Source organism: Vicinamibacterales bacterium, from assembly GCA_035699745.1.
Taxonomy (GTDB): Bacteria; Acidobacteriota; Vicinamibacteria; order Vicinamibacterales; family 2-12-FULL-66-21; genus JAICSD01.
Genome location: DASSPH010000055.1, coordinates 1 through 57,671 on the forward strand (window position 1 = coordinate 1; position 57,671 = coordinate 57,671).

Genomic DNA, 57,671 nt, shown 5'->3' on the forward strand with positions numbered 1-57,671 from the left:
GAATTTTCCCGAGGTCCTTCGGCGGGAGCTGGACAAGCCGACGTGGACACGAGAGCTCGTGGCGCTCGGCACCGCCACGGATCCGTACCAGCCAATCGAAGGGCACTACAAGCTGACGCGCCGCACCATCGAAGCGCTCATCGCGGCGCGAACGCCGGTCGGTATCGTGACCAAGGGACCGATGATCGTGCGGGACGCGGACCTGCTCGCGGAGCTGTCGCGCGTCGCGAAGTGCACCGTGTGCCTCAGCGTGCCGACGGTGGACGAGGATGCGTGGCGCGCGCTCGAGCCCGGCACCGCGCATCCGCTGCAGCGGCTTCGAGCGGTCCGCAAGCTCCGCGAGGCCGGTATCAACGCCGGCGTGCTGATGGCGCCCGTCGTGCCCGGATTCACCACCCGGAGCGACAAGCTCGCCGCGACGATCAAGGCCTGCGCGGATCACGACGCGGCATTCGTCGGCGCGAACGTGCTGTACCTGAAAGGGGGGACGAAGGATCACTTCATGGGATTCCTCCGCCACTCGTTCCCCGACATGGTGCACAGGTACGAGAAGCTGTACTCAGGGGCGTACGCGTCGCCCGAGTACGCCGGAACGGTGCGCGCACTGATCGAGATGTTTCAGGAAAAGTACGATGTGAACCGGCGGACGCGGAGGGCCCGAACCGAGGACCTCCCCGCGCCGCCCCCCGCGGCAAGACAAGCCGGGCTCGATTTCTAGGCCGTCGCCGCCAGCGCCGGAAATCCGCCGCGCGCTTCCGAGACCTGGACCGTGACCTCGCCGTCCTCGACGGACGCGATGAACGCGGTCCCCTCGGCCCAGCGCTGGCTGATCGGCAGCTTCACCTTGGCCTCGATGACGCGCTTGAGGAACCGCGCGCCGTAGGCCAGGCTGTAGCCGTCGGTCACCAGCTTCTCGAGGGCCTCCGGCGTCACCGTCAGCGAACGGCCGGTCCGCCCCAGGGTCTCCTCGATCTGATCGATCTGCATCAGCGTGATCTGCCGCACTTCGTCCTTCGACAGCGGCGAGAACATCACGACTTCGTCGATGCGGTTGCGGAACTCCGGCGAGAAGCGCCGCTCCAGCTCGCGGTTGATCTCTCCCTGAACCTGCTCGACGCCGACCTGCTTCGAGTAGAAGCCGAACGGGTTGGTCAGCTTGCGGAAGTGCTCGCAGCCGATGTTCGAGGTCATGATCACGATCGCGTCGCTGAGATACACCCGCTTGCCGCGCCCGTCCGTGATCCACCCTTCGTCGAACGCCTGGAGGAACAGGTTCAGCATGCTCGGGCTCGCCTTCTCGACTTCGTCGAGCAGCACGACGCTGTAGGGCGAGTCCTTGAGCTGGTTGGTCAGCACGCCGCCGCGCTCCGATCCGACGATGCCGCGCGGCATGCCGATCAACTTGTCGACCGCGACGGCGCCGTCCTGGTACTCGGACATGTCGACGCGGATCATCTTCTTGGCGTCGCCGAACAGGAACTGCGCCACCGACTTGGCCAGCTCGGTCTTGCCGACGCCGGTCGGGCCGAGGAACAGCAGCACGCCGTCGGGCCGGTCGAAGCCGTCCTTCAACGGCCCCTTGTTCAGCACCAGGCGGCGGGCGACGGCGTCGATGGCGTTGCGCTGGCCGACGACCCGCTCGCCGAGCCGCGCTTCGAGGTCCCTGAAGCGGCTGGTGACGTCGCGGAACACCATGTCTTCGGGGATCTGCGCCACCTGCGAGATCACCTGGACGACGTCCTGCCCCTCCACTTCCCAGCGGCGATCGATCTCCGCTTTCACCGCCGCGGTATCGAGCCAGCCGATCACCTTGTCGGGAAGCTGCAGGTGCCGCATGTAGCGGGGGGACATCTCCAGCGCCGTCTCGATCGCCTCGTCCTTGATCCGCACCGAGTAGTTGCGTTCGAGGCGCGGCCGCAGGTTGTAGAGAATCGTGCGCGTCTGCTCGATGGTCGGCTCGGACACGTAGACGGCGCGGAAGCGGCGCGCCAGCGCCTCGTCCTCCTGGATGAACTGCTTGTACTCGCTCGAGGTCGTGGCGCCGATGATCCGGACCTCGCCCCGCGCCAGCACCGACTTGAAGACGTTGGCGGCGTCGGACGGCGCGCCGAGCGCCGAGCCGGCGCCGATCATCGTGTGGACTTCGTCGATGAACAGGATCAGGTTCGGCCGCTCCTTGATCTCGCGGATCACGTTCTGGATCCGGTCCTCGAACATGCCGCGCAGCATCGTCCCGGCGACCATGGTGTTCATCTGCAGGTTGACGATCTGGCAGTCGCGGATGCGGACCGGCACGGTGTCGGGCGCGAACTCGATGCGGCGGGCGAGCGCCTCGGCGATCGCCGTCTTGCCGACGCCGGGCTCGCCGAGCAGCAGCACCGAGTTGGCGCGCTCGCGGTGGCAGAGAATCTCGAGGACCCGATCCATTTCGGCGTCGCGGCCGAACACCGGCGGAATCTTGTCCTGCCGCGCGAGCTGGTTCAGGTTGGTGGCGAAGTGCTTCAGGAACGGCGGCAGCTCGAAGCGCTTCTTGAGGCGCTCCTCGCGCAGCTCGTGATCGCGCATCCGCGTCGCCAGGCGGCTGACCAGCGCCTCCGGTTCGATGCCGTGGCGGCGGATGATCGACACCGGGATCCCCTGGGTCTCCTCGAAGATGGCCGAGAACAGATCGGTCGCCTCGATGGTGTGCCGGCCGCAGCGGCTGGCGTGCAGCAGCGCGAGCTTGAACAGCAGCTTGGTCGACGGCGCGACGCGCAGCTCGCGGCCGGGCACGCTGGGCAGCAGGCGGAGGTGCTCTTCGAGCGCCTGAAGGATCTCGTGCGGATTCAGTTCGAGATCACGCATGACCTGGCCGAACATGTCCCACTCCGCCTGGGCGAAGGCGAGGCAGACGTGCTCGTTGGTCAGCAGCGCATGCTCACGGCGGCGGGCTTCGTCGAGCGCTCGGTCGACGACGCGCTCGGCCGAGTCGGCCAGCTTGTTCTGCGGAATGTCGAAATCTTCCACGAAGCCCCTCCACGAGTGCGCCCCATGCGCTTGCCGAGGGAGCAGCAATTCGCGCGCCGCATTTCCGGCGCATGCTGAGCTTCTTTAAATGACTGCAACGAAACAGGAAGGGAATTCGGGATGGCACTGCGGGCCACACGAGCGGAAGACGGTGTCCCGCCTTCCGCTCCCCCACAGTGGACGGGCGCTTCCGATCTGGCGTCAGCGGATGCCGCCGAGGAGCGCGGCGATGCGGGCCTCCGTCGGCGGGTGGCTGCTGAACAAACCGGCCAGCCCCGCGCCGGAGAACGGCTTCACGATGAACATGTGCGCCGTCGCGGGATTGGCCTGGAGCGGCACGCGCCGGGCGACGGCTTCGATCTTCCGCAGCGCGTCGGCCAGACCGTAGGGCGTGCCGGCGATCTGCGCGCCGGTCGCGTCTGCCGAGAACTCGCGCGACCGCGAGATGGCGAGCTGGATCAGCGTCGCCGCCAGCGGCGCCAGGATGATCATCGCCAGCAGCGCGATCGGGTTGTTGCCGCGGTCGCGCCCCTCGCCGCGGCCGCCATAGCCGCCGAACATCGCCATGAACTGCGCGCTCTGCGCCGCGAACATGATCACCGCGGCGAGCGTCGCCGCCACCGAGCTGATGAGGATGTCGCGGTTCTTGACGTGCGCCAGTTCGTGCGCAATCACCCCTTCGAGCTCGTGCTGGCTGAGCACCTGCAGGATCCCCTCGGTGGCCGCCACTGCGGCATGCGAGGGATTCCGCCCCGTCGCGAACGCGTTCGGCGACGGATCCGGAATGATGTACACCTTCGGCATCGGCAGCTGGGCCTGACGCGACAGCCGCTCGACCGTCGTATGGAGGGGATGGCCCGGCCCGACTTCCTGGGCGCGGTACATCCGCAGCACGATCTTGTCCGAGAACCAATACGAGCCGAAGTTCATCACGACGGCGAAAACCAGTCCGATCACCAGGCCGTTCGCGCCGCCGAAGTATTGTCCGATCGCGAGGACGATTCCGCTCAACAGACCGAGCAGGATCGCCGTTTTCAAGCCGTTGGGCATATTCGATATTACCGTGTATTCACGAGGGCCGGGCGAAGTCGGCGAGCAGGCCCGCGAGGAGCGCGGCGCGCCACGGGAGAGCGGAAATCTCCACGTGTTCGTGCGCCGCATGGGCGCCGTCGCCAACCGCCCCAAGGCCGTCCAGCGTCGGCACGCCCAGCGCCGCCGTGAAGTTGCCGTCGGATCCGCCGCCGGCGCTTCCCTCGCCCAGCTCGCGCCCCAGTGAGGAGGCCACGCGGGACGCGCGCGAGAAAAGCTCGAGTACGGCGGGACCGCGCTCCATCGGAGGCCGTTCGAAACCGCCTTCGATCGTAAGACGCGTGCCCGGGCGCCGCGGTTGCAGCCGCCGCAGCGCAACCTCGGCCGCCTCCGCCGCGGCGCGCGTCGGAGCGCGGACGTCGATCGTCGCCTCGGCCCGCTCGGCGACGACGTTGGGACGCGTCCCGCCGGCCACGAGGCCGACGTTCACGCTGACGCCGCGGGGCAGATCCTGCAGCCGCTCGATTTCGGCGATCTGCGTCGCCAGCTCGTGGATCGCGCTCGCCCCCTTTCCCGGATCGAGGCCGGCGTGCGCGGCGATGCCGTGGACAGTCAGCCGGAACTCGCCGCACCCCTTGCGCGCGGTCTTCAGCGCGCCGCCGGGCAGCGAGGGTTCGAGCACCAGGACGGCCCGGGATCGCATCGCTTCGGCTTCGATCTCGGCGCGCGAGCTGTCGCTGCCGATCTCCTCATCCGTCGTCCACAGCATCGTCACCGCCGGAGCCGGACCGCCGCTTTCGCGCAGCGCGCGGATCGCGGTGATCCCCAGCGCGATTCCCGCTTTCATGTCGAACACCCCGGGGCCGTGCAGCCGATCGCCGTCGCGGCGCAGCGGCATCTGTTCGATGGTGCCGATCGGCCAGACGGTGTCGAAATGGCCGAGGAGGAGCACGGGCGCGCCGCTCCCCGCCACACGCGCGCGGACGTGGTCACCGCGGTCCGCCCGCGCCAGAAGTTCGACGTCCCCTCCAAGCGTGCGCAGCATCCCGGCGAGCGCCTGCCCGCAGCGATCGACGGCCGCCTTGTCGGTGCTCGGAGACTCCAGACGGACCAGCGTGTCGATGGTGTCGAGCGTGAACGGCAACGCGTCCTGGCAGAGCTGGAGCAGAGCTTTCATGGCTGCTCCGGGCATCGTACCTCTGCTCCGGAACCGCGTGCGGCGCGCACGGCGAACCTGTCGACTCGGGACACCGGCGCCGTCTACATCGTCGACGGGATGCGATCAGGCGATCTGGTTACATCTATAATGTCCTTCATGTTGCTGCTCCTGGCCGCGTGCGCATTTCTCGCGCAGACGCCGCAACCGTTTCCGAAAGTCGGGCCGCCGCAGCCGGCTCCGACCCTGCCGCCCGCCGGCAGCCCCGCCGTGCAGGCGCCGGCTCAAGCCGTCGATCCCAAGACGACGCCCACTGAAGCCACGCTGGGCGTGCCGATTTATCCGGGGGCGGAGTTCCTGGTCTCCTACGATGCCGGCCGCAACCAGCGCTATTACCTGTTCGGCACCAACGCGGGCTTCGTCGAGATCGTCAACTACTACCGCACCGTGCTGAAACAGCGAGGCGAGCTCGTTTACGAAGCGCCGGGCGTGCACCAGTTCGACATCGGCCGGTTCCGCGAAGAGACGATGGCCTTCCCGCCCAGCGTCACCGTCAAGGACTACACCTGGGGCGGATCGGCCGGCTATCTGAACCCGAAACGCGGCCAGCAGCCGGCACGCTTCAAGACGGTCATCCAGATCGTCCCGAACCCGACCGTCCAGTAAGAAGCGGCGCGGCGGCACGCCCACGCGCGTCGGCGGCATCGCCGCGCGCGAGAGCGCCGGCGACGTCAGGCCGATCAAATCCCGCCGATCTCTTCACGACCCCGGCGCAGTCTTGATCACTTCGCCGGACGGCCGGCGAGAAACGCCGACACTTCCGAATTCAAGGGGAAGGCTGCGCCGATCCGCCGCGCGACCTCGGTGGCCGCGGTCAGATCCTTCTCGCGCAGCAGCATGTCCCAGAGCGCGAACTCCGCTTCCGCGTGGCTGAACGGGTCGGTCGGCGTGGCGGTGGCTTCGCGGATCATCGCCAGACCCTTCTTCTTGTTGCCGCCGCCCAGGATCCACCGCGTCCCCCACGGCATCCGCGTGGCGACGATGTATTCGATCCAGGCGCGGGCCACCTTGCCGCGCACGTGCGTCGGGTTCAGCTTGAGCAGCGCGTCGAGCGAGCGGCGTGCCTCCTTGTACTCGTCGAGGCCGGTCTTCTTGCCGAGGAGGCCGAGGTGCAGCCACACGAAGTTGAGATCGAGCTTGCCCAGATAGAAGAGCGCGGTCTCGTCGTTCGGCGCCTGCTTCAGCATCTCGCGGGCGAGCGCCTGCCCGTGCTGCTGATCGGCGGTGAAGGCGGCGATCACGTCGGCGCACGGCGCGCACGCCTTCAGCGCGGCGGACTTGTTGCCTTCGTTGTACGCATCCTGCCCCTTGAGGAGTCCGCGCAGCACGAAGAGCAGGGCGGTGGTGCGGACTTCGTCGTTGGCGAGATCGTGGGGGCCGTGCTCACGCAGCTTCAGCGCGAGGGCCGCGGCTTCCTTGTACTGGGCGTTGTAGAACAACCGCTGCGCGTCTGCGAGCGACTGCGCGTCGCCGCGCTCCGCGGTCAGCAGCACGGCCACGAGGACCGCGGCGCACGCCTTGATCATTCCTTGGGCACGTAGACTTCGCCGCGCTTGCGAAACTCGATCGATTTCTCTTCCATGCCGCGGCGCGCCGCGTCGTCGGCGGCGCCGGCCCGGATCTGCTGCGTCAGCTCCATGCTGCAGAACTTCGGCCCGCACATCGAGCAGAAGTGCGCGACCTTGGCTCCTTCCGCCGGCAGCGTCTCGTCATGGAAGGCGCGCGCCGTCACCGGGTCGAGGGCGAGATTGAACTGGTCCTGCCAGCGGAATTCGAACCGCGCCTTCGACAGCGCGTCGTCCCAGGCCTGCGCCCGCGGATGTCCTTTGGCGAGATCGGCGGCGTGCGCCGCGATCTTGTAGGCGATGACGCCGGCCTTGACGTCGTCGCGGTTGGGCAGGCCGAGGTGCTCCTTGGGCGTGACGTAACAGAGCATGGCCGTGCCGTACCAGCCAATCATCGCGGCGCCGATCGCCGAGGTGATGTGGTCGTAGCCGGGGGCGATGTCGGTGGTCAGCGGCCCGAGGGTGTAGAACGGCGCTTCCTGGCACCACTCGAGCTGCTTGTCCATGTTCTCGCGAATGAGGTGCATCGGGACGTGGCCGGGGCCCTCGTTCATCACCTGGACGTCGTGCTCCCAGGCGATCTTCGTCAGCTCCCCCTGCGTCTTCAGCTCGGCGAACTGCGCTTCGTCGTTGGCGTCGGCGATCGACCCCGGGCGCAGCCCGTCGCCGAGCGAGAACGACACGTCGTAGGCGCGCATGATGTCGCAGATCTCGCGGAAGTGGGTGTAGGTGAAGTTCTCCTGATGATGCGCCAGGCACCACTTCGCCATGATCGACCCGCCGCGCGACACGATGCCGGTGACGCGGCGCGCGGTCATCGGGATGTAGCGCAGCAGCACGCCGGCATGGACGGTGAAGTAGTCCACCCCCTGCTCCGCCTGTTCGATCAGCGTGTCGCGGTAGATCTCCCAGGTCAGCTCCTCCGGCCGGCCGCCGACCTTCTCGAGCGCCTGGTAGATCGGCACGGTGCCGATCGGCACCGGCGCGTTGCGCAGGATCCACTCGCGGGTCTGATGGATGTCGTTCCCGGTCGAGAGATCCATCACCGTGTCGGCGCCCCAGAGCGTCGCCCACCGGAGCTTCTCCACTTCCTCCTCGATGGAGGAGGCGACCGCCGAGTTGCCGATGTTGGCGTTGATCTTCACCGCGAAGTGGCGGCCGATGATCATCGGCTCCAGCTCGAGGTGGTTGATGTTGGCGGGGATGATCGCCCGGCCGCGCGCGACCTCGGATCGCACGAACTCGGCGTCGAAGCCTTCGCGGACGGCGATGAACTCCATCTCGGGGGTGATCTCCCCCTTGCGCGCGTAGTGGAGCTGCGTCACCGCCTGCGAGCCCCGCCGCGGCGCGACCCACGCGTCACGCAGCTTCGGGAGCCCGGCGCGGACGTCGTGACCGTGCGGTCCGCTCGCGTCGTAGACCCGCAGCGTCTCGCCGTTGGTCAGCGCGATCTCGCGCATCGGCACGCGGACGCCGCCGGGGCCGTCCACGTAGACCTTCGTGGAGCGCGGAAACGCCGATTCGAATGCGGACGCCGGCAGCGGCGAGTGACTGGGGCGGGTGCTCATGGGTGTGATTATGACCGTTTCGGGGCGAATGTTTTCCGGATCCGAACACCGCCGGCCAGGCGCGCGCGACCGCGCCGCGAAACCGGCGTCATTACACGTTACTCCTGCGCAGAACCTGGCACAACTCTCGCCTGCAGGCCTGGCGATGCCGACGCTGGTTGCGGACATCCGGTACGCGGTACGGGCGATTCTGCGGACGCCGGGATGGTCGACGATGGCGGTGCTGACGCTGGCGCTCGGCACCGGCACCAACACCGCGGTGTTCAGTTTCGTCGACGCGCTGCTCTTCCGCCCCGCGCCGGGCGTCCGCGCGCCGGGACGGCTGGTCACGGTCTTCACCAGCGACTTCAGCAGCGGTCCCTACGGGAACACGTCGTACCCCGACTACCTGACGATCGCCGCCGCCGTGCCGGCGTTCGACGGCGTGGCCGCGGAAGACAACTCGAACGTGGCGCCGGTCCGGATCGGCGACGCGGTCGAGCGGGCGCGCGTGTCGCAGGTGAGCGGCGGCTATTTCGCCGTCCTGGGCCTCACGCCGGCGCTCGGTCGTGCGCTCGACGAGGAGGATGCGACCGCCGGCGCTCGCCCGGTCGTGGTGAGCCACACGTTCTGGAAGCGGGCGCTCGCCGGCAGCCCGGCCGCACTCGGCTCGACGATTCGGCTGAACGACGCCACGTTCACCGTCGTGGGTGTCGCTCCGGCCGCGTTCCGCGGGCTCGGTCTCGCACGCGCCATCGACATGTGGGTTCCGCTGGCGCCGCCGGACAACACGCCGGATGCGCGCGGCGATCGCGCGCTCGCCGTCGTCGCGCGGCTGCGGAGCGGCGCCACCCTCGTCGAAGCGCAGCAGCAGCTCGCGGCGGTGTCGGCGCAGCTGGCGCGCGAGTATCCGGGAACCAATCTCGGCACCCTCGACCGGCCGCGCGAGCCGCGTCCCATGACCGTGACGCCGGCGACGCGCATCGGCCCTGCCTTCCGCGGCCAGGCGCTGTCGCTCGCCGCGGTGCTGATGGGTGGAGTCGGGCTGGTCCTGCTGCTCGCCTGCGCGAACGTCGCCAGTCTGCTTCTGTCGCGCTCGACCACGCGCACGCGCGAACTCGCCATCCGGCGGGCGCTCGGCGCGGGGTCGGGACGCATCGTCCGCCAGCTGCTGACCGAGACCGCCGTGCTGGCGTTCGCCGCCGCCGGGGTCGGGCTGCTCGTGGCCGCGTGGACGACCGAGATCCTTCCCTCGTTCTTTCCGGCGGAACAGGCCGGACTGCTCGAGACGACGCTCAGCTGGCACGTGCTGCTCTACGCGATTCTGCTGGCCAGCGTGGCGTCGCTGATCGTCGGCGCGCTGCCGGCGACGCGCTCGCTCGAGACGCCGCTCTCGGCGGCGCTGCGGGGGCACGGGGACATCACCGATCGCGCCGGCCCGATGCGCAACGCGCTGGTCAGCGTGCAGGTCGGAATCGCGTGCGTGCTGCTGGTCGGCGCGAGCCTGCTGGTGCAGAGCGTCGCGCACACCATCAACGCGGACCTCGGGTTCGGCGCGCGGGAGGCGCTGCTCGCGTCGGTGGAGCTGCCGGCGACGTGGAAGAAGCCGGCGGCGGACGCGTACCTCGAGGCGGCGCGCGAGCGCGCGGCGGCCCTGCCCGGGGTAGAGGCGACCGGCTGGGTGCGGACGCTCGCGCTGGCGCAGACGTCGCGGCGCGGCTTCACGGCGGAGGGCTATACCCACGCGCCGGGCGAGGATCGCGAGCTCAACGTGAATTACGCGTCCGCCGGGTATTTCGAGACACTGCGCATTCCGGTGCGGAGCGGACGCAGCTTCACCGCCGCGGACGCCGCCGGACCCAAGGTCATCGTCGTCAACGAGACGCTGGCCAGACGCTTCTTCGGCGGGAACGCGGTCGGCAAGCGCATGACCGACAGCAGCCGCACCGTCCTGGAGATCGTCGGCGTCGTGGGGGACACGAAGCACCTGACGGTGGCCGAACCCGTCCCGCCGCTCGTCTACTATCCGGTCGAACAGGCCCCGGTTCAGCGGTTGACGCTCGTGGCGCGAACGCGAGTGCCGCCGGAGCAGCTCGCCGAGACGGTCCGGCGCGAGCTGAGGCGGCTGAGCGGCGAGGTCGTCGTCTTTGCGCCGCGGACCCTGCGCGCGTACGTGGAAGGGGCGCTGGCGACGGAACGACTGACGGCGTCGCTGGTCTCCGTGTGCGGGCTGCTGGCGCTGGCGCTGGCCGTGGTCGGGTTGTACGGCGCGATCGCCTACATCGTCACGCGCCGCACGCGGGAGATTGGCGTTCGCATGGCGCTGGGCGCGACGCCGGATCGCGTCTTGATGCTGGTCGTCCGGCAGGGGCTGGGGATTGCGGGGGCTGGCATCGCGGTCGGCATGATCGCGGCGGCGCTGGCGGCGCAGTCGGTCCCGCTCGGGTTGTACGAGGTCACGCCGTTGGATCCGCGCACGTACCTGGTCGTGATGGTGGTGCTGGCGCTGACCGCCGGTATCGCCGCGCTCGTCCCCGCGCTGCGCGCCGTCCGCATCGACCCCGCGCGGGCGCTGACGCAGGACTGAAAAAGGGGACAGTCCCCTTTTTGCCGCCCACGCCCCCCGATTCAGGCCATTTTTTCGGCCGTTTTTAGCGAACTGGCCGGGGATCGTTCCTCCATTGACCGATCGCGTCCGGGGCCAACCGTCCTGGGGGTTTTCCGAATGCTTCGGCGCGAAAAGCCGCGGGGAGGGCTGAAAACGGGGACTGTCCCCTTTTCACGCCAGCTTCCGCAGGATCAGGCACTTCAAATAGTAGGTCTCCGGCACGTTGATCAGGATCGGATGATCGCGCCCCTGGGCCCGCTTCTCCACCAGCGACACCTCGACTCCCGCGTCCGCCGCCGCCGACGCCACCACCTCGACGAACATGGCTTCGCTCACGTTGTACGAGCAGCTGCAGGTCACGAGGAACCCGCCCGGCTTCAGCAGCTTCAGCGCGCGCAGGTTGATCTCCTTGTAGCCGGTCAGCGCCTTGCGGATCGCACTCTTGTTCTTGGCGAACGCCGGCGGGTCGAGGACGATGGTGTCGAAGCGCGCCCCGATCCGCTCCAGCTCGCGCAGCTCGTCGAACACGTTCATCGCCCGCGCCTCGACGTTGGTCAGCCCGTTGCGCGCCGCGTTCTCGCGGATCCTGGCGACGGCGTCTTCCGAAATGTCGACCGCCAGCACCGACTCGCACCGCGGCGCCAGCGACAGCGCGAACCCGCCGTTGTAGCTGAACGCGTCCAGCAGCCGTCCGCGCGCGTAACGCAGCGCCGCCTCGCGGTTCTCGCGCTGGTCGAGGAACAGCCCCGTCTTCTGCCCGCGCCAGGGATCGACCTGGTAGGTCACCGCGCCCTCGCGGACGTCGATCCGCTCCGGCACGCTGCCGTGCAGGATCTCGACCCGCTGCTCGAGACCCTCCAGCAGACGCACGCGCGGATCGTTGCGCGCCAGGATGCCGGCCGGCCGGACGAGTTCAACCAGCGCCGCGACGATCTCCGGCACGCGCCGATCGATCCCCTGCGACAGCGCCTGCACCACCAGGTAATCGCCGTAGCGATCGACGATCAGCGACGGCAGCCGGTCCGCTTCGCCGTGCACCAGACGGTACGCGGTCGCGTCGAGCGCCAGCGCGCCGCGGAACGCGATCGCCGCGGCGAGGCGATCGCGGACGAAGGACGGCGGCGGCGCGGCGGCCCCGTGCGCGATCATCCGCAGCGTGATCTCCGACCGCTCGCTGTACAGCGCGTGGCCGACGGCGCGGCCGCGCGCCCCGACCACCTGCACGAGATCGCCGCCGGCGGCGTCCACCTCCTCGACGTCGCTGCGATAGATCCAGGGATGCCCGTGGCGGGCGCGCTCCTCTCCACGGCGGCCGATGGTGACGCGCGGCATCGTATAATCCCATCTTATGCGCATCGCGATCGGCGCCGACCACGCGGGGTATCCGCTGAAGCAGCACCTGGTCGCCACGCTCGCCCGCCTCGGCCACGTCGTCCACGATCGCGGCACGCATTCGGAGGCGGCGGTCGACTACCCGCCGATCTGCGCCGACGTCGCGCGGCTCGTCACCAGCGGCCAGGCCGATCGCGGCATCGTCGTCGGCGGCAGCGGCCAGGGGGAGCAGATGGCCGCCAACAAGATCCGCGGCGCCCGCGCCGCGCTGTGCAACGATCTCTATACCGCGCGGATGTCGCGCGCCCACAACGACGCCAACGTGCTCGCGATCGGCGGGCGCATCGTCGCGTTCGGGCTTGCCGACGAGATCGTCGCGCTCTGGCTCGAGACGCCGTTCGACGGCGGCCGGCACCAGCGCCGCGTCGATCTCATCGCCGCGCTCGAAGGCACCCTCTAGTTAAAAGGATTGCATGGCCACCACCGAGACTCCTTCCCGCTGGCGGACGCTGGCCGACACCGATCCCGAGATCGCCGACGCCATCCGCCGCGAGCAGCACCGGCAGAACTCCGGGCTCGAGCTGATCGCGTCCGAGAACTTCGTCTCCCAGGCCGTGCTCCAGGCGGCCGGGTCGGTGCTGACCAACAAGTACGCCGAGGGATACCCGGGAAAGCGCTACTACGGCGGATGCGAGTTCGTCGACGTCGCCGAGTCGCTCGCGATCGCGCGCGCGAAACAGTTGTTCGGCGCCGACCACGCCAACGTGCAGCCGCATTCGGGAGCGCAGGCCAACATGGCCGTCTACTTCACGCTGCTCCAGCCGGGCGACACCGTCCTCGGGATGAACCTCGCCCATGGCGGGCACCTGACCCACGGCCACCCGCTCAACTTCTCCGGCAAGCTGTACAAGATCGTCCCCTACGGCGTCCGCAAGGATGACGAGCGCATCGACTACGACGAGCTGGAGACGCTCGCGCACGAGCACAAGCCGAAGATGATCATGGTGGGCGCGAGCGCCTACCCGCGGGTGATCGACTTCGCGCGGATCGGCGCGGTGGGCAACGCGATCGGCGCGCCGGTCGTCACCGACATGGCGCACATCGCCGGGCTGGTCGCCGCCGGCGTGCACCCGAGCCCGGTACCGCATTCCGATTTCGTCACGACGACGACCCACAAGACGCTGCGCGGCCCGCGCGGCGGCATGGTACTGTGCCGCGCGCGGTACCAGAAGGATCTCGATCGCACCGCCTTTCCCGGCATCCAGGGCGGACCGCTGATGCACGTCATCGCCGCCAAGGCGGTGTGCTTCAAGGAAGCGCTCGAGCCCGCCTTCGCCGAATACCAGCGGCAGATCGTCGCCAACGCCAAGCGCCTGGCGTCGGGTCTGTCGTCCGCCGGCTTCCGTCTGGTCAGCGGCGGCACCGACACTCACCTCATGCTGGTGGACGTGTTCTCGAAGGGGATCACCGGCAAGGCCGCGGAAGCGGCGCTCGGCAAGGCCGGCATCACCGTCAACAAGAACGCGATCCCGTTCGACCAGAATCCCCCGATGGTCGCCAGCGGCATCCGCGTCGGCACGCCCGCGGTCACCAGCCGCGGCATGCGCGAGCCGGAGATGGACCGCATCGCCGAGTTCATCGCCGCCGCGCTCGCGGCGCCCGACGATGACGCGGCACTGCAGCGCATCGAGAAGGAAGTCGAGGCCCTGTGCCGGAAGTTCCCGCTGTACCCCGAAGTCCAGGGCTAGCCGCCGCCGTCAACGCCGTCTTCGCCCCCGGCGGACCGCTCTCCACCGCGCTCGACGGCTTCGAAGCCCGCCCGGCGCAGCTCGAGATGGCGGCCGCGGTGGCCGACGTCTTCGCCGACGGCGGGATTCTCCTCGCCGAGGCCGGGACCGGCACGGGCAAGACGCTCGCCTATCTCGTTCCGGCGATCCTGAGCCGCCAGCGCGTGCTGGTCTCCACCGGCACGAAGAACCTGCAGGAGCAGATCTTCTTCAAGGATCTGCCGGTGCTCAAGCACACGCTCGGCGTCCCGTTCACCGCGGCCTACATGAAGGGGCGCGGGAACTATCTCTGCCTGCATCGCTTCGATGCGCTCAAGCAGAGCCCGGCGATCCGCTCGCGCGAGGAGGCCATCGCAATCGAGTGCATCGACGAGTGGTCGCGCGAGACCGAGACCGGCGACCGCGCCGAGATGGACGACCTGCCGGAGGATCTGCCGTTCTGGCCGGACATCGCCGCGACCGCCGAGAACTGCATCGGCGCCGACTGCCCCCAGTTCAACGAGTGCTTCGTCACCAGGATGCGGCAGCGCGCCGCCGAGTCCGACGTCGTCATCGTCAACCACCATCTGCTGTGCGCGGATGCGTCGGTGCGGCAGAGCGCGTTCGGCGAAGTCATCCCCTCGTGCCGCTACGCGATCGTCGACGAGGCGCATCAGCTGGAGGACGTCGCGACGCAATACTTCGGGCGGATGATCAGCAACTACCGCTTCGACGACTACGCGCGCGACGTCGACCGGGCGTTGTCGACCCGGCAGATCCCCGATCCCGACGCCGCGGATGCGCTGCGCGACGACGTCGAGAACGTGCGGGACGCGGCGCGGCTGTTCTTCGGCACGCTGCAGATGGTGCGCTTCGACGTCAAAGCGGGAACCGAGAGCCGGATCCGCGTGACCGCGGCGCAGCTCGAGCGTCTGGTCCCGGAAGCGACGAGCCTGACCCGTTCGCTCGAGGCGATTGAAGCGACGATCACGCTCACCAAGGACATCAGCGAAGACGTCATCGCACTCGGACGCCGGGCGGCGGACCTGCGCGAGGACGTGCGCTTCCTCACGCGCGCGGACGACCCGGGGCACGTCTACTACCTCGACATCCGCGGCCGCGGCGTGTTCCTGCGCGCGTCGCCGATCGACGTGTCGGACATCGTCCGCGAGATGCTGCTCGATCGAATGCAGGCGACGGTGCTGACCTCCGCCACCCTGACAGTGGACGGGCGGTTCGAGTACGTGCGCGGACGGCTGGGCATCCGGAACGCGCACGAAACGCGGCTCGCCTCGGAGTTCGACTACCGGCGCCAGGCGATCCTGTACCTGCCGAAGAAGATGCCCGATCCGCGCTCGTCCGAGTTCGTGGCGGCGGCGGGGCGCGAGGTGGTCGAGATCCTGAAGCGTACGGACGGCCGCGCCTTCGTCCTGTTCACCAGCTACAACAACCTGCGGCAGGTGCACGAGTTCGCGTCGACCCGCGTGCCCTATCCCATGCTGGTCCAGGGCAGCGCGCCGCGGTCGGCGCTGCTGCGCGAGTTCAAGCAGACGCCCAACGCGGTCCTGTTCGCGACCTCGAGCTTCTGGCAGGGGGTCGACGTCGTCGGCGAGTCCCTGAGCTGCGTGATCATCGACAAGCTGCCCTTCGCCTCGCCCGGCGATCCGATCACCTCGGCGCGCATCGAGGCGATCACCAACGGCGGCGGCAACGCCTTTGGCGAGTATCAGATACCGCTGGCCATCCTCGCCCTGCAGCAGGGGCTCGGCCGTCTGATCCGGCATCGCCGGGACCGCGGCGTGCTGGCGATTCTCGACCCGCGGCTGAAGACCATGGCCTACGGACGCAGATTTCTCGCCTCGCTGCCGCCCGCGCCTGTAACGCAGGACATCGAAAGTATCGATAAGTTCTTCGACCCCTCGGCTTAGCGCCCGGGGGTCGTTCGAGTGGAGTCGAGAAACGATGTCTGAATCGCGCGCGGCGGTCCGCCCGCTCCTGAAATGGGCCGGGGGGAAGCGCCAGCTGCTGCCCGAGCTTCGTCCGTTCTATCCGCGGGTGTTCGCGCGCTACGTCGAGCCGTTTCTCGGCAGCGGCGCGGTCTTCCTCGATCTCTACAACACCGGGCTGCTGGACGGACGGCGGGTGGCGCTGTCGGACATCAACGCCGACATCATCGGCTGCTATCTGATGGTGCGCGACCGTCCGGCCGCGGTGATCGCGGCGCTGCGCGCGCTGGAAGGGCGGCACCGCCGCCGCGGCGACACGCATTTCTACGACGTCCGCGACAACGCGTTCAATCCGACGCGGCGGGCCGTGCACGCGACGGCCGACCCCGCGGCGTCGTACACGCCGGCGCTGGCGGCGATGCTCATCTATCTCAACCGGACCGGCTTCAACGGGCTGTTCCGGGTGAACGCGCGCGGCGACTTCAACGTGCCGGCGGGGCGGTACCTGCGGCCGTTGATCTGCGACGACGCCAACCTGTTCGCCTGGAGCGCCGCTCTGAACCGGTCCGGGGTGACGATCGGCATGGCGTCGTTCGAGCACGCGCTGGCGGACGCGGGCCAGGACGATTTCATCTATCTCGACCCGCCGTACGCGCCGGTGAGCGTCACCTCGCGCTTCACCGCCTACACGGCGGGGGGATTCGGACCGGTCCAGCAGGAGCGGCTGCAACGGCTGGTGATCGCGCTGGCCTCCCGGGGCGCGTCGGTCCTGCTCAGCAATTCCGCCGCCCCGCAGATCAAGGCGCTCTACGCGCGCGACCGCCACGCCAGAACGGCAGGGTTGAAGGCGACGACGGTGTCGGCGAGGCGCGCCATCAACTCGCGCGCCGCCAGCCGCGGCGCCGTCGCGGAGTATCTCATCACCAACGTCGCTCGCCGCTCGGTGTAAAATGAGCCCCTAGCATTCGCAGAGGAGGATACCGATGACGGGCGCCACCATTCGCCGGACCCTCATGATTGCGGCCATGGCTGTTGCGGTTGCGATCGTGGCGACGCCGGCCTCCGCGCAGACCGGCCAGGTCAAGGGCAAGGTGGTCGACACCAAAGGCCAGCCGGTCGAGGGAGCGAAGATCACGCTGCTGAACCAGCAGACCAACCGCACGCTCGAGACCAAGACCAACAAGAAGGGTGAGTACATCCAGGTCGGGCTCGCGCCGGGCAAGTACCGGATCACCGCATCGAAAGACAGCCTGTCGGACACGGTCGACGTCGACATCCGCCTGGAAATGGCGACGCACGATTTCACGCTCGGCGCCGGCCGCGGCGGCGGCGGCGGGATGTCCAAGGAAGAGGTGGCGAAGGCCAAGGCCAAGGCGGAAGCCGCGACCAAGACCTTCAACGAAGGGGTCGCGCTCAGCAACGAGGGCAAGGGAGACGAAGCGATCGCGAAGTTCAACGAGGTGATCGCCTCGATGCCCAACTGCGTGGAGTGCTACGCCAACATCGGCACGGTGCAGACGCGCGTCAGGAAGTACGACGAGGCCGAGGCGGCGTTCAAGAAGGCGATTGAGCTGAAGCCCGACTTCGCCGAGGCGTACAACGGCCTGGCGAATCTGTACAACGCCCAGAAGAAGTTCGATCAGGCCGCCGAAGCGAGCAAGAAGGCGATGGAGCTGGGCGGCGCCGCCGGCGCCGGCGCGGCCGGCGGCAGCGCCTCGTCCGTCTTCAACCAGGGGGTCATCCTCTGGAACGCCGGCAAGATCCCCGAGGCGAAGGCCCAGTTCGAGCAGGCGGTGAAGCTGGATCCGAACATGCCCGACGCGCAGTACTGGCTCGGCATGGCGCTGCTCAACTCCGGCGACACCGCGAGTGCGAAGCCGAAGTTCGAGGCGTATCTGAAGCTGGCCCCGACCGGCCAGTACGCCGAGACCGCGAAGTCGATCGTCGCGACGATCAAGTAGCCCGTTTTCCGGCGGCGCGGCGCGGATCGTCGATTCGCGCCGCGGGCCGGTCAGCCGCCGCGTGGACAGCCAGGACATCGCCGCCAACCTCACCTCGATCCGTCAGCGGATCGCCGGGGCGGCCGCGGCGGCGGGCCGCAGCCCCGGGTCCGTGGCGCTCCTGGCGGTCTCGAAGACCTTCAGCGCCGACCACGTGCGCGCCGCCTGCGCCGCAGGGCAGCGGGACTTCGGCGAGAACAAGGTCCAGGAGGGGCTGCAGAAGATCGGCGAAACGGCCGATCTGGAGATCAGGTGGCATCTCATCGGCCATCTGCAGTCGAACAAGGCGAAGAAGGCCGCGGCCGCGTTCGCGGCGATCCACGCCATCGACTCGATCGATCTCGTCCGCCGGGTGGACGCGGCGGCGGCGGAGGCGGGTGCCTCGCCCGATCTGTTCGTTCAGGTGGATCTCGCCGGAGAAGCGACGAAGTTCGGCGCGCCCGAGGCGGATGTGCCGGCGATCGTGCGCGCCGCGGCCGGCTGCCGCGCCGCCCGGCTGCGCGGGTTGATGCTCCTGCCGCCCTGGTTCGACGACCCGGAGCAGGCGCGCCCGTACTTCCGGCGGCTGCGCGATCTGCGCGATCGACTGGTGGCGGACGGCATCGATCCCGACCGGCTGCGCGATCTCTCGATGGGGATGAGCCACGATTTCGAGGTGGCGATTCAGGAAGGGGCCACGCTGGTACGCGTCGGCACCGCGATTTTCGGCAAACGCACTGTGAGGACCTGATGTTCGAGCACAAGCCGACGCCCGCCGCCAGCGATCCGGTCGCGCCGCAGCCGCCCGAGCGGATGATGCGAATCACGCCGCTCGACATGCGGCAGCACCGCTTCAAGCCGGCGCTGCGCGGCTACGACAAGACCGACGTGGTCGCGTTCCTCACCGAAGCGGCCGACGACTACGAGCAGGCGATGCGCGAGATCGATCGGCTGCGCGGCGATCTGATGCGGATGGAGGCGCTGCTGGCCGAGCACCGGCAGCGCGAGCAGAACCTGCGCGACACGCTGCTGACCGCGCAGCGGCTGTCCGGCGAGCTCAAGGAGACGGCGCAGGCGGAAGCGAAGATGATCATCCGCGAAGCCCAGGGACGCGCCGACCTGCTGATCCAGAAGGCGCAGGTCCGCCTCGAGGAGCTCGATCACGACTGCAACGAGCTGCGGCTGCGCCGCCGCGATGCCGAGGGGTCGGTGGAAGCGACGATTCAGGCGCTCTACCGCGCGCTCGAGTTCATGCGCGATCAGGATCAGTCGCGCACCGACGACAAGGTCCTGCTCCACCGCCCGCGGCAGGTCGAAGCGCCGGCGCCCCCTCAATTCGAGGAGCGGAAGGCGTCGAGCTGACCGCTGGCCGCTGGCCGCCTTCCGCGATCCGCCGTCTGCTCTCCGCTTGCCGCTGTGCTCGCATGGTCCCGGCAGTGCTCGCGATTCGCGTCATCCCTCGGTCCCCGCGCACGCGCGTGGACGGCCGCCGGGGTGACGCGATCCTGATCCGCCTGAACGCGCCGCCGGTGGATGGCGCGGCCAACGACGCCCTCGTCGCCTTTCTCTCCGACGCCCTCGCTGTCCCCCGCCGGTCGATTGCCATCGTGAGCGGTCTGACCTCGCGCGACAAGCGGGTGCGGGTGGAGGGGATGGATACTGACACCGCAATCGCGCGTCTGCTGCCGGCGTGAGCGAACCGCTCCCTGTCCGGCCGTGGCCCCACACCCCGAACCTCGAACCGTCATGCTCCACATCCGCCACATCCGCCAGCTGATCCCCTGCGCCGGCCCGGCACCCCGCCGCGGAGCCGCGCAGCGCGACCTCCCGATCATCCAGGACGGCGCCGTGATCGCCGATGGCGAGCGGATTCTGTTCGCCGGACCCGAGTCCGAGCTGCCGGCGTCGCTCGTCGCCGCACCCGACGCGACCGTCATCGACGCCCGCGGACTCTCCGTCGTCCCCGGCTTCGTCGACGCGCACACCCACGCGATGTATGCCGGCGATCGGCGCGACGAACTGAGACGGCGCCTCGCCGGAGCCACCTACGCGGAGATCGCCGCGCAGGGCGGCGGCATCGTCTCGACCGTGCGCGCGACGCGTGAGGCGAGCGAGGACGAGCTCGTGGAGAGCACGCGCGCGCGGCTCGGCGAAATGCTGGCGTGCGGGACGACGACCGCCGAGATCAAGAGCGGCTACGGCCTGGATCTCGAGAGCGAGCTGAAGATGCTGCGCGCGATCCGGCGGCTCGCTGCCCGCCAGCCGATCGACGTCGTCCCCACGTTCATGGGAGCGCACGACATTCCGGTGGACTATCGATCGCGGCGCGACGACTACGTGCGGCTGGTGATCGATCGGATGATCCCGGCGGTGGCGGAGGAGGGGCTCGCGGAATGGTGCGACGTCTTCTGCGAGCAGGGCGTCTTCACGCCGGATGAGTCGCGGCGGATCCTCGAGGCCGGAAAGGGGCGCGGCCTCGAGCCGCGTATTCACGCCGACGAACTCGGGCCGAGCGGCGGATCGCAGGTCGCCGCGGACGTCGGCGCCCGATCCGCCGATCATCTGATCTTCGTGCCGGCGGAGGGAATTGCCGCGATGCGGCGCGCCGACGTCGTCGCCACGCTGCTGCCCAACGCCGCGTTCTATCTGAAGCTCGGCCGGTTCCCCCCGGCGCGCGCGCTGATCGACGCCGGCGTGCCGGTCGCGCTTGCCACCGACGTCAATCCCGGCGGCGGCTTCTCCCCGTCGATGCCGTTCGCCATGACGCTCGCCTGCTTCGGCATGGGACTGACCTTCGAGGAAGCGCTCTGCGCCGCGACGATCAATGCCGCCCACTCGCTCGATCGCGCGTCGACGGTCGGCAGCCTCGAACCCGGCAAGCTCATGGATGCGGTCCTGATCGATGGCGACGCGATCGAATTGATCCGCGTCGGCGCCGCCTCGGTTGCCGGCGTGGTGAAACGTGGCAAGATCGAGCGGCAAGCGGCCGGCGGACAGCGGCCGGCGGACAGCGGGGGCAACAGCGCGTGAAACTCACCGACACGACGATCACCGGCTTTCTCGACGCGCTGCGCGCTCCGGAGCCCACTCCTGGCGGCGGCTCGGCCGCCGCGCTTGCCGGCGCCATGGGCGCGTCGCTCTTCGCCATGATGGCGGGGCTGCCGAAATCCAGGGCGACGACGGCTGAAGATGCGGCGCGCCTCGCCGCGGCCGGGACGCGCTCGGCGGCGCTGGCCGATGAACTCACGATCCTGGTGGATCGGGACAGCGCGGCCTACGCGGACGTGATGGCCGCCTATCGCCTGCCGAAGGGAACCGCCGAGGAAAAGGCGGCCCGGTCGGCGGCCATTCAGAGCGCCATGCGCGGCGCCATCGCCGCGCCGCTGGACGTGATGCGTGCCTGCGCCGCCGCCGCCGAGCAGGGGGTCGTCGTCGCCGCGATGGGCAATCCCTCGGCGTCGAGCGACGCCGCGGTCGGCTTCGAGCTGCTCGGCGCCGGACTCCGCGGCGCGAAGCTGAACGTGGAGATCAATCTCGGCAGCGTCAAGGATGCCGAGTACGTGAAGCGCGTTCAGGCCGAGATCGAAGAACTCGAGCGCGCGATCGCACACGAAACCCGGGCGGCCAGGCAAGCGAGCTGATGCGAGCGGAAGCGAGAGAGCGTGGAGGGATGTCCGAGAGGCGGAGCCGCTCGGCCAATCAAGGTGTGGTGTATTCGAAGTCGAAGCGCCGCGCGTAGCCGGGCGCGAGCTGAATCATCTCGGCGTAGGCGACCTTGATCACCACCTTGTCGTTGGGCACGACGACGCTGCGGCGGCTGATCTCGATGAACTCCGGCTCGAGCGGGATCGCGTTGCGCCTCGCCGCGTCCATCACTTTCTGCTTCAGCGCCTCGTCAGGGTCTTTGGCGCCGAACAGCGCGATCTCCCGCACCGCGTCGTTGAACTGCTGATCGTGGAAGAACGCCACCGCCAGCCGCGCTCCCGCGTTGACCAGCGCGAGGAAGATGACCAGGCTGAGCAGCTTCTTGATCATCGGTCACCGGATCTGGTTGAAGAGACGCTCCCAGCGGGTCCTGGTGAAGAAATGCGTGACCACCGAGGCCAGGCGTTTCACCGTCGCGCCCAGCCCTTCGTCCAGGTAGTCCTCGCGTCCTGACTCGTACGACCAGTAGATCAGCAGCGCCCTGCCCTTGATGTAATGCCGCGGCAGGAAGCCCCAGTAGCGGCTGTCCTGCGAGTTGTCGCGATTGTCCCCCATCACGAAGTACTGGTCGGGCGGCACCGTGACCGGCCCGAACCGCTCGCGCAGATCGTAGGACGTGACTTCCTGGTATTCGTTCGACGGCGGGGTCAGGAAGTGGACGTAGGGCTCGTCGAGCGGCCGGCCGTCGACGTGCACTTTCTTGTTCTTCAGCTCGATGGTTTCTCCCGGCAGGCCGATCACCCGCTTGATGAAATCGCGATCGGGCTCGTCGGGATACTTGAAGACGACGATGTCGCCGCGGCGGATCGGGCGCACCGGCAGGACCTTGCGACCGATCGCCAGCGGCGTCGGCCCGAAGACGAACTTGTTCACCAGCAGGTGGTCGCCGATCAGCAGGTTGTTCTCCATCGACCCGGTCGGGATCTTGAACGCCTGCACCACCCAGGTGCGGACGAACAGGGCGAGGATCACCGCGATGACGATCGATTCGAAGTACTCGCGGACGACCGACTTCTTGAAGGTCGAGCTCATTCCTGGCCCACCTTGAGTACGGCCAGGAACGCTTCCTGCGGGATCTCGACGCGGCCGACGCGCTTCATCCGCTTCTTGCCTTCCTTCTGCTTCTCGAGCAGCTTGCGCTTGCGCGAGATGTCGCCGCCGTAGCACTTGGCGAGCACGTTCTTGCGCAGCGCCTTCACCGACTCGCGCGCGATGATGCGGCTCCCGACCGCCGCCTGGATTGCCACCTCGAACATCTGCCGCGGAATCAGCTCGCGCATCTTCGAAGCCAGCGCCCGTCCGCGCGGATAGGCGTTGTCACGGTGAACAATCACCGAGAGCGCGTCCACCGGTTCTTCGTTGACCAGGATGTCGAGCTTGACGAGCGGCGACTCCCAGTAGCCGGTGACATGATAATCGAGCGAGGCGTAGCCGCGCGAAATCGTCTTCAGCCGATCGTAGAAGTCGAGGACCACCTCGTTGAACGGCAGCTCGTAGGTGATCATCACGCGGTCGCTGGCCAGGTACTCCAGCCCCTTCTGAACGCCGCGCTTCTCCTGGCACAGCTCCAGGATCCCGCCGACGTGGGCCGACGGCGTGAGGATCGTGGCGGTGATCACCGGCTCTTCGATCTTCTCGATCCGGCCGGCGTCGGGCAGCTTCGCCGGCGTGTCGATCTCCTGAACCTGGCCGTCGGTCGTCGTCACCCGGTACAACACGCCCGGCGCCGTCGTGATCAGGTCGACGTCGAACTCGCGCTCGAGCCGCTCCTGAACGATCTCCATGTGGAGCAGGCCGAGAAAGCCGCAGCGGAAGCCGAAGCCCAGCGCCGCCGAGGTCTCCGGCTCGAAGTGAAAGGAGGCGTCGTTGAGCCGCAGCTTCTCGAGCGCGTCGCGCAACTCCGGGTACTCGCTGCCTTCGACCGGGTAGAGGCCGGCGAAGACCATCGACTTCATTTCCTTGAAGCCCGGGAACGGCTCCGCCGCCGGATTGGCCGCCTCGGTGACGGTGTCGCCGATCTGCGCGTCGCTCACCGTCTTGATTGCGGCGAAGATGAACCCGACCTCGCCGGCGCCGAGCTCCTCGACCGGCGTCGACTTGGGGCAGAACACGCCGACCTGCTCGACCTGATACTCCTGCCCCTTCGCCATGAACTTGATCTTCATGCCGGCGCGCATCACGCCGTCAATCACCCGCGTGAGGATGATGACGCCGCGATAGGGGTCGTACCACGAATCGAAGATCAGCGCCTTCAGCGGTGCGTCCGGATCCCCCTTCGGCGGCGGCAGGCGGTGGACGATCGCTTCGAGGATCTCGTGAACGCCGGTGCCCTCCTTCGCGCTCGCCAGAATCGCGTGGCTGGCGTCGAGGCCGACGATGTCTTCGATCTGCCGCCTGGCTTCGTCGGGCTGCGCGCCGGGCAGATCGATCTTGTTGATGACCGGGACGATCTCCAGGTTGTTGTCGACGGCGAGATACGCGTTGGCGAGCGTCTGCGCTTCGACCCCCTGCGAGGCGTCGACGATCAGCAGCGCTCCCTCGGAGGCGGCCAGCGACCGCGTCACCTCGTAGGAAAAGTCGACGTGCCCCGGCGTGTCGATCAGATTGAGGATGTAGGTCTCGCCGTCGTCCGCCTTGTAGGTCAGGCGCACCGCGTGCGCCTTGATGGTGATGCCGCGCTCGCGCTCGAGATCCATCGAGTCGAGCACCTGCGCTTCCATTTCCCGCTTCTGGAGCGCGCCCGTCATCTCGAGAAATCGATCAGCGAGCGTCGATTTGCCGTGGTCGATGTGGGCGATGACGGAGAAGTTGCGGATGCGGCTCTGGTTCATGCAGGTGATCGCTAAAGTATAGCACCCGCATGAGTTAGTGCTAGGCGCGCGCGGCGCGGCGTTCGTGCTCCAGCAGCCACTGCTTGCGCCACTTGCCGCCGCCGTAGCCGCACAGCGTCCCGTCGGCGCGGATGACGCGATGGCAGGGGACGATGATCGCGAGCTGGTTCTGGCCGTTGACGCGGCCGATGGCGCGGACGGCCCCGGGCGATCCGACTCGACGGGCCATGTCGCTGTACGAGCGCGTCTCGCCGTAGGGGATCTCGCACAGCGCGTTCCAGGCAGCGAGCTGGAACGGCGAGCCGTGCTGCTTCAGCGGGATGTCGAACTCGCGCCGCGTGCCGGCGAAGTACTCGCGCAACTGATCCGCCGTGCGCTGCAGGATCGGATGGTCGCCCGGCACGATCGGCGCGCGCAGCTTGGCGCGCAGGGCGCGCAGCTCCGTCTCCAGCGCGCGGCGATCGACGAACTCGAGGAGCTCGAGCCCGCCGTCGCACGCGATGGCCAGCATCGGCCCGAGCGGCGTTTCGATCCAGGCGGCGGTGAGCAGCGCGCTCGCCCGCGCGCGCCCGGGCGTGTCGCCGAACACGCGGGCGAACGCCTCGCGGAAGCCGCTGTCGGATTCGAACCCGGCGTCCATGCCGGCATCGATCGTCGGCGCGCCGGCGTGCAGCGACTTCATCGCCGTCCCGAGGCGGCAGGCGCGCTGATACGCCTGGAACGTCATGCCGAACGACCGCTTGAACGTCCGCCGCACCTGCACGGGATCCAGTCCGCGCGCCCGCAGATCGTGATCGCGGAGCTTCAGATCCGGGCGCCGGCGCAGCTCGTCGAGGAGCGGCGTCAGCCAGTTCGGCGCGGCGGCGCCGGCGGCCATCGGCTCGCACAGCTGGCACGGCCGGTAGCCGCGGTGCAGCGCCTCCTGGATGGAGGGGGCGTACTCGACGTTCTCGGGCTTCGGCTTCCGCGCGTGGCACGTCGGCCGGCAGAAAATTCCGGTCGTCCGGATGCAGGCATAGAACAGCCCCTCGAACGACTGGTCGCGCTCGACGAGCGCGCGGTACATCTCGGCGGTGGAAGGGAGAGTCATCATGGGCGCAGGTTACGCGCCTGCGCCCATTGTCCGCCACCGGGGTTTGAACAGGCAATTCTGGATCGCCGGGCTGAAAGCCCGGACATCACCGTTGATCCAGCGCCAGGAACGTCTGCGGGTACGCCGGGCCGATGTAATCGGTGCGCGGGCGGATCAGCCGATTGTTCTTGTACTGCTCGAGGCAGTGGGCCGTCCAGCCGGAGACCCGGCTGACCGCGAAGATCGGCGTGAACAGGTCGATCGGAATGCCCAGCGTGTAGTAGGTCGACGCCGAGTAGAAGTCGACGTTCGGATACAGCTTCTTCTCGCCGGTGACGAGCGCTTCGATCCGCTTCGACATGTCGTACCACCGCGTGTTGCCGGCGCGCTCGCCGAGATCCTTGGACATCCGCCGCAGGTGCGTCGCCCGCGGATCCTCGGTGCGATAGACGCGGTGGCCGAAGCCGGGAATCTTCACCTTGCGCGCGAGCTTGGCGCGGATCGCCTCGTCGATCCGCTCCGGCGCGGCTTCCGGACCGATCTCGATGAGCAGCCGCATGACGTCGGCGTTGGCGCCGCCGTGCAGCGGTCCCTTGAGCGCGCCGACGGCGCCGACGATGGCGGAATAGATGTCGGTGAGCGTCGCCGCCGCGACCCGGGCGGCGAACGTCGACGCGTTGAGCTCGTGATCGGCGTGCAGGATCAGGGCGATGTCGAACGCGCGCGTCGCGAGCGCATTCGGGCGTTCTCCCTTCAGCATGTAGAGGAAGTTCGCCGCGTGGCCGAGCGCGGGATCCGGCTGAATCGGTCCGCCGCCCGCCTGCAGCCGCCCATGGGTCGCGACGATGCTGCCCATCTGAGCCGTGAGGCGCACCGCCTTGCGGTACTGCGCCTGCGGCGAGCTGTCGTTGACTTCCGGGTCGTACTGGCCCAGCGCCGAGGTCAGCGTCCTCAGCATGTCCATGCCGTCTGACGCCGGCAGCTGCTTCATCAGGCGCAGGATCGGCTCGGACACGGGACGGGCCGCGGCGAGCTGCGACTGCAGGTCGCCCAGCTCGGCCCGGTTCGGCAACCGCCCGTGCCACAGCAGGTAGCAGACTTCCTCGAAGGTCGCTCCCTTGGCGAGATCGTGGATGTCGTAGCCGTAGTACGCAAGAACGCCGCGCTCCCCGTCCAGATAACAAATCGCGGAGGTCGCGGCGACGACGTCTTCGAGCCCGGCTTTTGGCTTCTCGTCTACGGCCATACCCGGATCATATCAGCAGCGGTCTCCGCTGAGACGGCCGACGGCAGCGGACACGAAGGGCACAAAGATCACAAAGACCACAAAACAACCTTGTCTTCTTTGCGATCTTTGTGAACTTTGGGATCTTCGTGCCGCGGCCGTCGGCTCGTCTCAGTCGAAACTATTTTGCGATTTCCGGCTGCATGTCGGGGTCGCCGGTGAACTGCTGCAGGATCGACAGCAGGCCGGTGTAGAGGAACCCGATCTGGAAGAGCATCAGGAACGGCAGCGTGCCGTAGATCTGATTGATCAGCGCGTAGAACACCGTGCCGGTGAAATAGAGGCCGAGCCCCACCTCGATGATCGACTGCACGCCGACGGTCTGGTGGTACTTCTTGCCCGCCCACTCGTCGCTCTCGCGCTCGATGCCGTACTTCGGGGTGCGCGCGAACTCGCTCTGCTTGCGGAACAGCGCCTCGAGCACCGCCCGCGTGTTGTTCACCGAGAGGCCGATGCCGATCGACATCAGGAACGGCAGATACTTGAGGCGGGTGCGCCAGTCGGGATACAGCTCGCGCTGCGACACCATGTAGAAGTTGAAGAACGACATCGTCGCGGCGAGGAACAGCGGGATGTCGATCAGCAGCATCTCCGTCCAGCCCATGTTGTAGCGCACCCACATCGCCGGGAACATCAGCACCGACAGCAGGCACATGAGCAGGTAGTTGAAGTTGGCGGTGAGGTGGAAGAACGCTTCCGCCTTGACCTTCAGCGGCTGCGGCGAACGCAGGATGTGCGGCAGCAGCTTCATGCAGGTCTGGATCGACCCCTTCGCCCAGCGGTGCTGCTGCGACTTGAAGGAGTTCATCTCGACCGGCACCTCCGCCGGCGAGACGACGTGCGGCAGGAACTTGAAGCGCCAGCCAAGCAGCTGGGCGCGGTAGCTCAGATCCAGGTCTTCCGTGAGAGTGTCGTGCTGCCATCCGCCTGCGGCATCAATCGCTTCACGCCGCCACACCCCGGCGGTGCCGTTGAAGTTGAAGAAGCAGCCGGCGCGGTTGCGCCCCCCGTGCTCGAGCACGAAGTGCGCGTCGAGCAGGATGGCCTGCACCTTGGTCAGCAGCGAATAGTCCTGGTTGATGTGCCCCCAGCGCGCCTGCACCATGCCGACGTCCGGCGCGTCGAAATGCGGCAGCGTCTTGAGCAGGAAGTCCTTCGGCGGAATGAAATCGGCGTCGAAGATGGCGATGAAGTCCGCCTTGGCGCGCTTCAGTCCCGCTGCCAGCGCCCCCGCCTTGTACCCGGTGCGATCGACCCGGTGCAGGTAGCTGATGTCGAATCCGCGGGCCGCGTGGCGGCGCACGGCGAGTTCGGCAATCTCCTTCGTCTCGTCCGTCGAGTCGTCCAGCACCTGGATCTCGAACAGCTCGCGCGGATAGTCCATTTCGCAGACCGCGTCGATCAGGCGGTCGGCGACGTACATCTCGTTGTAGATCGGCAGTTGGACCGTGACGCGCGGCAGGGACGTCAGCGGCGCCGGCGCGAGCGCCGCGTCCGGGGCCTTGTCCCGATTTTTCATGTAAAGATAAACGAGGTAGTAGCGATGCCAGCCGTAGAAGGCCAGGATGCTCAACACAAAGAAATACAGGACGAGAATGAGTGTCTCAGGCAGCGACGTCATAAGAAGATGAATCGGTCACGCGGTCCAATCGATCATGTTACGGTTCAGGTCGGCGCAAAGTCAACTCGATGAACCGTCAGCAGTTGCGGGCCCTTCTCGAGGCCGTGGGCGCCGGCTCGCTTACTCCTGAGGCGGCGCAGGAGCAGCTCCTTCAAGTTCTGCGCCAGCAGCCCTTCGAGGATCTGGGCTTCGCTCGCGTCGATCATCACCGCAACGCGCGGCAGGGCTTCCCCGAGGTGATTTTCGGGCAGGGAAAGACGCCGGCCCAGGTCGCCGGCATCGCCAAACGCATCGTCCACGCCGGACACAGTCTCCTGGTCACGCGCACCTCGGGTGACGTGTTTGACTGCGTTCGGCGTGAACTTCCTGAAGCGAAATACCACGAGCTCGCGCGCTGCATCACGCTGGCTCGCGGCGGCCCCGCCACGGGGCGCGGCACCATCCTCGTCGCCGCCGCCGGGACCGCCGACCTCCCCATTGCCGAAGAAGCGGTCGTCACCGCCGAAATCATGGGAAATACGGTGGATCGCCTCTACGATGTCGGCGTCGCCGGCCTCCACCGGCTCCTCAGGGAACACGATCGCCTGATCGCCGCCCGGGTCATCATCGTCGTCGCGGGGATGGAAGGGGCGCTGCCCTCGGTGGTCGGCGGACTGGTCGACGTGCCGGTCGTCGCGGTCCCCACGAGCGTGGGGTACGGCGCCAGTTTCGGCGGCCTCACGGCCCTCCTCGCCATGCTAAACAGCTGCGCCACAGGGATTTCCGTCGTCAACATCGACAACGGCTTCGGGGCGGCGGCGATCGCGTCTTCGATCAACCATCTCGATTAGCCCACAGACCCTCCCGGCAGACACGGGCGGACCGCGGTATACTTGAGGATTGCGCTCCGGCGCTCCCCAGCACGCCATGCACCCCGGCACGCTCAAGGCCCTCGAGTTCGACCGCATCGTCGCGTCGGTGACGCGGCTCGCGCAGACGCCGCCCGGTGCGGCGCGGCTGTCGCGGCTGCAGCCCTCCGACGACGCGGAAGCGATTTCGCGCGCGCTCGCCGCGACGAGCGAGGCCGCACGGTTCCTGTCCGGCGCCGGCGAGATCGCCCTGCGCGCGCCCGCCGACCTCGATGCCGTTCTCGAGGCGCTGGCCGTCGACGGACGCCCGCTCGAACCGCTCCACCTGCTCGGACTCGCGACGTTTCTCGGCTCGATTGACGCGTCCGCCGGCGGCATCCGCCGCGCGCGCGCCGCGTTCCCCCTGCTCGCCGGCATCGTCGAGGGGGCGGCCTCGTTCGAGCGCGAGATCGCCGACATCCGCCGCAAGATCGACCCGGGCGGCGAACTGGTGGACGACGCCAGCCCGGAGCTGAAGAGCATCCGCGAACGGCTGCGCAAGCAGCGGGCGCGGCTGCGCGGGACGCTCGAGTCGTACGTGCGCGGCAAGGACACCGCGAAGTATCTGCAGCAGCAGATCGTCACCGATCGCAACGGGCGCTACGTCCTGGTCGTCCGCGCGGAGCACCGCTCGGCGATTCCCGGCATCGTCCACGGCAGCTCGGCGAGCGGCGCGAGCCTGTTTCTCGAACCGCTCAGCACGGTCGAGATCAACAACGACATCGTCGCCCTCGAGCAGCAGGAGCAGGAGGAAATCCGCCGCATCCTGCTGGCGCTCACCGACGCGCTGCGCGCGCGCGGCGGCGACCTCGGGCGCACGATCGACGCCGCAACCGAGCTCGATGTCGTCCAGGCGCGGGCGCGGTATTCGCTGGAGATCGACGGCATCCATCCCGCGCTGGCGAAAGACGGCCGCCTCGAGTTGCGGGCGGCGCGCCATCCTCTGCTCATCGCGCGGGGCGCGGACGTAACCCCGGTCGATGTGCTGCTGGTTCCGCCGGCGCGCGTGCTGGTGATCACCGGCCCGAATACCGGCGGCAAGACCGTGGCGCTGAAGACCGCGGGCCTGCTGCCGTTGATGGCGCAGGCGGGGCTGCTGATTCCCGTCGCGGACGGATCGCAGATTCCGGTGTTTCGCAGCGTCTATGCCGACATCGGCGACGAGCAGTCCATCGCCGAGAGTCTGAGCACGTTCTCGGCCCACATCGCGCACATCGTCGAGATGGATCGCGCGCTCGATCCCCCTTCGCTGGTGCTGCTCGACGAAGCCGGCGGCGGGACCGATCCGAACGAAGGGGGCGCGCTCGCCACGGCGATCATCGATCACTTCCGCAGGCGCGGCGCGATGGTGGTGGCGACGACGCACTTCGACGCGCTGAAGACCTACGCGTCGACGACCGAAGGAGTGACGTCGGCCGGGTTCGGATTCAACCCGCAGACGTTTGCGCCGACCTATCGCCTCCACTACGGGTCGCCGGGCAGCAGCCTGGCCCTGGAGATTGCGACCCGGCTCGGCCTCCCCCCCTCGATCATCGAGCAGGCGCGGGCGCAGCGGACCGCGCGTGAAGCGCAGCTCGCCGAACACCTCGCCAGGATCGAGCGCGAGATGCAGGGGCTCGATCACGAGCGGCGTCTGGTGGCGCGCGAACGGCAGATGGTCGAGGAGACCAGGGGGCGCCTGCAGGCGCGCGAGCAGGAGCTGCGCAGCCGTGAGGAGACGTTCCGCAAGCGGCTGGATCAGAAGATCGACGAGCGCATGCGGGAGGCGAAGCGCGAGATCGATTCGGTGATCGACTCGCTGAAGACGCGCGCGTCGACGATCGCGTCGGACGCCGAGCGGCGGGCGGCCCGGCTGGTGCCGACCGGCGACATCGGATCGGCGCGGGCCGATGCCCGCAGCGCCCTCGATGCCATCGACAACAGGCTTCGCGGAGCAGCTCAGAGTCCGCCTTCGCTCCCTGCGGGAGCTTCGGCGGGACAACCGCGACCTGCTGCGGAAGGGGATCGGGTCGCGGTTGGCCTGCTGGGTCTCGAAGGCGTGGTTCAGTCGATCAACGGAGACCACGCGGAGGTCGACGTCCGCGGCAAGCGCATGCGCACGAAGCTCGCAGACCTGCGCGTGCTCGTGCCGGCGGCGGCGCTATCATCCTCCGCGGCGCGCGTTCGCGTGAACGTCGACCTGGCGCCGCGGAGCGGCGGGAGCCTCACCGAGATCAACGTGATCGGCAACCACTCGGACGAAGCCGTCGGTCGCGTCGATCGTTTCCTGGAAGATGCCGCGACGACGGACCTCCGATCGCTGCGCATCGTCCACGGTTATGGTACCGGCGCGCTGCGGCGCGCCATCGCGGAGTTCCTGCGGGCCCATCCGCTGGTCTCCAGTTTCGGCCCCGCTCCCGACAATCAAGGGGGCGGCGGCGTCACAGTGGTGGAGCTCAAGGAATGACGCCGCCGCCATTGCAGATTGGCGATTGGCGAGTGCCGATCGGCGGTCGGCAATAATCACAATGCCACTATTCCCTCCGAACTTCGTCGAGGACCTGAAGTCGCACGTGGACATCGTCCAGGTGGTGCAGGAGCGCGTGCCGCTGCGCAAGGCGGGCGGCGCGTCGTGGAAGGGACTGTGCCCGTTTCACGGCGAGAAGACGCCGTCGTTTCACGTCCACGGCGACCGGCAGATGTTCAAGTGCTTCGGCTGCAACGCGGGCGGCGACGTGATCAAGTTCATTCAACTGACGGACAGCCTCGGCTTTCCCGATGCCGTCCGCCAGCTTGCCGCGCGCGCCGGCATCCCCGTGCCCGAGGCGGAGGACGCGAAGGAAGATCGCGAATCCGCGCGCGAGCGCGAAGCGCTGTTGAAGGCGCACGAGGTCGCCGCGGCGTGGTTTCGCGAGCAGCTGGCCGCGCCCGCCGGCGCCGCGGCACGGCGGATGCTCGCCGAGCGCGGCATGTCGGCGGAGACCATCGACCTGCTCGGCATGGGCTTCGCTCCGGGCAGCGACGGCCTCCGCACGCGATTGTCGAAGGAGGGTTTCGATGACGCGGTCCTCGTCAGGACCGGGCTGGTGCTGAAGCGTGACGATGGGTCGACGCGCGACCGTTTCTGGAACCGGCTGATGATTCCGATCTGCCGCGACACCGGCGCGATCATCGCCTTCGGCGGCCGCGCCATGAAGGCGGACCAGCAGCCGAAGTACCTGAACTCGCCGGAAACGGCCATTTACGTGAAGGGGCGGACCCTTTTCGGGCTGAATCACGCCAAGGCGTCCATCGGGCGTCTGAAGTACGCCGTGCTCGTCGAGGGCTACTTCGACTGGGCCCAGGCCTACCAGGCGGGGATCACGAACGTGGTCGCATCCTCGGGTACGGCCCTGACGCCGGCGCAGGCGCGCCTCCTGAAGCGGTTTGCGGGCAAGGTGGTGCTCAGCTTCGACCCTGACGCCGCCGGCCAGGGGGCCGCCGCCAGATCCTCCGAACTGCTGGTTACGGAAGGGTTTCAGGTCAACGTTGCCATGCTGCCGGCGGGCGATGATCCCGATAACTACATCCGGAGGTACGGGGCGGGGGCGTACCAGGAACTGCTGCGCGGGTCGCGGCCGTACCTGGAATACCTGCTGGATCGGTCCGCCGCCGGCGAGGACCTGTCAACGGACGAGGGCCGGCGGTCGTTTCTCGGGAAGATGCTGGCGGTGGCGGCGCGAATCCCCGACGCCGCCCAGCGTGACCAGTTTGCAGACAGACTTTCGCACAAAGCGCGGATTACGGAAGAGGTGGTCCGCGCGGAAATCCGCAAAGCGGCGGTCCAGCGGCAGACGAACGTCGACGACCTGCAGCGGCGGGCGCCGTCCATGGGGCAGGTGAAAGAGGCCGAAAGAGCCCTGATCTGGGCCCTGATGCGGCAGGCGGAGGGGGTGCAGACCGCCCTGCTCGAGCTCGAGGAGGCCGACCTGGAGGGCCTGGCGACCAGGGAGATCCTGCGGCAGGCGCGATCCCTGCAGGATTGGGGCGAGGGGTCCGTACCCCAAGCCCTCATGGAGCGTCTAAGTAAGGGAGAAGCGGCGCTGGTCGAGCAGATTGCCCGGGAAAAAGGGGCGCCTGCCGATGCCCTCGACTCGGTCCGGACCCTGAAACGGCTTCGCTACAGCCGTGAGAACGCCGACCTGCAGCGGGAGATCGACCGGCTGCAGCAGGCGGGCGCGGCGATGCACGAACACGAGATCATCGCGCTGTGGGAGCGCAAGAAAGACCTGCTCCAGCGGTTGGACAAGCACTAGCATTCATAAGAGACACAGAGGCGTGACGCCGGGGAGCCCGGCGGCTCAGGAGGACGCGTTGTCGATCGAAGAAAAATACGACGAGGTAAGGCAGCTCATCTCCATCGGCAAGGAGAAGGGATACCTGCTGTACGACGAGGTAAACGAACTGCTGCCCGCCGACATCACGTCGTCGGACGAACTGGACGATCTGTTCAGCACGTTCGGGAGCGCCGGCATCGAAGTCGTCGACTCCGAGAAGACCTACCGGGAAGAGAAGCTGCTCGATCGCACCGGCGAAGGGGCGGAGGAGCTCGAGCTCGATCTCACGCCGGGGGCGCTCGACAAGACGAACGATCCGGTCCGCATGTATCTGCGCGAGATGGGCACGGTTCCGCTGCTCACCCGCGAAGGGGAAGTCGAGATCGCCAAGCGCATCGAGCGCGGCAAGCTCGCGGTGATCAAGTCGATCTCGCGCACGCCGACGATCGCGCGCCTGATCATGCAGATGGGAGACGCGCTCAAGAACGACGAGCGCAGCATCCGCGAGCTGGTCACGTTCGTCGACGAGGAGCTGACGGACGAGAAGATCGAGGATCGCAAGAAGCAGGTGCTCCGTCAGATCGACGCGGTGCGCAAGGCCTGGCAGGCCTCCGAGAAGTGCAAGGAGAAGCTCGAGAACACGGCCAAGGGGGTCAACACCAAGGAGAAGCGCAAGTACCGCAAGGTCCGCTGGGAGGCGATGCGGGCGCAGATCGAGGTGTCGCGCCTGATCCGCAAGATCGAGTTCACCGAGACGATCAAGCGCCGCATGATCGACCAGATCAAGGACAAGGTCGAAGCGGTGATGCGGCTGCAGCGCCAGATCGCGTATCTGGAGCGGCAGCTGACGATGAAGAACCGCCGGCCGAAGCTGAAGGAAGAGGAGCGCAAGAACCTCCTGAAGCAGCAGAAGGAGCTGAAGGTCCAGGTCAACGCCATGGCGGCGGAACTGGAAGAGAAGCCCGAGCAGCTGATGCGGACGCTCGAGACCATCTCGCGCGGCGAAGCGCAGGCCGAGCAGGCGAAGAAGGAGCTCGTCGAGGCCAACCTGCGACTGGTGGTGTCGATCGCCAAGAAGTACACCAACCGCGGCCTGCAGTTCCTCGATCTGATTCAGGAAGGCAACATCGGCCTGATGAAGGCGGTCGACAAGTTCGAGTACCGCCGCGGCTACAAGTTCTCGACCTACGCGACGTGGTGGATCCGCCAGGCGATCACCCGGGCGATTGCCGACCAGGCGCGGACCATCCGCATCCCGGTCCACATGATCGAGACCATCAACAAGCTGATTCGCACGTCGCGGGCGCTGGTGCAGGAGCTGGGGCGCGAGCCGACCTCCGAGGAGATCGCCCAGCGCATGGACATCCCGGTGAGCAAGGTGCGCAAGGTGCTCAAGATCGCGCAGGAGCCGATCTCGCTCGAAACACCGATCGGCGAGGAGGAGGATTCGCATCTCGGCGACTTCATCGAGGATCGCCAGGTGGTCTCTCCCTCCGACGCGGTGATCAATCTGAACCTGAAGGAACAGACCGACCAGGTGCTCAAGACGCTGACGCCGCGCGAGGAAAAGGTCATCAAGATGCGCTTCGGCGTCGGCGACGGCAGCGAGCACACGCTCGAGGAAGTCGGCCAGAACTTCGCGGTCACCCGCGAGCGCATCCGGCAGATCGAGGCCAAGGCGCTGCGCAAGCTGCGGCATCCGTCGCGGTCGCGCAAGCTGAAGGCGTTCCTGGAAGGCCGGACGTAGCGAACCGTCCGCCATCCGCGATCCGCTCACGAAAGGCGGGAGGAAACTCCCGCCTTCGTTTTTTACGCTACTATCGGGGGCGGGCCCATAGCTCAACGGTCAGAGCCGCCGGCTCATAACCGGCCCGTTCCAGGTTCGAATCCTGGTGGGCCCACCAGCCTCCGCTCTCGAGTCAGCGGAGGCTGCGCGCCGAAGCGGCGCAGCCGCGAAGGCGGGCGAGCTACGGCGTGGCAGGCCTTCGCTCACGCCTGACAGGGAGCGCGTGAGCTACGGCGGGGCAGGCCCCCGAAGACGGACCGTCATCACCACCATGCGCAGAGCAGTCGCCGTTTCGTTCATCGCTGTCGTCTGCGCGGCAGGCGGCGGACGCGGTCAAGCCGGACGATGTGTCCGCCACGCGCATTCGCGCGGACGAAGGACGGCAGGCGGGCACGCGCGATCACGATCTCGCCGCACTGTACGCCGCGACCCGGCTCCAGGCGGCCGGCCGGGAGCCCGAAGGCCGGGAACTTCTTCGGCGAGACGTTCGAGAAATAGCGATATGATCGTCAGCGTTTCCCGTGAACCCTGACATTCAGCACCTGATCCGGCTGCAGCAGCTCGATACGGAGATCGATGCCGCGCGCCGCCGAATCGCCGACATCCCCTCGGTGCAGGCGGCGCTCGCGGCGCGGCTCGATCGCGCCGGCGCGGCGCTCGCGGCGGTGAAGGAGCGGCTCACCGCGAACCAGGCGGACCGCAAGAAGATCGAGGCGGAGGTCGCATCGATCCAGACCCGGCTGTCGAAGTACAAGGGACAGCTGCTCGAGCTGAAGACGAACAAGGAATACCAGACCATGCTGCACGAGATCGCCACCGCGGAGGCGGCGATCCGATCCCACGAGGACGTCCTGCTCGAGCGCATGGAGGAGGCCGAGAATCTCACCCGCGAGCTGAAGGCGGCGGAAGCGGAGCTGCAATCGCAGCAATCGGCGGTCGCCGCCGAGCGCGCCGCGCTCGACGAAGAAGCCATGACGCTGCACCGGCGAGTGGACGAGACGACGGCGGCGCGCGGCGCGGCCGCCGCGCAGCTGGCGCCCGACACGCTGCGGCTGTTCGAGCACGTCGCCCGCCAGCGCAAGGGGCAGGCGGTCGCCGAAGCCAGGGACGGCACCTGCAGCGTGTGCCACGTCCGCATGCGGCCGCAGATCTACAACGAGGTCCGCCGCGGCGAGGCGCTGATCCAGTGCGAGAGCTGCCAGCGCATTCTCTTTTTCGTTCCCGCTACCGCAACCCACCCTTCGTGATTACGGCTTATATCGATGGCGGCGCGCGGGGCAACCCCGGCCCCGCGGGCTACGGCGTGTACATCCAGGATCCCGGCGGCGGCGTGCTCGCGGAGCTCCACGGCGGGCTGGGGATCGCGACCAACAACGTCGCCGAATACAACGGGCTGCTCGCGGCGCTTCGCTGGGCGGCGGAACACGGCCATCGGACGGTCCACATCCGCGCCGACTCCGAGCTGCTGGTGAAGCAGATGCGGGGTGAATACAAGGTGAAGCACGAAGGGCTGAAGCCGCTCTTCCTGCAGGCCTGCGCGCTGATCCGGCGCATCGGCGACGTCACGTTCGAGCACGTGCGCCGCGAGTTCAACAAAGAGGCGGATCGGCTGTCCAACCTGGGCATGGACGAAGCTGAAGCGGCACTCCGCGCCGGCACCTGACGACCAACCGCCTCGTGGCGGTGTCAAAAGACCAGGAGGGCGGCTCGAATGCGCGCGCTGTCACTGATCCTCGTCACGACGCTGGCGTGCTCCGGCCCGGCGTACGCCCAGCGCGCCGAACCCGATCGGGCGGCGGCGGCTGAATTCCCGGCCTGCGAATTCACGCTGCTGAACACGTATCAGCGCGGACTGCGTCTCACCGCAGCGGCGCGGGCGCTCTCGCGCGAGCCGGACTCGATCGACACCCTGGCCCTGCTCCTCGCGACCGAGCGCCTCGACGCCGCGATTGCCGCGGCCGGACGTCTGGTGGCGGCGTCTCCCGACCGGTTCCTGCCGGCGTTGACGCTGCTCGCGCAGCACAACCACCGCTTCCGCGACGGCGCGCGCGGCCACGCGGGGGCGATGCGCGAGATCGCGCGCCAGGCGCGCCTGCGGCTCGGCAGCCTGGATCGGGAAGACGCCGCGCGGGCGGCTCGCCAGATCCTGATGTTCGACCCCGGGCCGGCCAGCCCGGCGCAGGCCAGCACCTACGAACAGGCGATCGCGACCTTCCTGCAGGAATACGCCGGGACAGAGGAAGCCCGGCTCACCGAAGTCGACCAGCTGATGCGGGGACGTCCGAGCTACGAGCAGGTCGACGCGCTCGAGGCGTTCGCCCGCGCGCATCGTGGAACAGCGGCCGGCGCGAAGGCTCTCTACAGCGCCGCGCATCAGCTCTCCGTCAACGTGCCGATCACGGGTGTGGAACGGCGCGGATCCGATCCGACCGAGCGGTTCGTGCGCGTGCTGGCGATGGTGAAGGAGCTGGAGAGCGGCGCCTATCCGCGCGGCGAGTGGGTCGATCGCGCATCCGAACTCGTCGCCGGACTGTTCGCGTCGAATCCGGCGATCGCGCCGGCCAACGTCGAGCGGCTCGAGGCCGAATACGCGGCGTTCGCGAAATCGCATATCGACGCGGACGGCCCCGATCCCGCCGAGTCGCGAATCGGCTACCTGCTCACCACCAAGCTCGCGGAGCTGCACAAGACGCAAGGAGATCCGGTGCCGCGCGTGGAACGCGTGCTCGATCGCCTTGCCGGCGAAACGGGTCGCGCCGACTTCGCCTTCATGAAGGCGAGGTTCTACCTGCGGACCGCCGTGAACGAGACGGGCCGGCGCGCGGCGATGCGCCAGAAAGCGCGCGACGCGCTCGGCGCCCTGATCGACGCCGGCACCGGTCTGTATCACCGGAAATCCCTGGCGACGCTCGCCTGCCTCGAGTTCGAGGATCGCGACTACGGCGGCGCGCTGGAGCACTTCACCGGCTACGTGCGGCGCTATCCGTCGAGTCCGTACGCATGGCTTGCGGCCCTCCGCGTCGGCGCGACGCAGGCGGCGATGGGCGACTGGCGGTCCGCGGCCGCGTCCTACCGCGCCGCGGCGCGATACGACGTGCCGATTGCGCGCATGCTCGGCCACGAACACGCGGCGCGCAGCCTCGAAGCGCTCGACGAGTCCGGCGCCGCGCTGCGCGAGCACGAGGCGGCGCTGGCCGCGTGGGATCCGAACTTCGCCGGATACTCGGCACGTGACCTGGTGCTGGGAGGGGCGCCCAACCTGCTCGCAACCGCGCCCGTTTCGTTCGAGCCCCCGGCGCCGATCGACCGCGATGCGCTGACGGCGCGGGTCGCGCAGCTCCGCGCGTCGCTCGCACATCCCTCGGGGCCGCTGCTCGAGCGCGGACGATGGCTGCTGCAGCAGGAACGCCGGGTCGAAGCGGCCGAGACGCTCGCGCGGCTGCTGCGCGAATACCCCCGATCGCCGCTGGCCGGCGAGGCGCGGGCGCTCTCGCATCACGCGCGGCTCGAGACGGCCCTCATCGCCGCGAACGTCGAAGCGGCCGCGCCCGATCCGGCGGCGGCGCTGGCGCAGCTCACGCAACTCATTCGCGAACCGTACGACGACGCCGTGTGCATTGCGGGGATCGCGCGCGCGACCCTGCTGGCGCGCGATCGCATCGACGAAGCCCGCACCGCGATGCGGACGGCGCTGGCGCAATGCCGCACCGGCAGCGCCGGGGCGGACGCCGGCGCGCCGTCCGCCCTCGACAGCGACGTCCTCGCCGTCCGCAATACGGTGTTCAGGCCGCTCGGCGGAGGTATTTACGCGACTGACGGATGGGACTCGCACCGCTGGCCGTCGGCGCCGCCGCCGTTCTTGCTGGTGTCCGGCACGGTGACGGTGAAGACCTCCGACGGGCAGCAGACTGAGGTGCGCGTTCGCCGCCCCGTGCCGGGGCTGGACAATGTCGTGTTCGTGAGCGGCGATCAACTTCGGCTGTTGAACACCGTCATGACGGCGCTCGGCGGGACCAGACGCTTCGCGCCCGCCTCGGTGATGTCGACGCCGAATCAACCGGCCGGCGCGGCGCTCGACGTGCTCGCCTTCTGGAGACAGTTCTTCCCGGCGATGCCGGGGCATTGGGGCGGGTGGGAGTTCGAAGCCTTTCCGCGCATCAACCGGATCGACTTCCTCGACGCCGCACGCACGAGGGCCGCCGTCCCGGTCACGATCGGCTACTCCGGCGCGACGATCGTCCTCGAAAAGCGCGACGGTGTGTGGCGGATGCTCGAGCTGACCAACCGCTGGATCACGTGAGCCGCAAGCTCGTCCGCGGCCGGCGTCAGGCGCAGGCTTTGCACTGTGGACGCTCGATGCGTTGCCGTCTCGTCATTGCGGCCGTGGCGCTCCTGGCGCTGCAGGCATGCGCGGGCGCATTGGGGAATCTGAACGCCCTGGTGCAGCCGCCCCGCTTCCAGCAGGTCCCCGGACGACAGGCGGAGATCCGCGTGCTCGGGCTCGAAGGGGCGGGGGTGCGGATCTGGACCCGGGTGACGAACCCGAATACGTTCGGCATTCGCCTCGGGACGTTGAAGGGGACGCTGTTCCTCGAGGAAGCGCGCGCGGCTGACGCCGAGTTTCCGCTCGGTCTGGATCTGGGCGCCGGCGCCGACACCGAGCTGCCGATCGACATCAGCGTCAGTTTCCGGGATCTGCCGGGGCTGGGCGGCGTCGCACGCAAGGTGCTGGCGCGGGAAGCGGTGCCTTATCGTCTCGACGGCACGATCGGCATCGACGCGGGGCGCATCGGCCGCGACATGCTGTTCGGTCCGATGACGCTCTTGCGCGGCGAAGCCGTCGTCCCGATCCGCTGAAACGGCCCGGGCGCTTCAGGTGCCATCCACTCTGATCGCCGCCAGCAGGCGGCCGGCGCCCCGGCCGTGGGCGCGATACGAGTGGAGCCGATGCTGCTCGGTCCTGGTGCACAGCCCCGACGCAAAGATTCTCGCCGGATCGAGACCCGCGGCCGTCAACTGATCCGCGTTGGCGCGCTCCAGGTCGAGCAGCGATCGATCGCCGTGGCCGGCTGCGAACCAGCGGCCGATCGACGCGGCATCGGCGCCGCCGGCGCGAAATGCGTCGATCACCTCCGGACCGACCTCGCCGCAGCAGCGGCCGAGCAGCGGCCCGATCGCGGCAGTCAGATCCGATGGCCGGCTGCCAAACTGCTCCCGCAGCGCACGCACTGCCGCACCCGCCGCGTTCGCCGCGGTGCCTCTCCACCCGGCATGCGCCGCACCGGCGACGTTCCTGGCGGCGTCGTAGAGCAGGACCGCCGCGCAGTCGGCGGTCCGGACGCCGACGGCGATCGACGGATCGTCCGTGACGATGATGTCGGCTTCAGGGCGCGCCGCCGGCAGCGCATCACCGCGCCTGGCGACGGCGGCGTGGACGCCGTGGACCTGTTCGAGGAGCCGCAGCCGATCGGGTGTGACGCCGAGCGACCGCGCGACCGCGGCCCATTCGCCTGCGTTGTCGCGCAGGATCACGTCTCGCGACGTGAACAGATGGGGCGCCGGCAGCCGCGTGCAGCGCAGCGCGCGGCCCCACGGCTCTTGCGTCCACTCGAACGGGCCGGTAGGCTGGGGATCGGTCATCGACATCATGGGAATCATCGGACTCGGCGTGGATGCCACGGATCTGCCACGCGTGCGCGACGTGTTCACGCGCTACGGCGAGCGCTTTCTGCGACGCGTCTTCACCGACGTCGAGATTGCCTATTGTACGCGCCAGCGCGATCCGGTTCCCAGCCTCGCCGGCCGCTTCGCCGCCAAGGAAGCGGCGATGAAGGCGCTCGGGACCGGACATTCGCGCGGCGTGTTGTGGAAGGACATCGAAGTGTTCCGTCAGGGTGGGCCGCCGCAACTCCGGTTGTCGGGCGGCGCGGCCCGCCGGTTCGCGGCGATGGGAGGGCGCCGATCGCTGCTGACCATCACGCACTCCGAGGGTCTCGCGCTCGCGCAGGTGCTCCTGCTGGACGAATGATCGCCAACCGGCGTTAGCACTGTCGCCCCCGCGCCGCGTCGCGCGCCGGCCCGCGCGCGCGTCAAGTCCTTTCCGCGGCGCTCCTTCCAAAGACATCGCTCCTGCGCGCGGCGGCGGCGCGAGGCTTGCCCTGCTGCCCGGCGGAGGCTCGCCATGACGGTCAAGATCGTGTCGAATGACAAGGGCAATCCGCCCGGAAAGCTGGCGGATGCCGAGCTGCACTTCTCCGAAGGGCCGCTCGAAGGGCTGAAGCTGATTGGCTTCGCGGTGTGGGAGAAGAGAAACGGCGGCGGCCGGAACGTGACGTTCCCGGCGCGCTCGTTTTCGGTGAACGGCGAGCGAAGGTCGTTCGCGCTGCTTCGTCCGCTGGGCGACAGCACCGCCCAGAACCGGCTGCGCGATCTGATCCTCGAGGCGTATGACGAGCACGCCGGCGCGCTGGCCGAGGCGACGGCGTAGCGCGGCGCGGCCGCGGCGCGGCGTGACGGCAGCGCTACGAGAGGACCGGAAGGAACTTCCGGTTCTCGGCCGCGCGCTTCGGCGGCAGCGTCCATTCCTCCCGCAGCCCCTTGTCGAACTCGGCGCGGAAGAACGACGCCTTCATCCCGCCGTCGATGATGTCCCAGGGCAGGACCGCGTCGCCGGATCGGTCGCGGAAGATGAAGAAGTCGGCGTCGACGCCGCTCTCGGCCACCGCCGCGCGCCAGTTCCCGCCGTTGCGCTCGGCCGCTTCGATCGCGGGCGCCACCCGCCGGTCGCCGAGCGACAGCAGCGCCTGATAGTACGAGTGCCGCTCCGACTTGATGTTGAAGTACACGTTGTCGAGATCGGCGACGAGGGTGCGCAGCCGCTTTCCCTTGCGGTCGGTCACCGCCGGGTCTTCCATCGCCAGCCACTGGTAGGCCGTCCCTGGCTTCGGAATCAGCGGGTTCACGCTCGAGACGATCCGGCCGATGCGGCCTTTCGGCCTGGCGTGCGCCATCATGACGTCCCGCAGCTGCGCGGTGAGATCGCGGATGCTCGCCAGGTCCTCGTCGGTCTCGGTCGGCAGGCCGATCATGTAATAGAGCTTCAGGTTCTCCATGCCGTTCCTGAAGATCAGATCCGCCTTGTCGAGGATCTCGGCGTTGGTCACCGTCTTGTTGATCACCCGCCGCAGCCGGTCGGAGCCGGTCTCCGGCGCGATGGTGATCGACCGTTCGCCGCTCTGGTGCAGCATGCCGACGATCGTGTCGGTGAGATCGTCGAGCCGCAGCGACGCGGGGGAGATCGAGTAGCCCATCTCGATCAACCCCGAGAGGATGCGTTCGATCTCGGGATGATCGCAGAGCGCGATCGACACCAGGCCGGCGCGGTGGGCGTGCGGGCGGGCCTCGCGCGCCAGCTCCAGGATCCGGTCCGCCGGAAAGGCGCGGACCGGCAGGTAGTTGTAGCCGGCCCAGCAGAAACGGCACAGGTTGGCGCAGCCGCGCACCACCTCGATCAGGAAGCGCGATCCGAACTCGGTGTCGGGGGTGAAGATCCGCGTGGACGGGGGATCGAGGCGCTCGGTGCTCTTCACCGCCGCTTTCTTCACCGCCGGCGGCGCGCCGGTGCCGGGCTGCGGCACGAACGCGGCGATCGTGCCGTCAGCGGCGTACTCCACGTCGTAGAACGACGGCACGTAGAATCCGCGCTCGGCGGCGAGCTGGCGCAGCAGGCCGCCGCGATCGGCGCCGCTGCCGAGGGCGCGGGCGAGCGCCGGGATCAGGACCTCTCCTTCGCCGGCGGCGATGACGTCGGCAAACGGCGCGAGCGGCTCGGGGTTCACGAACGTGACCGCGCCGCCGATGACGACGAGCGGATCGTGGCGGGTGCGCGCCGCGCTGCGGAGCGGGATGCCCGCCAGGCGCAGCATCGACAACACGTTGGTGTAGTCCCATTCGAACGACACCGAGAACGCCACCACGTCGAAGTCGCGCACCGGCGTATCCGATTCGAACGTGCGCAGCGGCTGCCCGGAGGCGAGCGCCGCCTGCAATTCCTGCTTCGGCGGAAGGCAGACGCGCTCGCACACCACGTCCTCCAGCTCGTTGAACAGCCGGTAGACCGTCTGGAAGCCGAGGTTCGACATTCCGACGAAGTAGGTGTTCGGGAACGCGAGCGCGACGCGAAGCCGCCCCCCGTGTGGTTTGCGGATGAAGCCGACTTCGCGTGAAAGGACGTCGCTCGCGCGCCCGGGTCCCGCGCTGCGGGCCTGGGATCGCTGGGCCATAAAGGAGTTACGTGAGACTTGTCGTACGCGACAGCGGTATGAGGCGGCGTCGATCCCGCGTGCCGTGGATATACCTAGTGTACATCACGCCGCGGCCCCGCCGCCCCGGCCCGCAGGGCGGAAGGCGGCGGTAGCTGGACAGCCGCGGGCCCGGCTCCGTCCAGCCCGCCCGCGAAGGCCGGGCTACTCGTTCTGCCGCCGCAGGAACGCCGGGACGTCGAGCGGCGATACCGGCTCGAACTCGGCGCCCGGGCTGAACGTGTTGTGCGAGGGATCCGACGCGGCGGCGGCGACCGGCATCTCGAGGACGGGGCGTCGCGTCACGCTGAGCCGCGCTCCCCCGCCGCCGCCGGCGGCCGCGATCTTCTCCGTCGCCTGGTAGGCCGTGTAGGAGTGCAGGTCCACCGGCGTCGCCGCGGATGAGGCCGTGGCCTGCTTCGCCGCGCCGACCCGATCGAATCCGGTCGCGATGACGGTGATCTTCACCTTGCCTTCCATCTTCGGATCGACCACCGCGCCGAAGATGATGTTCGCGTCCTCGTGCGCCGCTTCCTGGATGATGGCCGACGCCTCGCTGACCTCGATCAGCGACAGATCGGCGCCGCCGGTGACGTTGATGATGACGCCGCGTGCCCCCTTGACCGACGCGTCCTCGAGCAGCGGGCTGGAGACGGCGCGCTGCGCCGCTTCCATCGCCCGCGACTCTCCCTCGGACAGCCCGGTGCCCATGATCGCGATCCCCATGCCGGCCATGATCGTCTTCACGTCCGCGAAGTCGAGATTGATCAGCCCGGGCACCAGGATCAGATCCGAGATGCCCTGGATCGCCTGCCGCAGCACGTCGTCCGCGCTGATGAACGCCTCGTTCAGCGAGGTCGAGCGCGCGATCGTGGCGAGAAGCCGCTCGTTCGGGATCGTGATGACGGTGTCGACGCAGTCGCGCAGCTCGTCGAGGCCGCGCTCGGCCTGCAGCTGGCGCTTCTTGCCCTCGAACTTGAACGGCTTGGTGACCACCGCGATGGTCAGCGCGCCGAGCTCGCTGGCCAGACTGGCGATCACCGGCGCGGCGCCGGTGCCGGTGCCGCCGCCCAGCCCGGTGGTGACGAACACCATGTCGGCGCCGTCGAGCGCCTCGATCAGTTTGTCGGTGTCTTCGAGCGCGGCCTGCCGGCCGACGTTCGGGTCGGCGCCGGCGCCAAGCCCCTTCGTCAGCTTGCTGCCGATCTGGATCTTGTGCGGCGCCGCATTGAGCTTGATCGCCTGCAGATCCGTGTTCGCCACGATGAACTCGACGCCGTCGAGCCCCGCCAGCACCATGCGGTTCACGGCGTTGCTGCCGCCGCCCCCGACCCCCACCACCTTGATGCGGGCGCCCGTCCGGCCTTCCTCTTCGAGCCTCAACCGCAGCGTGGACGTGTTCTGATCAGCCATCCGGCCCTCCATCAGAAGAACTCCTTGAACAAGCCGCGCAGCCGGCCGGCCACGCGTCCGAACGCGCCGGCCCCGACCGGGCGCGCAACTTCTCCGACGTGATTTCTGTGCGCGTACATCACCAGCCCCACCGCCGTGGCGAAGGCCGGGTTGTTGACGTGATCGGCGAGGCCGCCGACGCCGGCCGGCACGCCGCGGCGGATCGGCAGATCGAAAATCTGCTCGGCGATCTCCGCCATCCCCTCGAGCATCGCTCCGCCGCCGGTGAGCACGATTCCCGAGTTGAGCGACTTCTCGAACCCGGCCTTGCGGATCTCGTCCCAGAGCAGGTGAAAGATCTCCTCCGCGCGCGGCTGCAGGATCTCCGACAGGATGCGCCGCGCCATCACGCGCGGCTTGCGCCCGCCGACGCTCGGCACGTCCATGGTCTCGTCTTCGCTCACCATCGCCGACAGCGCGCAGCCGCAGCGGCGCTTGATCTTCTCCGCGTCCGGGATCGCCGTGCGCAGGCCGACGGCGATGTCGTTGGTGAAGTGATCGCCGCCCACCGCCACCACGCCGGTGTGCCAGATGCTGCCGCGCTCGAAGATGGCGAAGTCGGTGGTGCCGCCGCCGATGTCGACCAGCGCCACCCCCAGCTGCTTCTCGTCGTCGGTGAGCACCGCCTCGCTCGCCGCCAGCTGCTCGAGCACGGTGTCGAGCACGGCGACGCCGGCCCGGTTCACGCACGCGACGATGTTCTGCGTCGACGAGGCGCTGCCGGTGACGACGTGGACGTTCACCTCGAGCCGGGTCCCGGTCATGCCGACCGGCGCGCCGATGCCGTCCTGCTCGTCGACGACGAAATCCTGCGGCAGGACGTGCAGGATCTCCCGCCCGCTCGGCAGCGCCACCGCCTTCGCCGCGTCGATCGCGCGCCGGACGTCCTCGCGGGTGATCTCGCGGTTCTTCCCGGCGACGGCGACCACGCCGCGGCTGTTGAACGCCTTGACGTGCGCGCCCGACAGGCCGAGATGGACCGAGTCGATCTCGACCCCGGCGGTCAGCTCGGCCTCGTCGATCGCCTTCTTGATCGACTCGACCGCCGCCTCGAGGTTCACGACGACGCCGCGGCGGATGCCCTTCGACTCGGCCAGGCCGAGACCGATGATGTCGAGGCCGTCATCGTCGGTCATCTCCCCGACGATGGCGGCGATCTTCGACGTCCCGACGTCCAGACCGACCAGATATCGTTCCTTACGCGCCACAGATGCCCCCGTGTCTCTCCGGCCTGAAGGCCGAAGCTACCTACCCCACCCGCTCGAGCAGCGGGCACTCACCGTTTCACCGCCGCCGGCCGGACGTAAACCCGTTCACCGAAGCGCAGGTCGACGTAGTCGATGTCGCTGACCTGTTCGCGCAGCGCCGGCGCGAGATCGACGTACGACTGGAGCCGCTCGAGGAACTTCTCGTCGCCGAGGTGCAGCAGCGCCGGGTCGTCCTGGAGCATCACCACCGCGTCGTGGATGTCGCGAACGTCGATCTGCGAAACCCGCCGGGCGATGTCGTTGCGCGACGCCAGCGAGTCGATGACGCGCGCCGCGAGATCCGCCCGCGCCGGATCGATCGTCGGCTGGCCGCTGCTCGGCGACGCGACCAGGCCGTCGATGATCGGCAGGTCGAACTCGGAGTAGAGGGGCCCGAACTCGTCGATCAGGGTGCCGCCGGCGTCGACCAGGTACAGCGTGCTGCCGAGGCGGCAAAGGCCGACCGGGCGTCGCTCGGAGACGAAGATCTCCACGGTCGACGGCAGCACGCGGCGCAGCGCCACGTCCGCGATCCACGGCGATTCCATCAGCCGCCGCCGGTAGCCGACGAGATCCGCGGTGAGGATGCTGGTGCCGCGGAGGCCGTCGACGATCGCCTGCACCTCGCCGCTCGAGATGCGCACGTTGCCGTGCACGGCAATCCGGCGGACCTGCAGCGCGGATGCGTGCAGCACCAGCGTGGTCGCCGTATAGCCGGCGTACGCGACGAACGTGACCGCCACGAGATAGCGCACCAGCCGCCACGAGACGTACCGGAGCAGGCCGGCGCTTCGCCTGGCCGACCCGGGCCGCGTCCGCGCGCGGCGGAAGTTCTTTTCCGCAGGGGCTTTGACCCGCATGCCTACGCCGTCGCCTTTCCGGTGAGCGCCTCGAGGATCCGCTCGGGCAGCGTGCCGATCGAACCGGCGCCAAGCGTGATCACCAGGTCGTGCGGCCGCGCCATCCGGGCGACCGCCGCCGGAACGTCGTCGAGCGCCTTCACCAGCGTGACCGGCCGGCCCGTCTTGCGCACCGCCGCTTCCACCGCTTCGGCGGTCGCGCCGGGTATGGGCGCTTCGCCCGCGGCATAGACGTCCGTCAGCAGGATCTCGTCCGCGCCGGCCAGGGCGGCGCCGAACTGGTCGAGCAGATCGCGGGTGCGCGTGTAGCGGTGCGGCTGGAACACCACCACGATCCGGCGGTCGAGGCCGGCGCGCGCCGCGGCAATCACGGCGGCGATCTCGGTGGGATGGTGCCCGTAGTCGTCCACCACCATCACGCCGCCGGCCTCGCCGCACAGCTGGAACCGCCGCTCGGCGCCGCGAAAGTCCGAGAACCCGCTGGCGATCTTCGCGAACGGGATGCCGACCTCGAGGCCCACCGCCACGGCGCCGAGGGCGTTGAGCAGGTTGTGGCGGCCCGGCACTCGCAGCTGCAGCGTGCCGAGATCGGTGGCGGCGCCGCCGCGCGGCGCGTGCACGACGCGGCAGCGCGAGCCGAACGCCTCCAGCGCCATGTCCCGGCCGGTCACCGTCGCGGCGCGATCGTCGAACCCGTAGGTGATCACCCGGCGGGTCATGCGCGGCAGCAGCTCGCGCACCGGCGCGTCGTCGGCGCAGGCCACCACCGTGCCGTAGAACGGCACCTTGTTGGCGAAGTCGACGAACGCCTGCTGCAGGGCGCCCCAGCTGCCGTAGCTCTCCATGTGCTCGTGGTCGAGGTTCGTAATCACCGCAATCGACGGCGTGAGCTTCAGGAACGTCCTGTCGCTCTCGTCCGCTTCGACGACCATGTAGTCCCCGCGGCCGAGCCGCGCGTTGCTGCCGAACGCGCTCAGCCGCCCGCCGATCACCGCCGTGGGATCCAGACCGGCGCGCTCGAGCACCAGTGCGATCATCGACGTGGTCGTCGTCTTGCCGTGCGCGCCGGCGACGGCGATGCCGTAGCGCAGCCGCATCAGCTCGGCGAGCATCTCGGCCCGCGGGATCACCGGGATGCCGCGGCGGCGGGCCTCGTCCACCTCGGGGTTGCCGGCTTGAATCGCCGACGAGGTCACGACCACGTCGGCCTCCCGCACGTGCGACGCATGGTGTCCTTTCGCGACTCTCACCCCGAGCTTTTCCAGACGCGCGGTCAATTCCGATGGCTTCGCATCCGAGCCGCTCACCTCGTACCCGAGATTGGCCAGCAGCTCGGCGATCCCGCTCATGCCGATCCCGCCGATGCCGACGAAATGAATCCGCCGCGTTCGTCCCAGCATCTCAGTCGCCGCCGGCGACGAGCTGCAGCAGCCGGTCGACGATCCGCTTCGCCGCGTCCGGGCGCGCCATGGCGTGCGCCGCGCGCCCCATCTCCGCGATGCGGCGCGAATCCGACGCCAGCGCCAGCAGTCGATCCGCGAGCAGCGGACCGGTCAGGTCCTTCTGCTCGATCAGCTCGGCGGCGCCGGCGCGGGCGAAGACCTCGGCGTTCTTCTTCTGGTGATCGTCGGCCGCCGTCGGCAGCGGTACGAGGATCGCGGCGCGCCCGACCGCGGCCAGCTCGGCGATCGTCGTCGCGCCGGCGCGGCTCACCACGAGGTCCGCGCCCTTCATTTCCCGGTCCATGGCGTAGAGGAACGGCTCGACCCGGGCCTCGAGGCCCGCGGAGCGGTAGCCGCTCCTGACCATGTCCACGTCGCGCTCTCCTGTCTGATGCGTGATGTCCACGCCGCCAGCGGCTGCCAGCCGCGGCGCCGCCTCCACCATGGCCAGGTTGATTGCGTGCGCGCCCTGGGAGCCGCCAAAGATCAGGACCTTCGCCCGCCGGCCGTTGCCGCGGTCCGGCGGACGCTCCCCGTCGAAGAATTCAGGACGTACCGGGTTGCCTGCGACAAAACCCCTCCTGCCGAAGAAGGACACCGTCGAGTCGAACGTCACCGCCGCCGCGCTCACCACGCGCGCGAGCAGTCGATTGGTCATGCCGGGCACGGCGTTCTGCTCGGCGATGAGCGTCGGCACGCCGCGCAGCGCCGCGAGCATCACCACCGGTCCCGAGGCATAGCCGCCGACGCCGATCACGACGTCCGGCCGGCGGCGGCTGATGATCCGCCAGGCATCGGCGAAGCTCAGTGGCAACAGCGCGACGCCGCGAATCGCCGCCGGCGCCGAGCGCCCCTTCAAGCCCGCGATGCGGAGCAGATCCAGCTCGAACCCTTCGCGCGGCACCACCCTGGTTTCGATTCCGCGCGCCGTTCCGGCGAACGTGATCGTCGATCCCGGCCGCCGCGCCGCCAGCTCTCTGGCGATCGCGATCCCCGGATACAGATGGCCGCCGGTGCCGCCCCCGGCAATCACGGCGCGCAACGCGGCTGCCCCGAGTGAGCTCGAGAGGGTCATGCATCCGCCGTCATTTCCGTGGTGATGACGTGCGTGGAGGAGGCGTACTGCGAGACGTTCAGCAGGATGCCCATCCCGATCATGCTCATCAGCAGCGACGAGCCGCCGAAGCTGACGAACGGCAGCGGGATTCCCTTCGTCGGCAGCAGTCCGAGCACCACGCTGATGTTGAAGAACGCCTGCACGACCACCATGGCGGTGAGTCCCAGGGCGAGGAACGCGCCGAAGCGATCCGGCGCGCGGAGCGCCGTGCGCAGCCCGCGCCACGCGATCACGCAGAAGCAGGCCAGCACCAGCGACGTGCCGAGGAGCCCCAGCTCCTCGCCGATCACCGCATAGATGAAATCGGTTTCGGGGTACGGCAGATAGAACAGCTTCTGCACGCCGGCCATCAGGCCACGGCCGAAGACGCCGCCGGTGCCGACCGCGATCAGCGACTGAATCACCTGGAAGCCGTCGCCGAGCGGGTCCTGCCAGGGGTCGAGGAAGGCGAGCATGCGGCGGCGCCGGTAGTCGGCGCTCATCAGCACCAGATAGGCGGCCGGCAGCAGCACCAGCATCAGTCCGACGATGTAGCGGTAGTTGATCCCGGCGGCGAACACCATCGCGGCGACGATCACGATGATCGACAGCGCCGTTCCAAGGTCCGGCTGCAGCAGGATCAGCCCGACGATGCCGCCGAGCACGACGCCGACCGGGACCAGCGAGTAGCGCAGGTCGTCGATGCGGTCCATGCGGCGCTCGAGGATCGCGGCCACGAAGAAGATGACGGCGAGCTTGGCGAACTCGGACGGCTGCACGCCGACGCCGGCGACGCCGAACCACCGCCGCGCGCCGTTGATGCGCGGGCCGAACAGCACGGCGATCAGCGCCAGCCCGACCAGCCCGAGCGCCGTCCACAGGACGATCGGCTGCCGGTAGTTGCGGTAGTCGACGCGCATCAGCACCGGCATCAGCACCAGGCCGAGCAGCGCGAACGTCGCCTGCTTGAACAGGAAGAACGACGGGTGCTGGTGCTTCTCCAGCGCGATCACGGCCGAGGCGCTGTAGACCATCACCAGGCTGGCGCAGACCAGCACCAGGATGGCGATGAACAGCAGCTTGTCCGATTTGAGTTTCCTGGCCATTTGATCGTACCGTCACGCCTGCCGGCTAAAGCCCGGCCGGGGCGGAACCGAAACAACCCCCGAGCAGTCAGTTGTCATCAGCCGGTTGTGAGGGAAGACACCGACCTCGCAGACCGGGGCAGCCTGCGTTCCCAGCGGCCAGCTCTTCTCCGCCATTACCGACTGATGACAACTCACTCCTCGGGGATATCGATCTCCCCGCTACCCGCTTCCCGCTTCCCGCTTCCCGCTTCCGGCTTCCCGCTTCCCGCTTCCCGCGTCGAGTCACTGTTCCCTGATGCCGCTCCACTCGCTTTCGAGCCGCGCCACTTCGCGTTTGAAGACCTGGCCGCGCTCGGCGTAGTCCTTGAACATGTCGAAGCTCGCGCATGCCGGGGCGAGCAGGACGGTTTCGCCGGGGGACGCGAGGGCGAACCCGGTCCGCACCGCTGCCACCATGTCGGCGGCGTCGTGCACGGCCACCGCGGGTGACAACGCCTCGCGCACGAGCGGCGCCGCTTCCCCGATGGCGACGACCGACGCGGATCGCTCCACCAGGGCGGACGTCAGGTCGGCGAAGTCGCCGCCCTTGAAGCGGCCGCCGAGGATCACCACCAGGCCGGGCGCGAAGCTCTGAATCGCGCGCAGCGCCGCCTCGATGTTGGTGGCCTTCGAGTCGTTGACGAAGCGCACCCCGGCGATCTCCGCGACCGGCTCCAGCGCGTGCTCGAGGCCGGTGAAGGTCTCGACCGCGCGCACCATCGCGGGCGCCGCGACCCCGGCGAGCGATGCGATCGCCGTCGCCGCGACCACGTCGGCCAGCAGGTGCCGGCCGAGCACCTTGACCGACGACAGCGGCACCAGCGCCTGCTCGCCGTCGCGCGTGCGCCGCACGATCGCGTCGCGGGCGACGAGCACCCCTTCCAGCAGGTCGCGTGACGTGGCGAACAGCAGCCGCCGCGAGCGCGCTTCCTGCGCCAGCGCGTGGGACGGCTCGTCGTCCGCGTTGAGCACCGCCCAGTCGTCGGACGTCTGGTTCGCGAAGATCCGTGCCTTGGCCGCCGCGTACTCCGCCAGGTCCGCGTGGCGATCGAGGTGATCGGGCGAGAAGTTCAACAGCACCGCGATCCACGGATGGAAGGTCTCGGACCCCTCCAGCTGGAAGCTGCTCACTTCGACGACGTGGATCGTTTCTTCCGTGGAATCGTCCACCTGCGCGCTCAGCGCGTGCCCGATGTTGCCGCCGACCAGCACGCGATGGCCGCCGGCCTCGAGCATCCGCCCCGTCAGCGTCGTGGTCGTCGACTTGCCCTTGGTGCCGGTGATGGCGACGATGCGCCCGCGAAGCCAGCGTGAGGCGAGCTCCAGCTCCCCCATCACGGGGACGCCGGCGGCGCGCGCCGCGGCGACGTCGCGCTGGGTCAGCGGCACGCCCGGACTCAGCACGATCAGATCCGCCGATCGCAGCGTCCCGGCGCGGTGTCCGCCGAGCTCGAGCTCGACGCCGGCGTTGCGCAGCTGCCCCTCTTCGGGGATGGAAGGCTGAAGGTCGGTCAGCGTCACCGTGGCGCCGCGGCGCACCAGCAGCTCCGCGGCCGCCACCCCGCTTCTCGCGGCGCCGACGACGACCGCTTTCCGTCCCGCGACCGTGAAAGGAGTGCTGCCCGTCATCTGAGCTTCAGGGTGGTGAGGCTGAACAGCGCGAAGATGATCGCGAGGATCACGAACCGGGCGATCACCTTCGGCTCCGACCAGCCGATCAGCTCGAAGTGGTGGTGCAGCGGCGCCATCCGGAACACGCGCCGGCCGGTGAGGCGGAACGACGCGACCTGCACCACGACCGACGCGGCCTCGAGCACGAAGACGCCGCCGACGATCACCAGCACGAACTCCTGCTTGATGAGGAGCGCGACCGTCCCGAGCGCGCCGCCGAGGGCGAGCGATCCGACGTCGCCCATGAAGATGTCGGCGGGATAGGAGTTGTACCAGAGGAAGCCGAGGCTGGCGCCGACCAGCGCGCCGCAGAAGATCGTCAGCTCGCCGATCAGCGGCGACACGGTCTGGAGCTGCAGGTACTCCGCGAAGACGCGATGCCCGCTGACGTAGGCGAGCGCCGTCAGCGCCGCGGCGGCGACGCCGAACACGCTGATCGCGAGGCCGTCGAGGCCGTCCGTGAGGTTGACCGCGTTGGTCCAGCTCACGCACACGAACATCGCGAACAGGACGTAGGCCCAGCCGAGATCCGGGATGAACCGCTTGAAGAACGGAAAGACCAGCCGCGTGTTGTAGAGATCGAGCGCGGTCAGCGCGATCAGCGCGCCGCCGACGGCGAGCCCGATCACCACCTGCCAGCCCATCTTGTAGCGCGGCCACAAGCCGTGGTGCGAGCGGCGCACGATCTTGAGGTAGTCGTCGGCGAAGCCGACCGCGCCGAACGCGGCGGTCGCGATGACCACGATCCAGATGTTGGGGTTGGTCAGATTGGCCCAGAGCAGCGTCGGGATCAGCGCCGACGACAGAATCAGCAATCCGCCCATGGTCGGCGTGCCCGCCTTGGCGCGGTGCGTCTGCGGCCCGTCCTGCCGGATCACCTGGCCGATCTGGAACTCGCGCAGCCGCCGGATCATCATCGGCCCGAGCACCAGGCTCAACGCCAGCGCCGTCACGCTCGCCCCGGCGGTGCGGAACGTGATGTAGCGGAACACGTTCAGCACCCCGAACTCCGAGTGGAGCTGCTCGTAGAGCAGGTGGTACAGCATCAGGCGAACTCCGCCTTGAGGCGATCGACGACGATGTCGGTGCGGATGCCTCGCGAGCCCTTCACCAGGACCAGATCGCCGGGGCGGACGCGCTGCAGGACGACCCGCGTCGCCTCGTCGCTGTGCGCCGCGTGAATGACGGTCGGGACGCCCGCCGCGAGGGCGGCATCGGCCATCCGCTCCGCGGCTTCGCCGCCGACGGTGATCAGCATCGCCAGGCCGGCGGCCGCGGCGGCGACGCCGCTCTCTTCGTGCAGGCGGACGGAGTGCTCGCCCAGCTCCAGCATCTCGCCGAGCACCGCGATCTTCCGCGCGCTCCCCGTGGCGGCGGCGACCGTCTCCAGCGCGCGCGTCAACGCCGCCGGGCTCGAGTTGTAGGAATCGTCGATCAGCGTCACGCCGCCGGGCAGGCGCAGCAGCTCGCCGCGGTGCGCCGCCGGCTTCATCGCCGCGGCGCGCGCACTGATCTGGTCGGTAGGCACGCCCAGGTCGATGGCCACCGCCGCCGCCGCCAGGACGTTGAGGAGGTTGCCGGACCCGAGCAGCGGCGTCTCGATTTCGAAGGTGCCGGCGGGAGAGGTCACGATCGCGCTCATCCCGTCGAGGCCGCGATGCCGCACGGCACTGGCGCGCACATGAGCTCGATCCGATAGACCGAACGTCAGAATCCTGCCCCCGAACCACTGGGCGCGCGACTGAATCCGCTCGTCGTCCGCGTTGGACACCAGCAGGTCGCCGGGCCGCGCCTGCTCGAGGATCTCCGCCTTGGCATCGGCGATCGCGTCCGCCGAGGCAAAGAACCCGAGGTGGGCGTCGCCGACGTTGGTCCACACGCGCACCTCCGGCTCGGCGATCCCGACCAGCGTGCGGATCTCGCCGGGATGGCTCATCCCCAGTTCGACGACCGCGACGTCCGGCTTCGAGCGCAGCTCCAGCAGCGAGAGCGGCAGGCCGATGTGGTTGTTCAAGTTCCCCTTGTTGCGAAACACGGTCCGCGTTCCCGCCAGGAACTCGGCCGTCAACTCCTTGGTCGTCGTCTTGCCGGCGCTGCCGGTGATCGCGACCACCTTGGCGCCCGATCGCCGCCGCACCTCGCGCGCGCCGTCCTGCAGCGCCCGCGTCGTGTCCGCGACCTTGATCAAGAGCGGCGCCGGTCCCCCCTCGCCCCGCGACGGGCGTGAGCCCGTCGACGGGTTTCCTGCCTCGGGCAGGGCCGGCGTCGCGGTCACCACTGCCCCGGCCGCTCCCGCGGCCAGCGCGCTGGCGACGAATTCATGCCCGTCGAACCGGTCGCCGCGGATGGCGACGAACAGATCGCCGCGCTGCAGCGTGCGCGTGTCGATCGACCATCGCTCGACCCGCCGCGCCGGATCGCCGGAGACGATCGTGCCGCCGGTCGCGGCGGCGATCTCCGCGGCGGTGAGCGCGATGGCCGCCACCGGTCAGGTCACCCGCGATCCGCTGCGCCGCCGTCCCAGCGCCGCGCGGGCCACGTCCACGTCGTCGAACGGCAGCGTCCGGTCGCCGATCACCTGGTACTTCTCGTGCCCCTTGCCGGCGATCAGAATCAGGTCGCCTGACCGCGCGTCCTTGATCGCCTTCTCGATCGCTTCGCGCCGATCGACGATGGCGAGCGACGGCGTGCCCTTCTGCTGCCCCTTCGGCGCGATGCGGTCGGCGGGCCTCACGATGCCGCGGCGGATCTCGTCGATGATCCGCTCCGGATCTTCGCTGCGCGGGTTGTCGGACGTGACGATCACCAGGTCGCTGAGCCGCGCCGCCACCGCCCCCATCAACGGCCGCTTGGTGCGATCGCGGTCGCCGCCGCAGCCGAACACGGTCACGACGCGGCCGGTGGCGAGGGGACGCGCCGTCTCGAGCAGGTTCTTCAGCGCGTCGTCGGTGTGCGCGTAGTCGACGATGACCCGCACGTCGTCGGCCGGCGCGGAGACGACCTGGAAGCGGCCCGGCACGTTCTCCAGGCGGGCGACGCCGGCTTCGATGGCCGAGAACGGCAAGTCGAGCGCCATCGCGGTCGCCGCGGCGGCGATGATGTTGTAGGCGTTCGGGCGGCCGACCAGCGGCGACCGCACGTGCAGCGTGCCGCGCGGCGTGCGGATCTCGAACTCGAGCCCGTCGAGCGTGAAGGTCAGCGGGCCGGGACGGACGTCCGCAGCCGCGTCAATCGCGTAGGTCACCGGCCGCTTCGCGGCGGCGATCAGATCCGAGCCGCGGCGGTCGTCCACGTTGATGACGCCGACCGCCCCCGCGGGCAGGATCTCGAACAGCCGGCGCTTGGCGCCGAAGTACGCCTCCATGTCGCCATGGAAGTCGAGATGGTCCCGGGTGAGATTGGTGAACACCCCGGCGGCGAACCGCAGGCTGTCGGCGCGCCGCAGCGCGAGCGCGTGCGACGACACCTCCATCACGCAGGCGCCGCAGCCGTCGGCCACCATGCCGCGGAGCATCTGCTGCAGCTCGGGCGCCTCCGGCGTGGTGCGCGGCGCCTCCAGCTCGCGCCCGCCGACGCGGTAGCCGATCGTGCCGATGCGGCCGCACTTGATCCCGGCCGCTTCGAAGATCGAGGCGAGCACGTACGAGGTCGTGGTCTTGCCGTTGGTGCCCGTGATCCCGACGAGCACCAGCTCCTCGCTGGGATGGCCGTGGAAGGCGGCGGCGAGCTCGGCCAGTGCGGCGCGCGCGCCCGCGACGCGCATCCACGGCACCGACACGCCCGCGGGGGGGGCGGTCTCGGCGACGACCGCGATCGCGCCGTTGGCGATCGCCTGCGGCGCGAACCGGCTGCCATCGGCGTTGACGCCGCGCAAGGCGACGAACACCGTGCCCGGCTTCACCTGGCGCGAGTCGTAAGCGACGCCCGTGACCTGGCGATCGTCTGCGACAGCCGGGGCGCGGTCCCGGAACGACGTCGCGGCGAACAGCTCGCGCAGCGTCACGGCGCGCCCCCGTTGGCCATCACGCGGCGGCCCAGCTTCAGCGCGCAGGCCTCGCCGCGCAGCACCGCCGATCCGGGCAGCGGCAGCTGATCGAGGACGAACCCGTCGCCGCTCATCCGCGCCGTCATCCCGAGCTTCGACAGCAGCCGCAGCGCTTCGCGCGCGCTGAGCCCGCGCAGATCGGGCATCAGGCCGTCGCGCACCGGCTCCACCTCCGCCGGCAGCACGGCGGCGGTGCGCGCCGGCTGCGGCATCACGCCGGTGGCGTCGGCGGCGTCGCGCCGGGCGACGAGCACCGGCGGCGGCGGATTCAGGTTCGGCGGAATCCCGAGATACGTCACCGCCGCTTCGGCGATGCGCTTGAACACCGGCGCGGACACCGCCCCTCCCGTGTGCCCTCTGGCGTGCGGCGAATCGATCACCACGAGGATGGCCAGGCGCGGGTTGCGCGAGGGAATGAAGCCGACGAACGACGCGTTGTAATCGGACGTCTGATAGTGGCCGTTGACGAGCTTCGCCGCCGTGCCGGTCTTGCCGGCGATGGTGAACCCCTCGATCTGCGCCGCCTTCGCGGTGCCGCGCTCGACCACCTGTTCCATGATCGTCGTCAGCGTCGCTGCCGTCCCGGCTTCGATCGTGCGCCGCATCTCCTTCGCCGGCACGTCGATGCGGCGGCCGTCCCTGATGAAGGCGCGGACGACGCGAGGCTGGAACAGGTGGCCGCCGTTGGCGACCGAGCTGACGGCGCTCACCATCTGCAGCGGCGTCACGCCGACCTGGTAGCCCATCGCCACCGAGGCGAGCGCGCTGGCGTCGAGCCGATCGGCGCTCCAGACGATGCCGGCGGTCTCTCCCTTGAAATCCGGCCCGAGCGTCTGGCCGAAGCCGAACCGGTTCACGTACTGCGTGAGGACCTCCGGGCCGACCTTCAGACCGACCTTGATCGCGCCGACGTTGCTCGATTTGACGATGACGTCGGTGAAGTCGAGCGTCCCGT

Annotated in this window: 48 protein-coding genes and 1 tRNA gene (1 of these 49 running past the window's edge); 24 read left to right on the forward strand and 25 right to left on the reverse strand. The window is 69.0% G+C overall.

From position 1 onward, the window contains the following. The coding region (locus tag VFK57_11800) for a radical SAM protein (GenBank protein HET7696386.1) at positions 1-718 on the forward strand (718 nt) is incomplete at its 5' end. On the opposite strand, the gene VFK57_11805 is transcribed toward VFK57_11800, so the two are convergent. From VFK57_11805 to VFK57_11815, 3 genes are all read right to left on the reverse strand, one after another. After that, complete coding sequence (locus VFK57_11805) at positions 715-3,006, reverse strand: ATP-dependent Clp protease ATP-binding subunit (GenBank protein HET7696387.1); 2,292 nt, start codon at positions 3,004-3,006, stop codon at positions 715-717. The two genes, VFK57_11800 and VFK57_11805, sit on opposite strands and share 4 nt — an antisense overlap. 201 nt (positions 3,007-3,207) lie before the next feature. Beyond that, a complete protein-coding gene (locus VFK57_11810; protein ID HET7696388.1) occupies positions 3,208-4,044 on the reverse strand; it encodes a zinc metalloprotease HtpX in 837 nt (278 codons plus the stop codon). Positions 4,045-4,075: 31 nt separating this feature from the next. Next, the gene (locus VFK57_11815) at positions 4,076-5,212 is read right to left on the reverse strand and encodes a M20 family metallopeptidase (protein ID HET7696389.1); all 1,137 of its coding nucleotides are present in this window, start codon (positions 5,210-5,212) and stop codon (positions 4,076-4,078) included. 138 nt (positions 5,213-5,350) lie between these two features. Between VFK57_11815 and VFK57_11820 the strand changes: the two genes are divergently transcribed. Continuing rightward, complete coding sequence (locus VFK57_11820; protein HET7696390.1) at positions 5,351-5,857, forward strand: hypothetical protein; 507 nt, start codon at positions 5,351-5,353, stop codon at positions 5,855-5,857. Positions 5,858-5,973: 116 nt separating this feature from the next. On the opposite strand, the gene VFK57_11825 is transcribed toward VFK57_11820, so the two are convergent. Together VFK57_11825 and thiC are read right to left on the reverse strand one after the other, a co-directional pair. Then, a complete protein-coding gene (locus tag VFK57_11825) occupies positions 5,974-6,777 on the reverse strand; it encodes a hypothetical protein (GenBank protein ID HET7696391.1) in 804 nt (267 codons plus the stop codon). Further along, the gene (thiC, locus tag VFK57_11830; protein ID HET7696392.1) at positions 6,774-8,384 is read right to left on the reverse strand and encodes a phosphomethylpyrimidine synthase ThiC; all 1,611 of its coding nucleotides are present in this window, start codon (positions 8,382-8,384) and stop codon (positions 6,774-6,776) included. The genes VFK57_11825 and thiC overlap by 4 nt, the downstream gene beginning before the upstream one ends. A 145-nt stretch (positions 8,385-8,529) precedes the next feature. Between thiC and VFK57_11835 the strand changes: the two genes are divergently transcribed. After that, complete coding sequence (locus VFK57_11835; protein HET7696393.1) at positions 8,530-10,950, forward strand: ABC transporter permease; 2,421 nt, start codon at positions 8,530-8,532, stop codon at positions 10,948-10,950. 192 nt (positions 10,951-11,142) lie between these two features. Here the strand turns inward: VFK57_11835 and VFK57_11840 are convergent, their stop codons facing one another. Continuing rightward, complete coding sequence (locus tag VFK57_11840) at positions 11,143-12,303, reverse strand: class I SAM-dependent rRNA methyltransferase (GenBank protein ID HET7696394.1); 1,161 nt, start codon at positions 12,301-12,303, stop codon at positions 11,143-11,145. A gap of 16 nt (positions 12,304-12,319) precedes the next feature. On the opposite strand from VFK57_11840, the gene rpiB reads away from it, so the two are divergent. From rpiB to VFK57_11890, 10 genes are all read left to right on the forward strand, one after another. After that, on the forward strand, positions 12,320-12,763 hold the full coding sequence (gene rpiB, locus VFK57_11845) for a ribose 5-phosphate isomerase B (protein ID HET7696395.1): 444 nt from the start codon (positions 12,320-12,322) through the stop codon (positions 12,761-12,763). A 13-nt stretch (positions 12,764-12,776) separates the two neighbouring features. Further along, positions 12,777-14,051: a serine hydroxymethyltransferase gene (gene glyA, locus VFK57_11850; protein ID HET7696396.1), complete on the forward strand. Its 1,275-nt coding sequence runs from the start codon at positions 12,777-12,779 to the stop codon at positions 14,049-14,051. Next, positions 14,012-15,997 carry an ATP-dependent DNA helicase gene (locus VFK57_11855; protein HET7696397.1) on the forward strand — a complete coding sequence of 662 codons (1,986 nt, stop codon included), beginning with the start codon at positions 14,012-14,014 and terminating at the stop codon, positions 15,995-15,997. Before glyA ends, VFK57_11855 begins: the two co-directional genes overlap by 40 nt. A gap of 34 nt (positions 15,998-16,031) precedes the next feature. Next, a complete protein-coding gene (locus VFK57_11860; GenBank protein ID HET7696398.1) occupies positions 16,032-16,964 on the forward strand; it encodes a Dam family site-specific DNA-(adenine-N6)-methyltransferase in 933 nt (310 codons plus the stop codon). A gap of 76 nt (positions 16,965-17,040) precedes the next feature. Then, the gene (locus VFK57_11865; GenBank protein ID HET7696399.1) at positions 17,041-17,976 is read left to right on the forward strand and encodes a tetratricopeptide repeat protein; all 936 of its coding nucleotides are present in this window, start codon (positions 17,041-17,043) and stop codon (positions 17,974-17,976) included. Positions 17,977-18,037: 61 nt separating this feature from the next. Beyond that, positions 18,038-18,745, forward strand: coding sequence for a YggS family pyridoxal phosphate-dependent enzyme (locus tag VFK57_11870; GenBank protein ID HET7696400.1), 708 nt, complete (start codon positions 18,038-18,040; stop codon positions 18,743-18,745). Further along, positions 18,745-19,356: a DivIVA domain-containing protein gene (locus VFK57_11875; protein HET7696401.1), complete on the forward strand. Its 612-nt coding sequence runs from the start codon at positions 18,745-18,747 to the stop codon at positions 19,354-19,356. Before VFK57_11870 ends, VFK57_11875 begins: the two co-directional genes overlap by 1 nt. Before the next feature lie 62 nt (positions 19,357-19,418). Further along, positions 19,419-19,688 (forward strand): DUF167 domain-containing protein, encoded by a 270-nt coding sequence (locus VFK57_11880; protein ID HET7696402.1) that lies wholly within the window; start codon positions 19,419-19,421, stop codon positions 19,686-19,688. A gap of 52 nt (positions 19,689-19,740) precedes the next feature. Further along, positions 19,741-21,024 carry an imidazolonepropionase gene (gene hutI, locus VFK57_11885; protein HET7696403.1) on the forward strand — a complete coding sequence of 428 codons (1,284 nt, stop codon included), beginning with the start codon at positions 19,741-19,743 and terminating at the stop codon, positions 21,022-21,024. Continuing rightward, entirely contained in the window at positions 21,021-21,635 is a 615-nt protein-coding gene (locus VFK57_11890; GenBank protein HET7696404.1) for a cyclodeaminase/cyclohydrolase family protein, read from the forward strand. The genes hutI and VFK57_11890 overlap by 4 nt, the downstream gene beginning before the upstream one ends. Positions 21,636-21,693: 58 nt before the next feature. Here the strand turns inward: VFK57_11890 and VFK57_11895 are convergent, their stop codons facing one another. The 6 genes from VFK57_11895 to VFK57_11920 all read right to left on the reverse strand — a co-directional run bounded on the left by VFK57_11895 (position 21,694) and on the right by VFK57_11920 (position 28,508). Continuing rightward, positions 21,694-22,029, reverse strand: coding sequence for a hypothetical protein (locus VFK57_11895; GenBank protein ID HET7696405.1), 336 nt, complete (start codon positions 22,027-22,029; stop codon positions 21,694-21,696). 3 nt (positions 22,030-22,032) lie between these two features. Then, complete coding sequence (gene lepB, locus VFK57_11900) at positions 22,033-22,731, reverse strand: signal peptidase I (GenBank protein HET7696406.1); 699 nt, start codon at positions 22,729-22,731, stop codon at positions 22,033-22,035. Beyond that, a complete protein-coding gene (gene lepA / locus VFK57_11905) occupies positions 22,728-24,530 on the reverse strand; it encodes a translation elongation factor 4 (GenBank protein ID HET7696407.1) in 1,803 nt (600 codons plus the stop codon). Before lepA ends, lepB begins: the two co-directional genes overlap by 4 nt. A gap of 40 nt (positions 24,531-24,570) precedes the next feature. After that, positions 24,571-25,623: a methylated-DNA--[protein]-cysteine S-methyltransferase gene (locus tag VFK57_11910; GenBank protein ID HET7696408.1), complete on the reverse strand. Its 1,053-nt coding sequence runs from the start codon at positions 25,621-25,623 to the stop codon at positions 24,571-24,573. Between the two features lie 85 nt (positions 25,624-25,708). Continuing rightward, positions 25,709-26,848, reverse strand: coding sequence for a citrate synthase (locus VFK57_11915; GenBank protein ID HET7696409.1), 1,140 nt, complete (start codon positions 26,846-26,848; stop codon positions 25,709-25,711). A 160-nt stretch (positions 26,849-27,008) separates the two neighbouring features. Beyond that, positions 27,009-28,508 (reverse strand): cellulose synthase family protein, encoded by a 1,500-nt coding sequence (locus VFK57_11920; protein HET7696410.1) that lies wholly within the window; start codon positions 28,506-28,508, stop codon positions 27,009-27,011. Between the two features lie 68 nt (positions 28,509-28,576). On the opposite strand from VFK57_11920, the gene larB reads away from it, so the two are divergent. The 9 genes from larB (at position 28,577) to VFK57_11965 (ending at position 40,333) form a co-directional block, all read left to right on the forward strand. Then, complete coding sequence (larB, locus tag VFK57_11925) at positions 28,577-29,338, forward strand: nickel pincer cofactor biosynthesis protein LarB (protein ID HET7696411.1); 762 nt, start codon at positions 28,577-28,579, stop codon at positions 29,336-29,338. A gap of 76 nt (positions 29,339-29,414) precedes the next feature. Continuing rightward, positions 29,415-31,841, forward strand: coding sequence for an endonuclease MutS2 (locus VFK57_11930; protein HET7696412.1), 2,427 nt, complete (start codon positions 29,415-29,417; stop codon positions 31,839-31,841). Positions 31,842-31,902: 61 nt separating this feature from the next. Beyond that, positions 31,903-33,669 carry a DNA primase gene (dnaG, locus tag VFK57_11935; GenBank protein HET7696413.1) on the forward strand — a complete coding sequence of 589 codons (1,767 nt, stop codon included), beginning with the start codon at positions 31,903-31,905 and terminating at the stop codon, positions 33,667-33,669. Between the two features lie 22 nt (positions 33,670-33,691). Further along, on the forward strand, positions 33,692-35,437 hold the full coding sequence (gene rpoD / locus VFK57_11940; protein ID HET7696414.1) for an RNA polymerase sigma factor RpoD: 1,746 nt from the start codon (positions 33,692-33,694) through the stop codon (positions 35,435-35,437). Positions 35,438-35,518: 81 nt separating this feature from the next. Continuing rightward, positions 35,519-35,594, forward strand: a tRNA-Ile gene (locus VFK57_11945). 403 nt (positions 35,595-35,997) lie between these two features. Next, positions 35,998-36,723 carry a C4-type zinc ribbon domain-containing protein gene (locus tag VFK57_11950; GenBank protein HET7696415.1) on the forward strand — a complete coding sequence of 242 codons (726 nt, stop codon included), beginning with the start codon at positions 35,998-36,000 and terminating at the stop codon, positions 36,721-36,723. Next, positions 36,720-37,139 (forward strand): ribonuclease HI family protein, encoded by a 420-nt coding sequence (locus VFK57_11955; GenBank protein ID HET7696416.1) that lies wholly within the window; start codon positions 36,720-36,722, stop codon positions 37,137-37,139. The genes VFK57_11950 and VFK57_11955 overlap by 4 nt, the downstream gene beginning before the upstream one ends. 48 nt (positions 37,140-37,187) lie before the next feature. Beyond that, a complete protein-coding gene (locus tag VFK57_11960; protein ID HET7696417.1) occupies positions 37,188-39,776 on the forward strand; it encodes a hypothetical protein in 2,589 nt (862 codons plus the stop codon). A 56-nt stretch (positions 39,777-39,832) separates the two neighbouring features. Further along, positions 39,833-40,333 (forward strand): LEA type 2 family protein, encoded by a 501-nt coding sequence (locus tag VFK57_11965; protein HET7696418.1) that lies wholly within the window; start codon positions 39,833-39,835, stop codon positions 40,331-40,333. A 15-nt stretch (positions 40,334-40,348) separates the two neighbouring features. On the opposite strand, the gene VFK57_11970 is transcribed toward VFK57_11965, so the two are convergent. Beyond that, complete coding sequence (locus VFK57_11970; GenBank protein ID HET7696419.1) at positions 40,349-41,116, reverse strand: polyphenol oxidase family protein; 768 nt, start codon at positions 41,114-41,116, stop codon at positions 40,349-40,351. A gap of 7 nt (positions 41,117-41,123) precedes the next feature. On the opposite strand from VFK57_11970, the gene acpS reads away from it, so the two are divergent. Then, positions 41,124-41,504: a holo-ACP synthase gene (gene acpS, locus VFK57_11975; GenBank protein ID HET7696420.1), complete on the forward strand. Its 381-nt coding sequence runs from the start codon at positions 41,124-41,126 to the stop codon at positions 41,502-41,504. Positions 41,505-41,657: 153 nt separating this feature from the next. Next, positions 41,658-41,963: a hypothetical protein gene (locus tag VFK57_11980; protein ID HET7696421.1), complete on the forward strand. Its 306-nt coding sequence runs from the start codon at positions 41,658-41,660 to the stop codon at positions 41,961-41,963. 34 nt (positions 41,964-41,997) lie between these two features. On the opposite strand, the gene VFK57_11985 is transcribed toward VFK57_11980, so the two are convergent. The 12 genes from VFK57_11985 to VFK57_12040 form a co-directional block, all read right to left on the reverse strand. After that, entirely contained in the window at positions 41,998-43,758 is a 1,761-nt protein-coding gene (locus tag VFK57_11985; GenBank protein ID HET7696422.1) for a radical SAM protein, read from the reverse strand. 183 nt (positions 43,759-43,941) lie between these two features. Next, positions 43,942-45,189, reverse strand: a complete 1,248-nt coding sequence (gene ftsZ / locus VFK57_11990; GenBank protein ID HET7696423.1) for a cell division protein FtsZ — start codon at positions 45,187-45,189, stop codon at positions 43,942-43,944. Positions 45,190-45,200: 11 nt separating this feature from the next. Beyond that, positions 45,201-46,436 carry a cell division protein FtsA gene (ftsA, locus tag VFK57_11995; protein ID HET7696424.1) on the reverse strand — a complete coding sequence of 412 codons (1,236 nt, stop codon included), beginning with the start codon at positions 46,434-46,436 and terminating at the stop codon, positions 45,201-45,203. A gap of 68 nt (positions 46,437-46,504) precedes the next feature. Next, positions 46,505-47,335: an FtsQ-type POTRA domain-containing protein gene (locus VFK57_12000; GenBank protein ID HET7696425.1), complete on the reverse strand. Its 831-nt coding sequence runs from the start codon at positions 47,333-47,335 to the stop codon at positions 46,505-46,507. A 2-nt stretch (positions 47,336-47,337) separates the two neighbouring features. Further along, the gene (gene murC, locus VFK57_12005) at positions 47,338-48,735 is read right to left on the reverse strand and encodes a UDP-N-acetylmuramate--L-alanine ligase (protein ID HET7696426.1); all 1,398 of its coding nucleotides are present in this window, start codon (positions 48,733-48,735) and stop codon (positions 47,338-47,340) included. 1 nt (position 48,736) lies between these two features. Further along, a complete protein-coding gene (murG, locus tag VFK57_12010; GenBank protein ID HET7696427.1) occupies positions 48,737-49,852 on the reverse strand; it encodes an undecaprenyldiphospho-muramoylpentapeptide beta-N-acetylglucosaminyltransferase in 1,116 nt (371 codons plus the stop codon). Next, positions 49,849-50,979 (reverse strand): putative lipid II flippase FtsW, encoded by a 1,131-nt coding sequence (gene ftsW / locus VFK57_12015; protein HET7696428.1) that lies wholly within the window; start codon positions 50,977-50,979, stop codon positions 49,849-49,851. Before ftsW ends, murG begins: the two co-directional genes overlap by 4 nt. 264 nt (positions 50,980-51,243) lie before the next feature. Next, the gene (gene murD / locus VFK57_12020; protein ID HET7696429.1) at positions 51,244-52,629 is read right to left on the reverse strand and encodes a UDP-N-acetylmuramoyl-L-alanine--D-glutamate ligase; all 1,386 of its coding nucleotides are present in this window, start codon (positions 52,627-52,629) and stop codon (positions 51,244-51,246) included. Further along, a complete protein-coding gene (gene mraY / locus VFK57_12025) occupies positions 52,626-53,717 on the reverse strand; it encodes a phospho-N-acetylmuramoyl-pentapeptide-transferase (protein ID HET7696430.1) in 1,092 nt (363 codons plus the stop codon). Before mraY ends, murD begins: the two co-directional genes overlap by 4 nt. Further along, positions 53,717-55,156 carry a UDP-N-acetylmuramoyl-tripeptide--D-alanyl-D-alanine ligase gene (gene murF, locus VFK57_12030; GenBank protein ID HET7696431.1) on the reverse strand — a complete coding sequence of 480 codons (1,440 nt, stop codon included), beginning with the start codon at positions 55,154-55,156 and terminating at the stop codon, positions 53,717-53,719. Before murF ends, mraY begins: the two co-directional genes overlap by 1 nt. 3 nt (positions 55,157-55,159) lie before the next feature. Beyond that, positions 55,160-56,674 (reverse strand): UDP-N-acetylmuramoyl-L-alanyl-D-glutamate--2,6-diaminopimelate ligase, encoded by a 1,515-nt coding sequence (locus VFK57_12035; GenBank protein HET7696432.1) that lies wholly within the window; start codon positions 56,672-56,674, stop codon positions 55,160-55,162. Continuing rightward, positions 56,671-57,671 carry the 3' portion of a penicillin-binding protein gene (locus tag VFK57_12040; GenBank protein HET7696433.1) on the reverse strand. 847 nt of this gene lie beyond the right edge of the window, so only the last 1,001 of its 1,848 coding nucleotides appear in the window; its start codon lies beyond the right edge, outside the window; its stop codon occupies positions 56,671-56,673. Before VFK57_12040 ends, VFK57_12035 begins: the two co-directional genes overlap by 4 nt.

What these genes read in the sequence shown, in the direction of transcription:
- glyA (HET7696396.1), top strand. Translation starts at nt 12,777, where the DNA reads ATGGCCACCACCGAGACTCCTTCCCGCTGGCGGACGCTGGCCGACACC.
- VFK57_11980 (HET7696421.1), top strand. Translation starts at nt 41,658, where the DNA reads ATGACGGTCAAGATCGTGTCGAATGACAAGGGCAATCCGCCCGGAAAG.
- VFK57_11960 (HET7696417.1), top strand. Translation starts at nt 37,188, where the DNA reads ATGCGCGCGCTGTCACTGATCCTCGTCACGACGCTGGCGTGCTCCGGC.
- ftsZ (HET7696423.1), bottom strand. Translation starts at nt 45,189, where the DNA reads ATGGCTGATCAGAACACGTCCACGCTGCGGTTGAGGCTCGAAGAGGAA.
- murD (HET7696429.1), bottom strand. Translation starts at nt 52,629, where the DNA reads ATGACGGGCAGCACTCCTTTCACGGTCGCGGGACGGAAAGCGGTCGTC.
- VFK57_11820 (HET7696390.1), top strand. Translation starts at nt 5,351, where the DNA reads ATGTTGCTGCTCCTGGCCGCGTGCGCATTTCTCGCGCAGACGCCGCAA.
- VFK57_11915 (HET7696409.1), bottom strand. Translation starts at nt 26,848, where the DNA reads ATGGCCGTAGACGAGAAGCCAAAAGCCGGGCTCGAAGACGTCGTCGCC.
- hutI (HET7696403.1), top strand. Translation starts at nt 19,741, where the DNA reads ATGCTCCACATCCGCCACATCCGCCAGCTGATCCCCTGCGCCGGCCCG.
- VFK57_11835 (HET7696393.1), top strand. Translation starts at nt 8,530, where the DNA reads ATGCCGACGCTGGTTGCGGACATCCGGTACGCGGTACGGGCGATTCTG.
- VFK57_11910 (HET7696408.1), bottom strand. Translation starts at nt 25,623, where the DNA reads ATGATGACTCTCCCTTCCACCGCCGAGATGTACCGCGCGCTCGTCGAG.
- acpS (HET7696420.1), top strand. Translation starts at nt 41,124, where the DNA reads ATGGGAATCATCGGACTCGGCGTGGATGCCACGGATCTGCCACGCGTG.
- VFK57_11930 (HET7696412.1), top strand. Translation starts at nt 29,415, where the DNA reads ATGCACCCCGGCACGCTCAAGGCCCTCGAGTTCGACCGCATCGTCGCG.
- VFK57_11880 (HET7696402.1), top strand. Translation starts at nt 19,419, where the DNA reads ATGGTCCCGGCAGTGCTCGCGATTCGCGTCATCCCTCGGTCCCCGCGC.
- VFK57_11875 (HET7696401.1), top strand. Translation starts at nt 18,745, where the DNA reads ATGTTCGAGCACAAGCCGACGCCCGCCGCCAGCGATCCGGTCGCGCCG.
- murC (HET7696426.1), bottom strand. Translation starts at nt 48,735, where the DNA reads ATGCTGGGACGAACGCGGCGGATTCATTTCGTCGGCATCGGCGGGATC.
- thiC (HET7696392.1), bottom strand. Translation starts at nt 8,384, where the DNA reads ATGAGCACCCGCCCCAGTCACTCGCCGCTGCCGGCGTCCGCATTCGAA.
- VFK57_11860 (HET7696398.1), top strand. Translation starts at nt 16,032, where the DNA reads ATGTCTGAATCGCGCGCGGCGGTCCGCCCGCTCCTGAAATGGGCCGGG.
- lepB (HET7696406.1), bottom strand. Translation starts at nt 22,731, where the DNA reads ATGAGCTCGACCTTCAAGAAGTCGGTCGTCCGCGAGTACTTCGAATCG.
- murG (HET7696427.1), bottom strand. Translation starts at nt 49,852, where the DNA reads ATGACCCTCTCGAGCTCACTCGGGGCAGCCGCGTTGCGCGCCGTGATT.
- larB (HET7696411.1), top strand. Translation starts at nt 28,577, where the DNA reads ATGAACCGTCAGCAGTTGCGGGCCCTTCTCGAGGCCGTGGGCGCCGGC.
- rpiB (HET7696395.1), top strand. Translation starts at nt 12,320, where the DNA reads ATGCGCATCGCGATCGGCGCCGACCACGCGGGGTATCCGCTGAAGCAG.
- VFK57_11865 (HET7696399.1), top strand. Translation starts at nt 17,041, where the DNA reads ATGGCTGTTGCGGTTGCGATCGTGGCGACGCCGGCCTCCGCGCAGACC.
- VFK57_11920 (HET7696410.1), bottom strand. Translation starts at nt 28,508, where the DNA reads ATGACGTCGCTGCCTGAGACACTCATTCTCGTCCTGTATTTCTTTGTG.
- VFK57_11840 (HET7696394.1), bottom strand. Translation starts at nt 12,303, where the DNA reads ATGCCGCGCGTCACCATCGGCCGCCGTGGAGAGGAGCGCGCCCGCCAC.
- VFK57_12000 (HET7696425.1), bottom strand. Translation starts at nt 47,335, where the DNA reads ATGCGGGTCAAAGCCCCTGCGGAAAAGAACTTCCGCCGCGCGCGGACG.
- VFK57_11825 (HET7696391.1), bottom strand. Translation starts at nt 6,777, where the DNA reads ATGATCAAGGCGTGCGCCGCGGTCCTCGTGGCCGTGCTGCTGACCGCG.
- dnaG (HET7696413.1), top strand. Translation starts at nt 31,903, where the DNA reads ATGCCACTATTCCCTCCGAACTTCGTCGAGGACCTGAAGTCGCACGTG.
- lepA (HET7696407.1), bottom strand. Translation starts at nt 24,530, where the DNA reads ATGAACCAGAGCCGCATCCGCAACTTCTCCGTCATCGCCCACATCGAC.
- mraY (HET7696430.1), bottom strand. Translation starts at nt 53,717, where the DNA reads ATGCTGTACCACCTGCTCTACGAGCAGCTCCACTCGGAGTTCGGGGTG.
- VFK57_11895 (HET7696405.1), bottom strand. Translation starts at nt 22,029, where the DNA reads ATGATCAAGAAGCTGCTCAGCCTGGTCATCTTCCTCGCGCTGGTCAAC.
- VFK57_11985 (HET7696422.1), bottom strand. Translation starts at nt 43,758, where the DNA reads ATGGCCCAGCGATCCCAGGCCCGCAGCGCGGGACCCGGGCGCGCGAGC.
- VFK57_11815 (HET7696389.1), bottom strand. Translation starts at nt 5,212, where the DNA reads ATGAAAGCTCTGCTCCAGCTCTGCCAGGACGCGTTGCCGTTCACGCTC.
- VFK57_11965 (HET7696418.1), top strand. Translation starts at nt 39,833, where the DNA reads ATGCGTTGCCGTCTCGTCATTGCGGCCGTGGCGCTCCTGGCGCTGCAG.
- VFK57_11970 (HET7696419.1), bottom strand. Translation starts at nt 41,116, where the DNA reads ATGACCGATCCCCAGCCTACCGGCCCGTTCGAGTGGACGCAAGAGCCG.
- ftsW (HET7696428.1), bottom strand. Translation starts at nt 50,979, where the DNA reads ATGGCCAGGAAACTCAAATCGGACAAGCTGCTGTTCATCGCCATCCTG.